Below are 57671 nucleotides of genomic sequence, written 5' to 3'. Positions count from 1 at the left end.
GGCAGCCTCTCCCCTCGCACCCGCAACGCCCAAGTCGCACTTTATCAGTCCGGCGAGGTCGACTTCCTGGTCGCCACCGACGCTATCGGCATGGGCCTGAACATGGACGTCGACCACGTGGCCTTCGCCGGCCTGCGCAAGTTCGACGGCAAGCGCACGCGCTGGCTCTATCCGCAGGAGGTCGGCCAGATCGCCGGCCGGGCGGGCCGTTATACCCGCGACGGCACCTTCGGCGTGACGGGCGACTGCGAGGAGATCGACGAAGACCTGGTCGAGGCGGTCGAGAACCATGCGTTCGAGCCGATCACCCAGGCCGAATGGCGCAACGCCCGCCTCGACTTCGGCTCGCTGCCCGGCCTGCTGCGGTCGCTGAACGAGCCGCCGGGACGCAAGAGCCTGTCGCTGTCGCAAGAGGCGCTGGACGAACGCACCCTGCGGGCCCTGGCGCGCGACGAGGACGTCATAAAGCGCTGCAAGACCGACCGCTCGGCCCTGCTGCGCCTGTGGGACGTCTGCCAGACGCCGGACTTCCGCAAGACCACCGACGACGACCACCAGCGCATGGCGCGCACCCTGTTCGATGACCTGACCACGGGCAAGAAGCGCCTGCCCGAGGACTGGGTGAACGCCCAGTTCAAGGCGCTGGACCGCGTCGACGGCGAGATCGACAGCCTGGCCGCGCGGCTGTCGGGCGTGCGCACGCTCAGCTACATCGCCAACCGTCCCGACTGGGTGGCCAACCCCGCCCACTGGCAGGGCCTGACCCGCCAGCTGGAGGACCGGATCAGCGACACCCTGCACGAAAAGCTGATGGCCCGGTTCATCGACCGCCGCACCAGCGTGCTGATGAAGCAGCTGGGCGAGCGCGAGACGCTGTATGCCGGCGTCGGCCAAGATGGCGAAGTCACGGTCGAGGGCCACGTGGTCGGCCACCTGTCGGGCGTGGCCTTCACCCCGGTCAAGGCCGCCTCGCCGCTGGAGGAAAAGGCCCTGCGCAACGCCGCCCAGCGCGCGGTCGGGCCCGAGATCGCCCGCCGCCTGGGCCTCTTGGCCGGCGAACCCGACGACGCCTTCGCCCTGACGCCCGACGGCGTGATCCTGTGGCGCGGCGAGGCGGCCGGGGCCGTGCGCCGTGACCTGCCCCTGCTGTCGCCTCGCGCGCGCCTGCTGGGCGAGCTGGGCGCGGCGGCCGTGCGCGAGCGGGCCGAACGGCGGCTGGACGCCTTCCTGGCCAGCGAGGTCGACAAGCACCTGGCCCCACTGCGCAAGCTGGAACGCGCCCTGGGCGGCGGCGAGCTGCGCGGCCTGCCGCGCGGCGTGGCACACCGGCTGCTGGAGGCCGGCGGCGTGCTGGACAAGCGTCCGGTCGATCCCGAGCTGAAGGCCCTGAGCCAGGGCGAGCGCCGGACGCTCAAGAGCCTGGGCGTCAAGATCGGCGCGTTCAGCCTCTACTGCCCCGGCGTCATCACCGCCGAGGCCATCGCCTGCGCCCGCGCCCTCAATCCCACCGGCTGGCGCGGGGCTCTGACCACACTGGAGACCCTGCCCTCGCCCGAACCGTCGGGGCGCGAGCTGTCGGCCAGCGGCCTGCGCGCCGTGGCCGGCTTCAGCATTCCGGTCGAACAACTAGAGGCGCTGGACGCCCTGCTGCGCGCCGCCCAGCAGCATGGCGGCGTGGTGCTGACCGACCAGGCCCTGGAGAAGCTGGGCTGGACCGCCAAGCAGGCCTCCAACGTGCTGCGGGCCCTGGACTACACGCCGGCCATCCGCGCCAAGCCCGACCAGCCGATCGTCTGGAAGCGCCGCGGCGCCGCCAAGCTGGAGCAGAAGCCGGTCAAGGCGAGACCGGACTCGCCGTTCGCGGCGCTGGCCAAGCTCACGGAGCCGCCGCCGCGCCGGAAGAAGCCACGCCGCCGCAAGTCGGCGACCCAGAAAGCCGCGTCATGACGGATACCCATGGCGACAGCGTCCGCGCCGACGTCTGGCTCTGGCGCGCCCGCTTCTTCAAGACCCGCTCCCTGGCCGCCAAGTTCGTCGACGAAGGCCGCATCCGCCTGACCCGTGGCGGGGCGGAGAGCCGGGTGGACAAGCCCTCGCGGACGCTGAAGCCCGGTGATGTGGTGGTGTTCGGGCTCGGCGGACGGTTGATCGCGGTGCGCGTGCTGGACTGCGGCGAACGCCGAGGCCCGGCGACCGAAGCGCGCGGGCTGTATGAGGCTCTCGAAAACCCTCTCTCATAGAGAGAGGGAGGGGCCCGCCGCGAAGCGGTGGGAGGGTGAGAGGTTACACCGCGACCGGAAAGGTCACCTTTCGCCCATAGCGGACTTTGCAATGTCAGAGGAACCGGCGCGATTTTGTGATGTCGAACAGCACCAATGCCATGTGCAGCACCATCGTGAGCACTAGAAACGCTGCCTGAACCCCGTCTGGCCCATCGAGCGCGCCCAGGACGACGAAAGACGCAAAAGCGTTCATATGGCAGCGATACCAAAAAGCGGGCGACTGTCACCACACAGCCTTCTCCGGAAAGAGCGTAACCACTCACCCTCCCACCGCTTCGCGGCGGGCCCCTCCCTCTCTCTATGAGAGAGGGTTTGGGATGGGCGGCCACACCTTCGCGCTGACCCCGCCGCCTTCGCGGTTGCCGATCACCAGCTTGCCGCCGAAGCGTTTGATCAGGCGTTCGGCCGTAGGAATCCCCAAGCCGAAGCCGCCGGTGTCGCGGGCCCGGGCGGCGTCGCCCCGGAAGAACGGCTCATAGATCCGGGCCATGGCCTCTTCGGTCAGGCCGGGACCGTGATCCAGCACCTCGATCAGCGGGCCGTCGGGGCCGTCGACCAGCCGCACCTTGGCCTGGCCGCCGAAGCGGACGGCGTTGTCGATCAGGCGGATCAGGGCCTGCTCCAGCGGTCCGCGATGGGTGGTCACGACCAGCGTCTTGTCGCCCTCGTAGCGGACCTTGTCGGGCCAGCGGGCCACCACGCCATTGATCAGCGACGGCAGGTCGACCTCCTCGGCCGTACTGGCCGAGTGCTGAGCGCGCAGCCAGTCGGCCAGGGAGCGCAGCATGGCGTCCAGCTCGTGGGTGTTGTCGGCGACCAGCACCTTGATGTCGTCGGGCTCGATATAGTCGGCGGCCAGGGTCAGGCGGGCCAGGGGCGTGCGCAGGTCGTGGCTGAGCGCCTCCATCGCTTTCGCCTGGTCCTCGATCAGGCCGGCGATGCGGCGCTGCATGTCGTTGAAGGCCCGGCCCAGCTCGACGATGTCGTTGGGGCCCTCGACCGCGATCGGCGAGACCGGCGCCTCACCGACGTGGCGCGAGGCCTCGGTCAGCCGGCGCAGCGGCTCGCCCAGCTGGCGCAGGGCGTAGGCGCCCAGGGCCACGCAGGCCAGGGAGAAGACCAGGGTCGTGGCCACCGCGCGCAGGGCGATCGGCCAGGGCCGGGGGAAGTTGCGCGAGCGGAAGGTCAGCCAGCGACCGTCCTTCAAGCCCATGACGCCCACCAGGTCGCGGCCGCCCTCGGGCCGGCTTTCGGACCACAGGCGCAGCGGGTGGCCGGCCAGGCCAGGCTCCCAGCGCTGAACATAGTCGACAATGGCCTTGGCCTCGGCGGTCTGGTCACGCGTCGGCGGAGGCCCCTCGGGCGGCAGGACGGCGATCTCGGCCTCGAGGTAGTGCGAGCTCATCACCTGGTCGAAATCGGCCTGGGCCAGGCGGGCGACGCGCTCGCCCACCACCAAGAGCTCGGCGATGCGGCGGGCGTGATCCTCGCGCAGGGTCTGGCGATCGATAGCGCTGTAGAAGGCCACGCTGGCCGTCAGCTGCAGCAGCACGATGGCGACCATCACCCAGATGGACCGCCCCACGAAGCCGCGGGATCGCCGCAGCACTTTGCGCACCGTCAGTGTCATGGGCCGACGCTACACGATGGGCGGCGTCGCAGGCCACTAAGGGCTGACGCTAGCCCCCAAAGCCCTTCAGGAAGCCCGCCACCGCGTCGGCCGGCATCGGACGGCCGAAATGGTAGCCCTGCACCTGGTCGCAGCCGTAGTGCTCCAGGGCCTTCAGTTGCTCGGCGTCCTCGACCCCTTCGGCCACCACCTTCATGCCCATGGAGGTGCCCAGGGTGATGACCGCCTTCACGATGGCCTCGTCCTCAGTGTTCTGGACGAAGGACTTGTCGATCTTCAGGCGGTCGATCGGGAACTGGCGCAGGTTGGCCAGCGAGGCATATCCGGTGCCGAAGTCGTCCAGGGCGATCATCACGCCCGCCTCGTGCAGGCGGCGGACGGTGTCGCTGACCAAGTCCGAGCCCCAGCCCATATAGACGTTCTCGGTGACCTCGATGGTCAGCCGTTCGCACGGCACGTTCCAGCGGGCCAGGCGCTCCTGGATCTCTTCGGCCAGGCGTCCGGAGCGGAACTGGGCCGAGCTGATGTTGACGGCGACGCGGCCGAAGTCGACACCGGCGTCCAGCCATTCGCGCATCTGGCGCAGCGCCGCCTCGAAGGCCACGTCGCCCAGCTTCAGGGAGAGATCCTGGTCCTCGAAGGCCGGCATGAAGCGGGCCGGGGTCAGCACGCCCTGCTCGGGGTGGACCCAGCGCATCAGGGCCTCGAAGCCGGCGACCTTGTTCTCGCGGATGTCGACCACCGGCTGGTAGAACAGGGTGAACTCGTTGTCGGCCAGGGCCATGCGCACGTCGCGCAGCAGCTCCAGCCGCTGCTCGACCTCGGACCGCATCGACGGCTCGAACACGATGCTGCGGTTCCGGCCGGCCTCCTTGGCGCGGTACAGCGCGATGTCGGCGTTCTTGATCATGTGGGCCGGGTCGGCGTCCGGATCGCCGTGCAGAGCGGCGCCGATGCTGGCGCTGGCGGTGAAGCTGCGGCCGCCATGCTCGATGGGCTGGCGCAGCAGGTCCTGCAGCTTGCCGATCGGCCGCAGCATATCGGCCTCGCCATACAGGCCGCGCAGGATCACCGCGAACTCGTCGCCACCCAGGCGGGCCACGGTGTCGTTGCTGCGGAAGGCGTGCTGCAACATGCCGGCCAGGCGCTTCAGCAGAGCATCGCCTGCGTCATGGCCCAGGCTGTCATTGATGTCCTTGAAGTGATCGACGTCGATCATGATCAGGCCGAACATCTCGCCCAGGGTCTCGGACGCCGTCACCGCCTCCTGGAAGCGGTGCTGGAACAGGGCGCGGTTGGGCAGGCCCGTCAGAGGGTCCTTGAAGGCCAGGGTCTCGATCGCCTCGGTCTGGCGGCGGCGGTCGGTGATGTCCTTGAACAGGTTGACCAGCTTCTCGGGCTTGCCGTCGGCGCCTACGAACACCTTGCCGACCGAGCGGACCCAGGTCTCGACCCCGTCGTCGCGGTTCAGCTTGAACTCGAAGACCCGCGCCTCCCCCAGCTTGCGGGTGGCCACGGCGTCGGCGCAGCGCTGGCGGTCGTCGGGATGGACGATCTCCAGCGGGTCCTCGTCGAACAGGCACCACTTCTGCAGCTCGGGCGCTGTGCCCGAGAAATAGATCTCGCGCGTGCGCAGATCGTATTCGCGGACCAACAGGTCATCCAGCTCCAGCGCCATCTTCAAGCGCTGCTGGTCGCGCTCGGCGCGCAGGACACTCTCGGCATAGCCGGTGACGTCGCGGGCGGTGATCATCACCGCATAGATTTCGCCCGCATCCTGGCAGGCGCTGAATTCCGTGCGCCACACATGCTGCACGCCCTGGGCGTCCAGCGTCGGTAGGTAGCGCGAGAACGGCACGCCTTCCTCGGCGCAGGCGAAGAGCACGCCGGCGTCCTCGGGCGCGACCAGCCCGCCTGCCCCGGCGTCGTCGCCGATGCCCACGCCCGCGGCGATCCCCTGCTGCGCCCATTCGCGGCTGACGGCGACCAGGGTCAGGTCACGGTCCAGCAAGGCCGCGGCGAAGGGAATCTCGCGGACGAACTCACCGAATGCGCGCGCACGCGCCCTGGTCAGGGCGCGTGTGGCGGTATCGGCTTCCAGCGTGGGTTGGATAGCCAAGGCTTCAATCTTCATATTTGTCGGCTTTCCGACTTTGTTTTTATTGGGCGTTTCCCGGTCCGCATAATCACGTTCGTTCAATAAGAAATGGTTTGCGTCGAGATGACGCGATGCCGCGCGGCGCCCCTGCACAACGCGCGAGCGCATGCAGAAAGTCGTCGCGCCCTGGCCACGCCTTGAGAATTCCTGGGACCGCGTGCGGCCAAGCCGCATTGACAAGAGGGCCGCAGGCTTCGAAAACGCCCGCGCCTAACTCCGTCCGACCTCATCCGAGTTTTCGATGACCTACATCGTCACCGACGCCTGCGTCCGCTGCAAGTTCATGGACTGCGTGGAGGTGTGCCCGGTCGATTGCTTCTATGAAGGCGAGAACTTCCTCGTCATCAATCCGGACGAATGCATCGACTGCGGCGTCTGCGAGCCGGAGTGCCCGATCGACGCCATCAAGCCCGACACCGAGGACGAGGCCGACGGCAAGTGGCTGAAGATCAACGCCGACTACGCCAAGGTCTGGCCGAACATCACGGTGAAGGGCGAGCCGCCCGCCGACCGCGAGGAATTCGAGCGCGAGACCGGCAAGTTCGAAAAGTACTTCAGCGAAAAGCCGGGCAAGGGCTCTTAAGCCCCGCTTCGATTTCTCAAGCCTGAAAAGACGTCGGCCCGCGAAAGCTTGACGGTTCGTCCCGCATGCCGGGACGCAACCCTTTCATAGGGCTGAATTTTATGCTATTGTCGCCCTCGACGTGACGGCTGCGGCTATTCGCGACCGTCCGTCTTGTCGAAGAAGCCGTTTCAATAAACCCATTTGAACCGGCTCGCCCGATCGAAGGCGAAGGGTGTCTTAGAGATCTATTCCAAATCCTGACAGGCTTGGCCCCGCGCATCCCATTCCGCGGAGCAAGAACCTGTCGTTTTTGATTTGGGGCGGATCACGGCGTTCGGGCTCGAGGGCCCGCATACATGAGGACGAACATGAGCAAGACTGGTCTGGAATTCTCGGTCGGCGATCACGTGGTTTATCCCGCGCACGGCGTGGGCAGCATTCAGGCGATCGAGACCCAGGAAGTGGCCGGCATGTCGCTCGAAGTCTACGTCATCACTTTCGACCATGAAAAAATGACGCTGCGCGTCCCGACCAAGAAGGCCAAGACGGCCGGCCTGCGCCCGCTGGCGGAAGGCGGCACCGTCTCGCAGGCCCTGACGACCCTGAAGGGCCGCGCCCGCGTGAAGCGCACCATGTGGTCGCGTCGCGCCCAGGAATACGAAGCCAAGATCAACTCGGGCGACCTGATCTCGATCGCCGAAGTGGTCCGCGACCTGCACCGCGCCGAGAACCAGCCGGAACAGTCCTACTCGGAACGCCAGCTGTATGAATCGGCCCTGGACCGCATGGCCCGCGAAGTCGCCGCCATCGAGCGCATCGACCGCGAAGCCGCCATCGGCATCCTGACCAAGTCGCTGGTCAAGGCGGCTTAGGCCCTTCCAGGCTTTCGCGAATACGAAGACGCCCTCCGCTCAGCGGAGGGCGTTTTTGTTTGGACGAGGCGCGCGGCCGGCCGCCCAACCGGCCACGCTTGCTCCCCGCCGCGTTCCGCCCTCATATGCCCGTGCGGTCGCACGGACGCCTGCCGGGGGGCGGGGGTCGAGGGCGATGCGCAGTGCGGAGACCCCGTGCAGCTTCGCCCCCTGAAGCGCTTCGACGGCGCCACGACCCTTGCCCAGCGCCTGAGCCTGCTGACGGTCCTGTTCCTGGTCCCGCTGGCCATCCTGCTGTCGACCCTGACGGTCTACGCCGTGCGCGACATCGCCTTCACCGAGCGCGAGGTGCGCGGCGCGGTGCTGCTGCGCCAGGTCTGGCCCGCCGTGGTCGGCCCTGCCCGTCACCCGCTCCAGGCCCTGGAAGAGCCCGCCGCCGGGCTGGGCGTCGTCGATCCGCTGCACGCCTTCGCCGTGGCCCAGCCCGACAACCGCGCCGAAGCCGGGGCGGTGCTGATCGGCGCGATCGCCGACGCCTCGAACCTGACCCTGGACCGCGACCTGGCCCGTTTCTATCTAGGCGACAGCACCGCCGTCGGCCTGCCCAACCTGTGGACGGCGATCGCGCGCCTGGACCAGGTCGGCGCCCTGCCGGACGAGATGAGCGGCCGCCGCCAGCGGGTGTTCTCGGCCTATGAGCGGCTGAACGCCCAGGCCGAGATCCTGGACCAGTCGCTGATCAAGGCGGCCGCCAACCATCACGATCCCGAGGTCGCCGCCCTGCTGAGCGCGCGCCGCACGGCGCTGAACCTGGCCCGCGCCGACGCCCTCTCCCAGCGCGAGACCGTGGCCGCCGGCGCGCCGCCGGACCTGGCCCGCCTGCGCGCGGCGGCGACCGCGGCCTGGGACGTCGGCGCTCGCCAACTGCACGCCTCGGTCAAGCAGGAGCTGGACCTGCTGGTCATCCGCTTCGGGGTCAGCCTGCTGATCGTGGCGGTCTCGGTGGCTGGCGCTCTAGGGTTGGCCTTCGCCATTCACCTGGGCATCACCCGGCGGATCGATGGACTGATCGCGGCGATGTCGCGGCTGATCGCCGGCGACCTGGACGTAGAAGTCCCGCACCTGGACCAGAAGAACGAGTTCGGCCGCATCGCCGAGACCGTCCTGGCCTTCCGCGAGAGCCAGCTGGAGCGCGCCCAGCTGGAACAGGACGCCGCCGCCGCCGACCGCGCCAAGTCGGTGTTCCTGGCCAATGTCAGCCACGAAATCCGCACGCCGCTGAACGGGGTGATCGGGACCGGCAGCGCCCTGTCCCAGACGCCGCTCAGCCCCGAGCAACGGCGCATGGTCGACCTGATCCGCGCCTCGGGCCGCGATGTCGAGCGGCTGATGTCGGACATCCTGGACGTGGCCAGTCTGGACGCCGGCGACCTGAAGCTGGAGCTGGCCGACTTCGACCTGGTCGAGACCATCGAGGACGCCATCGCCCCGCTGCGCGCCCGCGCCGCCGAAAAGGGCCTGGTCCTGCGCCTGGACCTCAACGCCCAGACCGAAGGCCGCTTCGAGGGCGACCCGGCCCGTCTGGCCCAGGTGGTCGGCAATCTGGCCGCCAATGCGGTGAAGTTCACGGAAGACGGCGAGGTCGTGGTCTCGATCGCCACCCTGCCCACCGCCACGCCCACGACCCGCAGCCTGACGGTCGAGGTGCGCGACACCGGCGTCGGCTTCGACGAGGCCCTGCTGCCCAAGCTGCTGCAGCCCTTCACCCAGGCCGACGGTTCGCTGTCGCGGCGCTATGGCGGCGGGGGCCTGGGCCTACCGATCTGCAAGGCGATCGTCGAGCTGCTGGGCGGGACGCTGGAGGCGCGGTCCAAGCGCGGCGTCGGCAGCCTGTTCCGCTTCACCGTACCGTTGCGGGTGGCGACCGCCGCCGCCCCGCTCGCCACCAACGCGCTGCACTCAGATTCCACTGGGCGCCCCGCCCGGGTGCTGCTGGTCGAGGACCACGAGGTCAATCGCGCCGTCGTCGAGCTGCTGCTGGCCCCGCTGGGCGTGGAGCTGGTCATGGCCTGCGACGGCCAGGAGGGCATCGAGGCCTTCGAGGGCGACCGCTTCGACCTCGTGCTGATGGACATGCAGATGCCCCGTGTCGACGGCCTGGCCGCCACCCGGCGCTTCCGCGACATCGAGGCCGCGCGGGGCGAGGGTCGCACCCCGATCGTCATGCTGACCGCCAATGTCGGACCCGAGCACCAGCTGGCCGCCCTGGCCGCCGGCGCCGACGCGCACCTGGCCAAGCCGATCGACCGCGAACGGCTCTGGAACGTGGTCATCGGCGGCGCCCGAGCCGCCTAAGGGGCCGCCCAAGGTCCGACTTTCGTTGCCCCCATCGAACGAAGCGGGCTAGCTGAAGGTCACACTTTGGCGCTCCTTGGGGAACCTGCATGCAAGAGACCGCCAAACAGGGCGCGGTGACCCGCTTCCTGACCACGGCCCCGCCCTGGCTGTTCGCCCTGTATGGCGGCCTGTCGTCCTTCGCCGTCTATTTCGCCATGTTCGGCTATCGCAAGCCGTTCACGGCCGCCGCCTTCAGCCACCCCGACGGCTGGCCGTTCGCCTTCGACTTCAAGATCGCCCTCGTCATCGCCCAGGTCGCCGGCTACGCGACGGCCAAGTTCATCGGGGTCAAGGTGATCTCCGAGATGCCGGGCAGCAAGCGGGCCATGAGCATCCTGACCCTGATCTTCGGGGCTGAGATGTCGCTGCTGCTGTTCGGGACCCTGCCGACGGTGATCGGGCCGATGGCGATGTATCTGAATGGGCTGTGTCTCGGGATGATCTGGGGCCTCGTCTTCGGCTTCCTGGAAGGCCGCCGGCTGACCGAGGTGCTGGGCGCCATGCTGTGCGCCAGCTTCATCCTGTCGTCGGGCGTGGCCAAGTCGGTCGGCAAGATGCTGCTGCTGTCGAACGTCGACGAAAAGTGGATGCCGGCGGTCTCGGGCCTGGTGTTCGCGCCGCTGATGCTGATCGCCGTCGTCGCTCTGGCCCAGTTGCCGCCGCCCAGCGCGGCCGACGAGGCCGAGCGGGTCAAGCGCGCGCCGATGAGCCGCCAGGACCGCATCGCTCTCTTCGCCGCCCACGCCCCGGCCATGATCCTGCTGATCGCCGTCTATGTGATCCTGACCGCCCTGCGCGACTTCCGCGACAACTTCTCGGCCGAGATCTGGGCCGAGCTGGGCTTCAAGAACGCCGCCGCGATCTTCACCCTGTCGGAGCTGCCGGTGGCGGCCATCGTGCTGGTCGGCCTGGCCGCCCTGATGGGGGTCAAGGACAACCGCCGGGCCGTCGGCTTCAATATCGGCTTCGTGGCCCTGGGCTTCGTGCTGCTGGGCGCTTCGACCCTGGCTTACCAGCTGGGCGTGCTGGCGCCGGTGTGGTGGATGATCCTGGCCGGCGCGGGGCTCTATATGGGCTACACCCCGTTCAACGCCATGCTGTTCGACCGGATGATCGCCGCCACCGGCAAGGTCGGCACGGCGGGGTTCCTGATCTATGTCGCCGACTCGTTCGGCTATATCGGCAGCATCTCGCTCTTGCTGGTGAAGTCGTTCGCCAAGCTGGACATCGCATGGGGGCAGTTCCTGGCCAGCGGCGCCTATATCGCCTGCGGCCTGGGTCTAGTCGGCCTGTTCTTCGCCAACCGCTTCCTGCGGACGCTCTGAGGTGGCGCTGAAGACCATCAGCCTGCGCGCGCGCCGGGCGCTGGCCGAGTTCCTGAAGGACGAGGCGGCCGGCGGCTATGTGCTGATGGTCGCCGCGGCCCTGGCGCTGGTCGTGGCCAACTCGCCGCTGGCGGAAGCCTATTTCGGCGCGCTGCACATCTACCTCGGCCCGCTCAGCGCCCAGCACTGGATCAATGACGGCCTGATGGCGGCGTTCTTCCTGCTGGTGGGTCTGGAGATCAAGCGCGAGGTGCTGGACGGCCAGCTGTCGCGTCCCGCCGACGTGCTGCTGCCGGGGGCGGCGGCCCTGGGGGGCGTGGCCCTGCCGGCGGTGATCTACCTGGCTTTCAACGCCGGACATCCGGCCAGCGTCGCGGGCTGGGCCATCCCGTCGGCCACCGACATCGCCTTCGCCCTGGGGGCGCTGGCCCTGCTGGGACCGCGCGTGCCGACCAGCTTGAAGGTCTTCCTGACCGCCATCGCCATCATGGACGACCTGGCGGCCATCGTGATCATCGCCCTGTTCTACACCGCGCAGCTGCACTTGGCGTACCTGGCCGGCGCGGGCGTGGTGCTGGCGATCCTAGTGGCTCTGAACCGGCTGAAGGTCCTGCGCCTGTGGCCCTATCTGCTGCTGGGCGCGGTGCTGTGGTTCCTGGTGCTGAAGTCCGGCATCCACGCCACCCTGGCCGGCGTCGCCCTGGCCCTGACCGTCCCGCTCCGGGCCGACGACCACTCGCCGCTGCACCGGCTGGAGCACGCCCTGCACAGGCCGGTCGCCTTCGTGATCACCCCGATCTTCGGCTTCGCCAATGCCGGGCTGTCGTTCGCCGGCGTCGGCCTGGCCGCCCTGCTGGACCCCGTGCCGCTGGGCGTGGCCCTGGGCCTGTTCGTCGGCAAGCAGGTCGGGGTGTTCGGCGTCGCCTTCGGCCTGATCAAGCTGGGCTGGGCGCGGCTGCCGCGCGGGGCCAGCTTCGGCCAGCTCTACGGTGTGGCGGTGTTGTGCGGGGTGGGCTTCACCATGAGCCTGTTCATCGGCGCCCTGGCCTTCAAGGATCCGCACCTGATCGACGAGACCAAGATCGGCGTCCTGGCCGGCTCGCTGGCCTCGGCCCTGGTGGGGATGGCGATCCTGAAGGTGGCTAAACCGGCACGCTGAGCCCAACCTTGGTCCGCTCCATCACCACCGAGGTGCGGAAGCGGCGGACATTGCCGTTCTCGAAGAACAATCGGTGGGTCAGGGCCTCGAAGTCGGCCATGTCCTTGGCCACGCAGACCAAAGCAAAGTCGCTCTCGCCGGTCACGTAATAGGCCTGCTGCACCTGGGGCTCGTCGCGGACCCGGGCGCGGAAGTCGGCCAGCTGCTCGCGGCGCTCGCGCTCCAGCTCGACCATGATCACGAAGGTCATCGGCATACCCACGGCCGCCGGCTCCAGCTGCGCGACCTCGCGGGCGATGGCGCCGCTGACCCGCAGGCGTTTCAGCCGCCGCTGCACCGAGGCGACCGACAGGCCGCAGGCATGGGCCAGGGCGTCGATGCCCTGGGTGGCGTCGGTCTGCAGCTGGTCCAGCAGGATGCGGTCGGCCTGGTCGAGCGGCTCGGCGGCCATGATCGATTTCTCTCATCGTAAGGCGAAATTTTGGGAAACTTAGTCGAACGATCGCCGATCGACGAGACAAACAGCGCGACTATTTTCGCTAGCCTGACGGCATGACGTTCAACCCCGACCCCGCCGCTCCGCTGCGCACCCTGGCCGCCCTACCCGGCTTCGCCGCCACGCCGCTGCGCACGCTGAGCCAGCCCGCCGGCCCCACGATCCTGATCAAGGACGAGCGCGACCGCATGGGCCTTTCGGCCTTCAAGGCCGTCGGCGGCATCCATGCCGTGGCGACCCTGATGGCCGAGCGGGGCGACATCCCCACCTTCGTCTGCGCCAGCGCCGGTAATCACGGCTATGCGGTGGCGACGGGCGCGCGGCTGCTGGGGGCCAAGGCGCGGATCCACCTGTCGCGCTCCACACCGGCGCCGTTCGTCACGCGCCTGGAGTCGGCCGGAGCCGAGGTCGTGATCAGCGACGCCCGCTATGACGAGCTCCTGCTGGAGGCGGCGGCCGACGCCGCCACGACGGGCGCGATCCTGCTGTCCGACACCGCCGACACTCTGAATGACCGCCCACCGGCTTTGGTCATGGAGGGCTACACCCTCATCGCCGAGGAACTGCGGGCGGTGTTCGAGGTCTCGGGCCGCTGGCCGACGGAGGTCTATCTGCAAGCCGGCGTCGGCGGCCTGGCCGCCGCCATGGCCCACATGGTCCGCGCAAACTGGCGTGTGCAGCCGCGCCTCGTCATCGTCGAGCCCGAGGCCGCGCCTTGCCTGGCCGCCAGCGCCAAAGCGGGACGGCCGGTGCGGGTCGAGGGCCCGGACTCGGTGATGGGTCGCCTGGACTGCAAGGCGCCGTCGGTCCTGGCCCACGCCGTGCTGGCCCGCTGCGAGGTCGAGTACGCCGCCGTGTCGGACGCGGCCGCCCAGACAGCCGCCGACCACCTGGCCTTCGCGGGTCTGCCCACGACCCCCTCCGGCGCGGCCGGCTTGGCGGCCCTGCTGTCCGCCGCCCCGCCCGCCGACGCTCGCCCCCTGATCATCCTGACCGAAGGACCGCTCGCGTGAAGCTGCTCTACCAGACCCACTCGCCGTTCGCCCGCAAGGCCCTGGTCTTCGCCCACGAGGCCGGGCTGGCCGATCGCATCGAGGTCATCCACCACGAGACCAGCCCCACCCTGCGCAACGACGCGGTCCATGCGCTGAACCCGCTGGGCAAGGTCCCGGTGCTGATCACCGATGAAGGCGAGGCGATCTTCGACTCCGGCGTCATCTGCCGCTATCTCGCCGGCCTGTCGCGAAGCATCGCCGATGACCTCGCCGCCCTCCGCTGGCAGGCGGTGGCCGATGGGGTCTCGGAAGCCGGCATCCTGGTCCGCTGGGAAACTGCGCGCCGCCCCGAACACCTGCGTTACCCGCCGCTCGGCGAGGGCCATCTGGCCAAGGTCGCCGGCGCCTGCGCCTATCTGGAGGCCCACTTTCAGCCGGCCGAGACGCCAGGCCTGGCCGAGATCGCCATCGCCACGGCGCTCAGCTGGATCGCTTTCCGGGAGGTCCATGACCTGGCCGCCTATCCGCGCCTCTCCGCCTGGCTCCAGGCCTTCGAACAGCGACCGTCGATGCGGGCAACGACCCTGGTCGGCGAAACGTTGGATGGCTGAAACACAGGAGCCTTGAGCCGGCCACGCTTGCGCGCGAGGATGCCGGCGGCGGGCGCCTCTAGGAGTGTTTGATCATGCGTGTCCTGATCGGATCCATCGTACTGGCGGCGCTGCTCTCCGCCGGTCCCGCGCTGGCCGCCGACGCCAAGCCCGAGCGGACCAAAAGCTCGTGCTTCCGGCCCGACGACGTCAACGGCTTCACCGTTATTGACGACCGCACCGTCGACGTCACCATCTCGCCCAAGACCGTCTATCGCCTGACCCTGTTCTCGCCGTCGCCGGATATCGACTGGTCGCTGCGCATCGGCATCTATTCGCGCGGCCGCTCGTGGGTGTGCTCGGGCTATGACGCCGAGATCATCGTGCCGGAAACGACCGGCCGGCGAACCTATCCCGTGACCGACGTGCGCAAGCTGACGCCCGAGGAACTGGCGGCCGAGAAGAAGAAATAGCCCTAGTTCGCCCCTAGTTCGGTCGGCGCCGGCGGATCGCGTCCAGCAGCGAGCGGTCACGATCGTCGGCCGTGCGGCCGCCGCCGGCCAGCAGCCGCACGCCCAGGACGAAGCCGACGGCCAGGGCGGCCAGCTTCAGGGTCACAACCAGGGGCGATCCGGCCAGCAGGCCGGTGAGGATGGCGTCCAGCATCGGCGCTAGTCCTCGTCCGACAGGTCGGTCGAGGCGTTGCGCGCCTCGCCGGCCACGCGTCGCCAGCTGTCCAGCACGTCGACCACCGAGCCGCTGGCCAGGAACGGCTGCTCGCGCTCGGCGCAGGCCTGGACCTGGGCGGCGCCGGCCCGCAGGTCGTCGGCGACGGCGGCCCAGTCGTCGGCCAGGCGGTTGAGGCCGCCGACCTCCAGCCCGTGGATCGCGGCCGGGGCGACGACATCGTGGAAGATCAGTTCCTGGCGCGAGCGCAGCGGCGGCTCGAACGCCCAGCGCTGGGTCGAGCCCCCTCGCTTCAGCCGCGTGACCACTGGCGCGCCGTGCCGCCAGCCGCCCTCGCCCGGACATTCCAGGGCCAGGGTCTGGTAGCTGACGTTCTGCAGATAGAGGTCGGGCGAGACCGAGACCAGGAACCGCGCGGCCTCGATCGGCGTGGCCTCGCGGCGCGCCACGCGTGGGCGTGGCCCTCGGTCGGCGAAGGTGAACGGCGGCGGGTTGCGGGTCAGCGGGATCAGCTCTTCGTCCTGGTCGACGATCAGGACGAGGCTGCGATCGGCGGCGCTGACCAGGGTGTAGGCCTCGCCGCTGGGCTCCAGCGTCCAGAACTGACGCTTGTCGAAGATGGCCATGTCGCTGGCGCAGGCTTCGCCATGGTCGTCATAGGCCAGGCACAGGCCCGGCACGTGGGGTAGGACGATGCGGACGGGCGGGTTGCGCTCGCGGCCGGCGAACACCACGCCCAGGCGCGTGGCGGCCTTGGCCAGGGGGGCAACGGCCTCGCCCAGGGCGCCGGCTCGACGACCGCGCTCCTCGGCGGCGCGAGCCAGGGTGTCCAGGATCGCCTGGCAAGCCCTGGCCTCTTCCAGCGACGGCGCGCGCGCCTTCAGCGGGGCCATCAAGGCGGCCAGGCGGCGATAGAGTTCGGGACTGTCCTTGGCGTAGCTGACAATGTCCTCGGCCAGGGTGCGGGTCTTGCCCCGCCCTCCCAGATCCCAGGCCTGCGCCGCGGCGGCGAAGTCGGTCCAGGCGTTCAGCAGCGACGGGTCGGAAAACCAAGTGACCCGCGCGATGTCCTGGGCGGGCGCTGCGCGACGGCGGCCCTCGGCGGCCATCAGGCACAGCAGGCGCCAGGCTTCGGTCTCCAGCGCCGACAGCGGTTCGACCGGAGCCAGCGCCGGCGCGGGCAGGACCTCTGCGCCGGCGACCACGCTCCGCGCCCGGGCGAAATCGCCCCCGCGATCGGCGAAGAGCCTGAGACTACGCACCGGCTCGCCCGAACCGGCCGTCCAGGATGCTGGTGGTGGCGTGCTTGAGGACGCCGTCGATGAAGGCTGGCACGTCGGCCTCGGTCACGCCCTGCTCGCGAGCCCAGACCTTCAGCACATGGCGCAGCAGGCGGGCGGCGGCGTCATCGACCGGCGGCGCGGCGTTGAGGACGGCGTTGGGGGCCGCATTGGAGCTTTCGGAGAAGGACTTTTCGAGAAGCATGATCGACTCCTTTGGCGTGGCGGGGGCCGCGGGTTGGCCGCGACCGTGCGAATGACCTTCCGAAAAGAAGGGCCCGACCGGCGGGTGGCCGGACCCTCTAGTCGGTTCACGCGGCCGGCGGCGGGGAGGACCCCGTCGCGGTCGACAGCTGGACCATGGAGAGAAATTGCGGTTTCTGATGTGCCGATCTGCACACCGGACGCAGATCGCATACCAACGATCTGCAAAACTTCCTGAGCGAGCAATCGATTGCCGCCTCACCCTGAGGGTGTTTCAGCTCTCTCTAAGGCGCGCGCGAGAGGCTGAAGATCGGGGTGGCCGGGAAGCCCTTGCGGGTCTGGGTGCGGCCGACATAACCGCAGGCCACCGCGTCGCCATGAAAAGTCGCCAGCGCCCCGGCCAGGGCCTCGCTGATCCCGGCCGAGCCGGGGGCGACGTCGGGCTCGATGCGGGCGGCGACGACCACGTGCGTGCCGATCACCGCTGGGGCGTGGGTCAGGGGATGGCGACGCAGGTGCACCGGCCCGTAGTGCCCAGCCACCCGCAGGCCCAGGCCGCGCGGCAGGCCCAGCGCCTTGAGGTCCAGCGCCTTGTGCCCCTCCAGCAAGGCGAGGGCGGCCAGGGCCGCGTCGATCGGGCGGTCAAAGACCAGGAACAGGCCATCGCCCCAGGTCTCGACATGGGTGGGCGGGGCGGCCAGCCACTCGACGGCCTTGGCCATGCGGCCCATCACCGTCTCGATGAAGGCCGGGATCTGGTCGTCGCGCAGCGTGCCGAAACCCTGGACGTCGGCGAACAGCATCGCCTTCATGGCCCGCTTGGGCGGTTCGTCCGAGTGGCTCGGCGTTCGACGGACGGGCGCCGGACGCTCGACCGAGACCACCGCGCGGCGCCGGCCGCTGCGCGCCCAGTAGGTCAGGTCGTAGGACACCCCGGCCGGCCCGCCCGTCTCGTGGCCGTCCCAGACCGCCAGCTGGATCGCCTCGGTCGACAGGGTCTGGGCCCTCAGCACCGCGCAGCCCATGGCGAACTGGCTGGAATAGGCGAACACCTGCTCGTCGCCCAGGTAAGGGTCCCGCGAGGCGTAGCGGATCGAGGTCGCGCGGGCCATGCAGGCGTCGAAGCGGCCGATCCAATCGGCGCCGAACGGGGCCACCGAGATCTCGGCGAACGAGGCGCGGCTGACCGGCAGCACCACATGCAGCTCGGCCCCCGACGCCAGCAGAGCCTCGGCGAAGACGATGTCGGCCCCGGCCGCCAGGCTGCCGTACCCGAAGCCGACCCGCTGCTCTCTCAGCAGTTGGTCGACCTGGCGACGCAGGGCGCAGTCGGTCAGCGCCGCGTCCTTGTCGGGTCCCAGGATGTGGCCGGTGAAGTGGGCGCAGACCGGCGGGCGGAACGGCGCCAGCCAGGCTGGATCGACCTCGGTTTCGCGGCACAGCATGTCCAGCTGGCGCAGGGTCGAGGCGTGGGCGGCATAGGCCTGGGGCGCGAAGGTCATCGCCGCGGCCAGGGTCTCGCGCGCGGCGAAGACGTCGCCGGTCAGGAAGCGGGCCTCGGCGCGGCTGGCGGCTTCGTAGTAGGCGGCCTCGCCGGTCAGGCCGGGCGGGGGAGCGATCTCCAAGGCAGCGGCGGCGCGGTCGCGGGCGCCTTTGGGGTCGCCGGCCACCAGGGTCATGGTCGCGGCGTTGATGGCGCCGTACAGGCCGCCGAACCGCTGGAACAGGGCCTCGTAGCGCCGGATCGAGGCGCGGGCGAAGGCGATGCGGCGCGGGCCGTGCGTGGCCAGCGCCACGTCCTTCAGAAGCCGCGCGCCGAGAGCGACGGCGTCCGAGTCGTCCGCCCGGTCGAGGCCCAGGCGGACATATTCGGATCGCGCGAAGTCGATGGCCCCCGACCGCGCCAGGCACAGCACGGCGGCATAGGCGACGTCACGCGAGGTCTCACCCGCCTCGAGGGCGGCGCGAGCGATGTCGTAGGCGGCCAGGATCTCGCCGCGCCGGATCAGCGCGGCGACCTGGTCGCCGTCGAACACCGCGTGCGCGATCAGGGAACCCGACCGAAGCCGTTGTCGATATCGGGATCGAGATCGATCTTCTGGTCGTGGCTGTCCAGCATGAACAGGCTGTAGGTGTACTCACCCATGCGGGCGTCTTCGTAGATGACCTTGAAGCGCGCGCGCGGCAGCATATCGCCGCCGTCGATCGAATACGGCACCCAGACGAAGCTGGAGAAGTTGACGCCATAGTCGCGATCGAACTCGATCGGACGACGCTGGAACTTCCAGCCGGCGTTGATCAGTTGATCGCTGAGCGTGAAGACCAGCTCACAACGCTCGCTCAGATCCAGGCTCAGCCGCGTGGGCCGTTCCGGATGCAGGAAGTTCATGAAGTTGAAGTTTCTGTCCAAGCCGATGACCAGCTCGACAACTTTAGAGGGTGTAGGTTCCGTCATTTCAATGCCTCCCGACCGAAGATTCCACCTACAGGGGAATTTCGCCAAAAAACAATGAAGCTTGGGTGTGCGTAGCCGTGTTTTTTCAACTCGCGCACAATGTTCTCGGCCTGGTTGCGCTGACCGGCGGCGAGATAGGCCCGGGCCAGGACATCGCGGCTCGCCGGCGGCAGGGCCGCGTACGGCGAGAGGGTCTTGATGACCGCCTCCGGCTGCCCCACCGCCATCTGAGCAAAAGCGAGCAGGCAATCGCGCTCAACCTGCTGCCCTGAGGTCCCGGTCGCGCGCGTCAGGTCAGTCAGCAGGGCCTGAGCCAGACGACGTTCCGCGGCGTGATCGCCGGCCAGCCGCGCCAGCACCACCGCCTGCTGGGCCAGCCTACCCTCCATCTCGGTTCGCCAAAGCTTGGGATCGCCGCCGTGCAGCTTGGCCAAGCCTGCTCCGGCGGAGGCGTGGAGCGCTCGCGCCCGCGCCAGATCGCCCGACCAGGCTTCCAGGTCCATTTGGTCCTGCTCAGCGACAATCAGGCTTTCGCCCCACCGCGCATTGGTCGGGTCCAAGGCCGAGAGGTCGCGCAGCTTGCGCGCGCCGGCCTCCAGCAGACCTCTCGCCGCGTTCAGGCCGCCGACGTCCAGCTCCAGCCGCCCCATCGCCAACTGGTTCATGACGGCCTTGGCGGTCAGGCGCTTGTCGTTGGGGTTCTTGTTCGAGGCGTCGGCCAGCAGCCGCGTCGCGGCGCTTCGCTCGCCATGCGCCTCGCGCACGCGCCCCAGTTTCAGCAACGCGTCAGCGATCCAGGCGTGGGTGTTGGCGGTGTCGACGATGCGGCTCTTGTCCGTGGGCGCGCGAACGCGTTCGGCGTCAAACACCACGAGAGCGGCGCGGAAGGCGGTCAGGGCCTCGGCGATCCGTCCCTGCTCGAACAGCAGGGTGCCCAGGTTGTTCTGGGCGTAGGCCACCTCGATCCGCCAGTCGGCGCGGCTGGGGTCGAGCTTGACCAACGTTCGGGCCAGCTCGTCGTAACGCTTCATCCCGCGCTCGGCGTTGGCGACATCACCGCGCCGCCATTCCATGTAGGCCAGCCAGAAGACGCTCTGGGCCTCGTCGAAGATGCGCTCGCCATTGGTCGGATCGCGCTCGACCAGGGCGTGGGTCGTCGCGGCCGCCTGGCGGAAGGCGTCCTGGGCCCCGGCATAGTCGGCGCGCTGCTCGCGGATCGTGCCCAGCAGGGTCTGGGCCTTGGCGCGCTGGGCCAGGGCCTTGTCGTCCAGTCGGTCGCTGCGGTCCTTGGCGTAGTAGGCCAGCACCTTGGCGCTGACCCCGTCCAGCACGTCCAGGCGTCCGACCGGCTCAAGCTGCTCGCGCAAATCGCCCAGCATGTAGGCCACCAGGGCCTCGGTCTCGTCGCGCTGCTCGCGGGCGATCTGGCGGGATTTGAGGGTGGCGACGGTCATGGCGCCCATGCCGACGGTGACGACGGCGGCCAGGCCGGTAAAGGCGGCCATCACCCGCAGGCGGCGGCGAGCGTCGCGCTGGACCAGCTGATCCAGGCTGACGTCCAGCAGGCGGGCGGCGATCTTCAGCCGGGCCAGGCGCTTGCCATCAGCGTCGGGCCGCAGGTCGACGGCCAAGGGCTCGACGCCCTCGGGCAGGGCCGCGCGCAGGGCCGGCGGCATCACCGCGTCCAGCTGGGCGTCGGCCGGGGTCGACGGGGTGATCACGCACAGCACCGCGCCGGGGCCGCGATCCTTGAGGAAGTAGGCGACCTCCTGGTCGACCCAGCGCGAGGTCGCCGCCGTCGGCGAGCACAGCACGATCAGGGCGTCGGAGCGATCCAGGGCGTCACGGATGGTCTCGCCAAGATCGGCGGCGGCGCTCAGTTCGTCGCGATCGCGAAAAATCGGCTTCAGACCACCCGCGATGCTAGCGCCATTCTTGGCCGACAACCTTGGAGGAGCGCGATAACTCTCCAAAGCGCGATGAAGCCATTCAGCCGCTTGGCGGTCATGGTGACTATAGCTGATAAAGGCCTTGTAACGCTGTCGATTTTCCATTCGCCGCCCCCAGCACGACTGTGCAGGACCGTACCTGATGACCGTGATTCCGCCATCCTCTGCCCGTGCACAAACGTTTGCGCTACCCGAGGACTATCGCGCCAACAAGCTGTTCCGCCACATGACCCGCGAGGAGATCGAGGCGCTGGGGCCGCAGGTCGAGCACCTGCGCTATGGCAAGGGCGAGATGATCCTGCAGCGCCGCGACGAGGACGGCGGCATCTACCTGCTGCTGGAGGGCGCGCTGCTGGCCAACCTGTATGCCCGCTCGGGGCGCGAGGTCGGTTATCGCCGCATTCCGCCGGGCGGCTACTTCGGCGAGATCGCCGCCATCGATGGCCTGCCGCGCTCGGTCAATATCGTGGCCCTGGAGGACGTGCGGCTGGTGCGCCTGCCCCAGCGGCTGGTGCTGCGCCTGTTCGAGGAGTCGCCGCGCTTCATGCGGGCTCTCCTGGAAGACATGGCCAGCCTGACTCGCGCCCTGACCGACCGCCTGTTCGAGCTGACCGCTGTCTCAGTGGCCTGCCGCGTCGACATCGAGCTGCTGCGCATGGGCTCGGCCGTGGCCGGCGACGCCAATGAGGTGGTGATCCAGCCCTGCCCGACCCATGCCGAGCTGGCCGTCCTGGTCGGCAGCCAGCGCGAGCCGGTGACGCGCGAACTGAACCGCCTGGCCAGCCTGAACATCGTCCGCCAGAGTGGCCGGACCTTGAAGATCCTCGATCTGGCGGCCCTGGCCGACGAGGTCGAGCGGATCGGCGGCGAGCTCTAGGTGTCGGGGGCCGATCTCTTCGGCAATCCGCTGGGGCCGGCGTCGGTGACGGCCCTGGCGGCGATCGACGACTTCATCGACGGCTTTCTGGCCTACGAGACCCGCGCGGCGAACGTGATCGCGGCGGCCGAGGCCCATCCTGGCAGCGTGCTGCTCAATGCCTATGCCGCCACGCTGTGGCTTTTGCTGGAAGCGCCCGAGGCCGTTGAACGCGCCGCGCCGTATCTGGCCCGCGCCCGGATCGCGGCGGAAAGCGCCCATCCGCGTGAGCAGGCCTTCGTGGAGTTCGTCAGCGCCTGGTCGGTGGACGACATTCCAGCCGCCCTGGCCATCGCCGATACGATCCTAGCGACCTGGCCTCGCGACCTCTTGGTGCTGAAGCTTCGGCACTATCACGACTTCAACCGCGGCGACTTCCCGGCCATGCTGCGCGCCGCCAGCGCCGTCCTGCCCCATGCGCAGGATGTGGCCTACCTGCACGGCATGATCGCCTTCGCCTACGAGCAGTGCCACCTGCTGGATGAGGCCGAGGCCGCCGCCCGCCAGGCGTTGGCTCTCAAGCGCAAGGAGCCCTGGGCCCAGCACGCCCTGGCCCATGTGATGCTGACGAAGGGCCGGATCGCCGAGGGCGTGGCCTTCCTGGAGGGCGTGCGCGACACCTGGACGGGCCTGAACTCGTTCATGGACACGCACCTGTGGTGGCACCTGGCGCTGTTCTATCTGAGCCAGGGCCGGTTCGAGGATGCGCTGGCCGCCTATGACGACCACTGCTGGGCGCAGGAGAAGGGCTATTCCCAGGATCAGGTCGGGGCCGTGTCGCTGCTGACGCGACTGGAGCTGGCCGGGGTCGCGGCCGGCGAGCGCTGGAGCGAGCTGGCCAACCACTTGGCCGTCCGCGCTGACGACGCGGTGCAGCCGTTCCTGACGCTGCAATACCTCTACGGCCTGGCGCGCGCCGGACGGCCGGAGGCGGACGCCCTGCTGGCCGCCGTGCGCCGGGCGGCGGTCGAAGCGCCAGAACACGTCCGTCAGACATGGGCCGAGGTCGCCCTGCCCGCCGCCGAGGGCCTTGTCGCGCACACGCGTGGGGACTTCGAGACAGCGCTTCGGGGCCTGCGCGCCGCTCTACCGCGCCTGGCCGAGATCGGCGGCAGCCATGCCCAACGCGATCTGTTCGAGCAACTGATCCTGGACGCCCTGATCCGCGCCGGACGACTGTCGGAAGCCCAACAGGCGCTGGAGCTACGGCGCGGTTTCGATCCCGACGGCGTGCCGCTGAACCGCGCCCTGGCCGATGTCTATGAGCGCCTGGGCCTGCCCAACGAGGCCGCCAAGGCGCGCGCTCGGATCGCCTAGCCGTTCGCCGCGTGGACGCCGCGCGCGATCGCTCGCGCCAGGCAGTCGCCGGCCGCCGCGCCCAGTCGGGCCAGGATGATCTGCCGGCCTTCCTCGCCCAGCGCGACCGCGCCCGAGGCCGCCGCGAACACCACGTCGCCGTCGAACGGCGTGTGCGCCGGGCGGATCGCGCGGGAGAGGCCGTCCTGGGCCATGATCGCCAGCCGCTGGCACTCGCCGGGGCCTAAGTCCGCATTGACCGCGACCACCGCCAGGGTGGTGTTCGTGCCGGGGTTCAGCCGCCCCAGGCCCGCCAGACGCGAACCGTCGGGCAACGGCTCGATCGCGCCCGCTGGCCCCGAAGGCGTGCGACCGCCGAACTCGCCATCGATCTCGAACGGCCAGGCCCAGAAGGTCTCGCCGTCGGGCATGTAGACCGAGCCCACCGAATTGACCGCCACCAGCGCCCCAACGACCAGACCGTCGCCCAGGTGCAGCGAGGCCGAGCCCAGGCCGCCCTGCACGACACCGGCCCGCGCTCCGCGTCCAGCCCCGACCGCGCCCAGGGCGAAGGTCGTGTCCAGGGCCTCGAAGGCCTCTCGCCCCAGGCGGCGATAGGGCGGCGCGTCGCCCCAGGCCTTGTCGCCGTCATTGGCCAGATCGTAGAGCACCGCCCCGCCGACGATCGGAGTCGGATGGGTCTGCGGCCGCAGCTGGAAACCCTCGCCCGCTTGCGACAGGGCCGTGGTCACCGCGTCGGCGGCGGCCAGGCCGAATACTGAACCGCCGCTCAGGGTCAGGGCGTGCAGCTTGGCGAAGCTGTTCTCGGGCGACAGCGCCGCCGTCTCCCGCACGCCGGGCCCACCGCCGCGCACATCGACCGCCGCCGTCCAGCCGCCTGGGAAGCGCGCCACCGTGACGCCCGTCTTCACCGCCTCGTCCGTGGCGTGGCCCACCGTCAGGCCAGGCACGTCGGTGAGCAAGTTCAGCGGTCCGGGTCGAAGCAAGGCGATATCCTTCGTCAGGTTCGCGGGCACTCTAGCGAAGCCGGCCGCGCCGGGCCTAGTCTCGATACATGAGCCAGCTCCCTGACCTGACGGCGACCGAACTCTCCAAGCTCTACGGCGACGGCGAGGTGTCGCCGGTCGAGGTGACCCAGGCCGTGCTGGCCCGGATCGAGGCCTGGGAGCCCGACCTCGCCGCCACCTGGGCATTGGACGCGCAAGCCGCGATGGAGGCGGCCCGGGCTTCGGCGGCGCGCTGGCGACGCGGCGAGGCCCTGGGGCCGCTGGACGGCGTGCCCGTCACCGTCAAGGAGCTGATCGCCACGCGCGGCACACCCAAGCCGATCGGCTCGGCGGCCTCGGCCCTGGTTCCGGAGCCCGTCGACGCCCCGCCCGCCGCCCGGCTGCGCGAGGCGGGCGCGGTGATCCTGGCCAAGACCACCAATCCCGACTTCGGCATGCTGTCGTCGGGCCTGTCGAGCTTTCATGCCCTGTCGCGCAATCCCTGGGACCTGGCCAAGACCCCTGGCGGCTCCAGCGCCGGGGCAGGATCGGCGGCGGCTGCGGGTTACGGGCCGATCCACCTGGGCACCGACATCGGCGGCTCGATCCGCCTGCCGGCCGGCTGGTGCGGGATCTATGGCCTCAAGCCCAGCAACGGCCGCATCCCGATCGACCCGCCCTATATCGGCCGCTGCGCCGGGCCGATGACCCGCACGGTGGAGGACGCCGCGCTCTCGATGACGGTCCTCTCGGCGCCCGATTGGCGGGACTATATGAGCCTGCCGCCGGAACGGCTGGCCTGGGACGATCTCGACATCGACCTGAAAGGCCTGCGCATCGGCCTGATGCTGGACGCCGGCGTCGGCCTGCTCGTCGATCCGGAAGTGGTCGAAGCCGTCACAGCCGCCGCCCGTGCGTTCGAAGGCGCCGGGGCGATCGTCGAGCCGTTCGCGCCGTTCCTGACCCGTGAGATGCTGGACGGCCTGGACTTGTTCTGGCGCACCCGATCCCTCAACGATCTCAATGCCCTGCCGCCGGGCCAGGCCGACCGCGCCCTGTCCTACATCCTGGAATGGGCGCGAGCCGCCGAAGGCGCGGATGGCGTGGCGGTCTATCGCGGCTTCAACCAGATCCAGCGCATCCGCGAGTTCGGCGGCAAGGCGTTCCAGCCGTTCGACTTCGTGCTGTCGCCGACCGCTCCCGCTCCGGCTTTCGACGCCCATCTGCCTTCGCCGACCAACGACCCTGCCCGGCCGTTCGAGCACATTGGCTTCACCGTCGCCTTCAACATGACCGAGCAGCCGGCGGCCTCGATCAACGCCGGCTACACGGCGCAGGGACTGCCGATCGGGCTGCAGATCGTGGGCCGGCGGTTCGACGATCTGGGCGTCCTGCGCCTGTCGCGCGCCTGGGAGCGCCTGCGCCCCGAGCAACGGCCCTGGCCGGCCGCGCCTTTCCCGGACAGTCGTTAAACTGTCACCCATTGGGGATAGTCGGCGCTCCCCATGAAAACGCGCCTTCCGCTCCTCATGGCCTGCGCCCTGCTGGCGATCGCCCCGCCTGCCGTTTCGGCAACCATCGCGGACCTGCCGCTGAAGCAGAACGGCGGGACCTGGGCGTCCGGCCACGTGCAGGGGATCGCCGTCGATGTGAAGGGCGGCTACGTCTATTACTCGTTCACCAACCTGCTGGCGAAGTACGACCTGAAGGGCAACCTGGTCGGTACGCTGGTGGGCTGGACCGGGCACTTGGGCGACCTCGACTTCAACCCGGCCGACGGCAAGGTCTACGGCTCGCTGGAGTACAAGAAGGACAAGGCCTTCTACATCGCCGTGATCGACGTCGCCCGCCTGGACCGGGTGGGCGTCGAGGCCGGCGCCAGCGAGATCTTCCGCACCGTCTACCTGCCCGAGGTGACCCGCGACTACGCCGCCGACATGGACGGCGACGGCAAGTTCGACGGCGATGTCGGCAAGACCGCCGACCACCGCTACGGCTGCTCCGGCATCGACGGCGTCTCGTTCGGTCCAGCGTTTGGCAAGGCCGACGGCCCGCGCTACCTGACCGTGGCCTACGGCATCTACGGAAACACCGAGCGCACCGACAATGACCACCAGGTGCTGCTGCAATACGACGTCGCCGACTGGGCCAAATACGCCAGCCCGCTGACCGAAGCCGCCCCGCATCACAACGGCCCCGCGACGCCGGCCGCCAAGGTGTTCGTGCGCACTGGCAACACCAGCTACGGCGTCCAGAACCTGGCCTATGACGACAGCCAGAAGCGCTGGCTGATGGGTGTCTATCTGGGCAAGAAGACCAGCTTCCCCAACTACGGCCTGTTCGCGGTCGAGGCTCATGCCAAGCCCGTGACCGGCGACCTCATCGGCGCGCCCGGCGAGAAGGGCCAGCTGCTGGCGCTCGCCGACGCGGGCCTCAAGGACCCCGCCACCGGGATCCGAGGCTGGAACCAGAAAGCCGATGTCGGTCTCCAACCCGTCGGCAATGGCCTCGCCTATCTGGCGGTCAACACCAAGGTCGACGGCAAGCAGACCGCCGACCTGACCCTGATGCGCTGGACCGGCGACGCGGCGGCTCCGTACGTCCCGGCGACCGCGCAAGACCTTGCCAAGGTTGTGCGCTAGCCGCCGCCAAATCCTCCGCGTGCGTCCCGTTCGGGGTGTCACAAACGGCCGCTAGCCAGGCGGCCTCAGCAGTGTCCAGCCAGCGAGTCAGGGATGAGCGGCGCCGACAGGGAAAGAACACGGTGGTTCCTGCGGAACATCCTTCCGCACGAGCCCACGCTCAAAGGATGGCTGTCGCGCAACGCGCCGACGGGCGTCGATCCCGACGATGTCATCCAGGAAGCCTATACGATCCTGGCCGAGCTGGAGAGTGTCGACGACATCCGTCATCCGCGCGCCTATCTCTTCCAGGTGGCCCGCTCGGTGATTACCCGCCACGTGCGGCGGGCGCGGATCGTGGCCATTCACGCGGTCGACGACCTGGAGCGCCTGGAGCATCCCGACGACGCGGCCTCGCCCGAGCGGCGGACCATCGACCGCGATGAGCTGAGGCAACTGGCCAAGGCGATCGCGGCCATGCCGCTGAAGACCCGCGAGGCGTTCGTGCTCAGGCGGGTCAGGGGCCTGCCCCAGCGCGAGATCGCCGCCCGCATGCGGATTTCGGAAAATACGGTGGAGACCCACATCTCCCGAGGCATTCTGTTCCTGATTGATTGGTTCGGTCGTAGCGGAAACACCCCTCCCCAAACCTCTAAGTCTACGAACGCAGAGAACACCCCCAGAAATGGCCGAACGAGACACCAGTCGCGACATTGACCAGGCGGCGTCCGAATGGACGGCGCGGCTGGATCGTGGACCGCTGTCTCCGGAGCAGGCGGCGGCGCACCAGGCCTGGCTGCAGAGCGATCCGCGCGCCAAGGGCGCCATGCTGCGGGCCCAGGCCCTGTCGATGATGAGCGAGTCGGCCCAGGCCCTGGGCGACGACTTCAATCCCGCGACCTTCGCTGAGCCGCGCCGCCCACGCTTCTCGCGGCGACAGGCCATCGCCTGGACGGGCGCGGCGGCCGCCGCTGCTTCACTGGCGGCTCTGGGCGTGACCTCGGCCGCCGCCGGGACGGTGATCAGCACCGATCGGGGGGAGATCCGCCTGGTCCCGCTGAAGGACGGCTCGACGGTCCTCCTAAACACCGACAGCCGCATCCGCGTCCGTTACGACAAGGATCAGCGCGTCGTCGTCCTGCTGAAGGGCGAGGCCTATTTCTCGGCGGCGCGCGATGAGAAGCGGCCCTTCGTGGTCGAGGTCAACGGTCGCCGGCTGCGCACGACCCAGGCCGGTTTCCGCGTCCGCAAGCTGGACGAAGCGCCGGTCGACCTGCTGGTGAACCTCGGCCAGGTCGATGTGTCAGCCGCGCCGCTGATCGGCTCGGCCAGCATCGTCGCGGTGAAGGCCAATACGCGCCTGGCGCTCTCCGACCCAGCCCACATCTCGGCCGAGCGCCCCCTGGCGATCGCGCCGCAGATCGTCACCCGCGAGCTGGCCTGGCGCGAAGGCAAGCTGGCCTTCGAGGGCCAGACGCTAGGCGAGGCGGCGGCCCAGTTCGCGCGCTACAGCGACACTCACATCCAGATCCGCGACGCCGAGCTGGCCCGCGAACCGGTCACGGGCCTGTTCGCCGCCAACGACCCGGTGGGCTTCAGCCGCGCCATCGCCCGGGTGTTCGACGCGCGCCTGGAACAAGGCCCCGAGACGGTGGTCCTGACCCGCCCGAGCACCGCCCAAGCGGCCGCCCAATAAGAAGTTTTTGCAACATATAGCGGAAGGCCCAGGCCGGACGGCTCTCAACCGGCAACGTCGCCAGCACGCGACTATCGGGGTGTCTGAAAGCCATGAAGTCTCGCTATTGTCTCCTCGCCTGTGGGGCGTCCGTCGTCGCCATGGCGATCGCCGCGCCGGCCAGCGCCCAGCAGCGCGTGTTCGACATTCCGGCCCAGCCGGCCGTCCGCGCCATCCCGGAACTGGCCCGCCAGGGCCAGGTGCAGATCGTGGCCCCGGCCCGCCAGCTGGACGGCATCAACACCCCGGCCGTGAAGGGCGCCATGGACGTGCGCACCGCCCTGCGCCGCCTGATCGCCGGCACGCCGCTGACCATCGACAGCGACGACGGCCAAATCATCACCCTGCGCGCCAATGCGAGCACGCCGCGCCCCCAGGCCGGCGTCGGTAGCGGTGTCGTTCGAGGCCGCGTCCTCAACACCGCCACCGGCGAGTATGTCCGCAACGCCGAGATCCGCGTCGAGGGGACCTCGATCGTCGCCTATTCGGAAGACGACGGCGACTTCCGCCTGACCGGCGTGCCCTCGGGCGACATCAGCGTCCTGGTCAAGTACGCCGGCCTGCAGGAGTCGCGCACGGTCCTGACCGTCACGGCCGGCCAGCCCTCGACCCTCGAGGTCGCGCTGAACCCGATCTCCTACGCCGCGGCCGCCGAAGGCTCGGTCGAGGCCGTGACCATCACCGCCAAGCGCGAAGGCCAGGCCAGCGCCATCATGGAGCGCCGCGCCTCGACCAACGCCAAGACCGTCGTGGCCGCCGACAACTTCGGCGCCCTGACCATGGGCGACGTCGGCGAGTTCATGAAGAACATGCCCGGCCTGTCGCTGGACTATACCGAGGTCGACGCCACCGCCGTCCGCATCGGCGGCCTGGACCCGAAATACTCGACCTTCACCACCGACGGCGCGCGCATGGCGACGGCGACCTCGAACAACAACAACGGCCGCCAGAACTCGTTCGAGCAGATGTCGATCACCGGCATCGACTCCATCGAGCTGAACAACACCCTGCAGGCCAGCATGGACGCCGACAGCCCGGGCGGCGCCATCAACCTGCGCAGCAAGTACGCCTTCCAGCGCACCAGCCGCCTGCTGCGCTTCCAGCTGGGCGGGGTCGGCACCAGCGACAGCAGCCTGTCGCGCCAGTACCTGCCGGACGACAAGAAGCACTCGACCATCTATCCGTCGGCCCAGGTCGGCTATGCCGACGTGTTCCTGGACGGCCGCCTCGGCGTCGCCTTCAACGCCAGCTACAACGCCAACTTCGTCCAGCAAGACCGCATCCAGACCGACTGGTCCTACCTGACCAGCGGCCGGGTCATTCCCTATCAGGTGATGTGGCGTCCGGGTCCCAAGCTGACCCACCGCAAGGCCGCCAATCTCAGCGTCGACTACAAGATCACCGACAAGCTGGCGCTGTCGCTGCGCTCGACCTACTCGTTCTACGACGTCGAGTACTTCAACCAGTACACCTACCTGATCTTCGGCACGACGACGGCCTCGCAGACCACGGCGGACTCGAACTCGACCCACATCGTGGTCAATCCGAACGCGGCCAACACCCGCCTGCACACCCAGTACTCGCACCGCTACGCCGGCACGCCCTCGTGGGTGTTCACGCCCAAGCTGGAGTACCGCGGCGACACCTGGGAAGCCCTGCTGCGCGGCAGCTATTCCAGCTCGGAATTCAATTTCCGGGACAATTCCAGGGGCTTCTTCCAGCGCACGGACAGCTACCTGACCCGCATCGGCTTCACGCTGGACCGCGCGTCGGAAGACTCAAACGAATGGACCCTGAAGCAGACCGCCGGCCGGCCGTGGGGCGACCCGACCAGCTTCAATCGTGACGACGACATCGGCAACAACATCCGCACGTCGGAGTCCGACGCCGGCAACCGCATGTACGGCGCCAATCTGGACCTGAAGAAGAAGCTGAACATCGGCCAGGTGCAGATGAAGGTGCTGGCCGGCGCGACCTACCGGACCAACGTCTGGAAGACCAATGAAGGCTCGTTCAGGCAGTTCCAGTATGTCGGCCCGACCAACGACCTGACCCAAAAGGCCCCGGAAGCCGTCATCCCCTGGACCAAGAATTATCAGTTCCAGATCCACGGCTTCGACGCCGGCAATCTGAACGACCAAGGCTGGCGCGCGGACAGCAACTACGCGACCTACGACATCTTCGCCCAGCATCCCGAGTACTTCGCGCCCGACACCGTCGGCAACCTGAAGCGCCAGCTGGACAACAACAAGAAGGTCGGCGAGACCGTCCAGGCAGCCTATTTCGAAGTGCAGCCGCGCATCGGCAAGGCCTCGTTCGACCTGGGCCTGCGCTACGAAAAGACGGAAACCGACGCCCGCGTCGCCGACATCCGCTCGGCCAAGGAAGTCACCGCCGCCGGCCTGTCGGTCAGCACCGTGCCGGGCCTGCTCTACCAGTACCGCAACGGGACCTACACGACCCGCCACGGCCAGTATGATGACTGGTTCCTGAGCGGCGGCGCCAAGTACGACTTCACCAAGAAGCTGGTCGGCCAGGTGGCCTTCAGCCAGTCGATCCTGCGTCCCGACTACGGCAACCTGGGCGGCGTGGTGGCCGTGGACGACACCAACCTGTTCGTCACCGTGCCCAACCCGCTGCTCAAGCCCGAGCACTCGACCAAGTACTTCGCCAGCCTGCAGTACTATCTGGAGCCGTCGGGCGTGATCGGCGTGTCGGCCTACCGCCTGGACGTCAAGGACATGCAGGTGACCGGCATCACGGTGAACCCCGAGGACGTCGGCTACAACCCGGCCGACTATGCCGGCTACACCTTCCGCAGCGCCCAGAACCTGCCCGGCACCAGCACCAACAACGGCATCGTGCTGGAGTACGACCAGCAGCTGACCTTCCTGCCGGGCCTGCTGCGGGGCCTGGGTCTGCGCGGCTCGATCACCCACATCATGCCCGACGGCGTGCGCGTGAACACGCCGAAGGTCGCCTCCAACTGGGGCGTTCGCTACAGCTACGGCAAGTTCGACTTCCAGCTGACCGGCAACGCCCAGGGCCGCTACCGCACCAGCGCGCTCGGCAACACCCCGGCCACGGCCAATAACGGCGTCCTGTACCACGCCGCCCGCGAGCTCTGGAACGTCAGCGCCAGCTACAAGATCAACAAGCAGTTCGAGATCATGCTGGCCGGTCGCAACATCTTCAACGCGCCAGACGTCATCTATTCGAACGTCCGCACCCGGGTGCAGCAGTACAGCATCTACGGCTCGATGTGGAACATCGGGATCAAGGGCACCTTCTAGTTTTCCCCTGAGCAACTTGACCTCCCGCGGCCCTCCAGCCGCGGGAGTTTTCTTTTATGGAGACCTCGCATGGTTCTGAGGATCGATCGTCGCCGCCTGGTCATGGGCGGCCTGGGACTGTCTGGCCTGATGCTGCCCGCCGGCCAGGCCCTGGCCCGGCAGCTGACCACGGCCACCGGCTTCACCCACAATGTCGCCAGCGGAGAGCCGGGTCCGGACTCGATGCTGCTGTGGACGCGCTATGTCCCGATGAGCGACGGCGTCACCCGGCTGGAGGCCGAGGTGGCCCTGGATCCGGACTTCGCCAAGGTCGTGGCCGGCGGCGTCGTGCGCACCGGCGCCTATCGCGACTGGACGGCCAAGATCACCGTCGACGGCCTGAAGCCCGCGACCGTCTACTGGTACCGCTTCATCGCCCCGAACGGCGAGCGCTCGCCCGTCGGCCGCACCAAGACCCTGCCGGAAGGCAAGGTCGACCGCTTCAACCTGGCGGTCTTCTCGTGCTCCAACCTGCCCCAGGGCCTGTTCAACGCCTACGCTCATGCCGCGGCGCGCAAGGACGTGGACCTGTGGCTGCACACCGGCGACTACATCTACGAGTACGGCGTCGCCTCGACGCGCGAGGCCGACTGGGCGCCAGGCCGTAAGGAGCAGTTGCTGCCGGTCACCGAGATCCTGGCCATCGCCGACTACCGCCTGCGCTATGCCAGCTACCGCGCCGATCCGGACCTGCAACGCCTGCACCAGCTGGCTCCGATGGTGGCCCTCTGGGACGATCACGAGTCCGCCAATGACAGCTACGAGGCCGGCGCCCAGAACCACCAGCCCGACAAGGAAGGCGACTGGAACATCCGCCGCGCGGCGGCCATGCAGGTCTATCGCGAGTGGATGCCGGTCTCGGACGAGCCGTGGAAATCCTACGACATCGGGACCCTGGCCACGCTGTACCGCACCGAGTCCCGCCTGCTGGCCCGCACCAAACCCGCCGACCTGGGCGCGGCGTTCAGGGCGGCCGATCCGGACGCGGCCCTGAAGGCGTTCCGCGACGGCGTCTGGAAGGACCCGGCCGCCACCATGATGGGCTCCACCCAGGAGAGCTGGCTGGCCCACCAGATGAAGGCGACCAAGGGCGCCTGGCAGCTGGTCGGCATGGGCACCATCCTGGGCCGGACGGTCATGCCCAAGGACGCCGTCGACTGGCTACGTCCCGAGGTCGGCGAGAAGAAGGTCGCCGGCTACAAGAACAACATCCGCGCCGCCGCCCAAGGGATGCCGATGTGGATGGACCGCTGGGACGGCTATCCCGCCGCCCGCTCGCGCCTCTTGAAGTCCGCCCAAGCCGCCGACGCCGACCTGGTCATGCTGTCGGGCGACAGCCACAACGCCTGGGCCTATGGCCTCATGGAAGATGGCCAGCCCGCCGGCGTCGAGTTCGCTGGCCAGGCGGTGACCTCCAACGGCCTGGAAGGCGACATGGGCGCCGATCCCAAGGTCGTAGCGCAAGGCTTCATGGCCGCCAATCCCGAGCTGAAATGGGCCGACACCAGCCAGCGCGGCTACATGATGATCCAGGTCACGCCCCAGCGCGTCACCGGCGAGTGGCTGTTCCTCCAGACCATCAAGGCCCGCTCGACGGCCCTGTCCGGCTCGCACCGGATGTCGGTGGAGCGCGGCCGGCGGGTGTTTACGGCGTAACCTTCAGCATCACCGGCCCCAGCAGGCCCGACGGCGACAGCGCGTCGTCGGGCTTGAACGGCTGGATGGGGGCGAAGGTGTAGCGTTTCGCCCCCGGCTGCAGGTCGCCGATCATCCGGTTGGCCCAGAAGTTCACCACCCGGATACTCAGCGTGTTGCGGCCGGGCTTGAGGGCGTCGGTGACGTCCACGGCGTAGGGCGGCTTCCACTGGGTCGCCAGGGTCTTGCCGTTCAGGGTGACGGTGGCGAACTCGCGCACTTCGCCCAGGTCGAGCTGCACGCGGCCTTTCAGCCAGGCGCGCGGGACCTCGATCGTCTTTTCGTAGGTCGCCGCGCCGGAATAGTAGCGGACACCCGGATCGGCGTTGTCGGTCCACGAGGCCAGCTTGGGCAGGCTCACGCTGGCCGGCGCGCCCCAGCCGGGCTCGAACTTCACGGTCCAGGAGCCGTCGAGGGGCTTTGAGACTGGCGCAGGGCCGACCAGCGCCGTGCGCGCCAAGTCGGCAGTCTGCATGCGGAAGACCACGAACACCGCATCATAGGGCGCCAGCTCCAGCGTGACCTCGGTGCGCCCCTCGCGCTGGACGAAGGGCGCGGGCTCACCCTGCCCGGTGTCAGCGCGCCACAGCTCGGGGGCCTTGCCGGCGATGCGGAAGGACGGCGCGATCTTCAGAGGCTGGCCGCTGGTGTTGGCGACGAAATAGAGTTCGCCATCGTCGAGTACGCGACGGGTCCAGACGAGGCTGTCGCCCTGGCCGGTGATCGCCGGCGAGCCCAGAGCCGCCTCGACGCCGCCGGTGCGAACCGGACCGTTCCAAAGCTTGTCGACCAGCGACTTCCATTCGGTATCGGCCGCGGCGCCGCCGGTCAGAGTCGGGGAGCCCTTGGGTCGTTCTCCAACGACCAGCCCGCCGGCCGCGACCAGAGCCTCGATCTTTCGTAGCGCCGGCAGGCTGATCTGCTCCACGCGCGCCGGGATGACCAGGGCCGCGTAGCTGGCGCCCGACGGCAGGACCAGCCGACCGTCCTTCACACTCATCCGCTGGATCAGGCTCTCGGCGTCCACATAGTCGAAGTCCCAGCCCTTCGGCAGGTTCGGCCAGCCGCCCTCGACATAGGGCAGCGCCGTCGCGGCGTCCTCGCCCTGGAAGTAGGCGATGTCCGCCCCCGGCCGCCCCTGGCGCAGCATCCAGCCGCTGCGGGCCAGGTAGTCGGTCCAGGTCCGCATCTCGCCTTCGGCCCAGGTCTCGTTGCGCGACAGGTGCTGGCCATACTGGCGCAGGGTCATGCCCGGCTTGCGGTCGGTGAACGGCTGGTGGGCCGAGGTGTGCAGGACGAAGTGGTTGATGCCCTCGGCCATGTAGCGATCGACGATGCGCTTGTGCTGCCAAGGACCGGTGCGCCAGGGATCCTCGCCCATGGTCGTCAGGGCCTCGGCGCCAACGAGTTGCTTGCCGTAGACGTGGGCGGCCGAGGCGGCCTCGCGCACGTCGCCCATGTGGGCCGCGGGCGGCGGCTTGCCTTCCGGATAGACCCAGAACTCGCCCATGGGCACGTCGACCCGGCCCTTGGCCTGCAGGCCGTCGGCGATGGTCGGCAGGTCCACGCCCGGGGCCTCGGCGTCGTAGCGCATGCCCTCTTCGTGCAGGATCCTGGCGATCTCGGCGAAGTGGCGCTCGGTCAGCAAGTCGGCGATCGTGCGGCGATAGTCGGCCAGGAAGCGGTCGGAGGCCTCGGCGCTCTGCACCACCCGGCCGGCCAGCACCGGCAGCCAGGGGGTCAGGGCGTAGCCGCGCCGGGCCTGGAACTCGGCGGCCATGGCCTCGGTCCAGTTCTGCTGCCCGACCTCCCAGCTGTCGGTGATGACGAAGCCCAGGCCGTCCTGACCGTAGAGGTCGCCCAGCTGCGTCTTCAGCGGCTCCAGCACGCCCCGCATGTGGGCGCGGACGTGGTCGGCGTTCAGCTTGTCGACCTCAAGGCCCAGGCTCTCGGCGGCGGCCGGCGTGTCGCGGCGGCCGGTCAGGGACCAGCCGTAGCGGACTACGCGCCAACGGCCGGCGGGCGGGGTCCAGTCCAGGGTTCCGTCGGCCTTGAGGCGGCTGGTCAGGTCCAGCACCCCGGCGGGCGCGATCGCCTTGTCGGTCGCGGGCGTCGCGGCGGCCCAGTTGTCGGTCAGCACGCCCCAGCCGGCCTTCTCCTGGAAGCGGTCGACGCGGGGGTCGGTATGGATCGCGAACTCCGTCACCGAGGTCGGCTTGGCGTCCGCCGCCAGGCGCAGGCGGAACACGCTGGCCGTGGTCTTGGGAAAGGCGAAGGTGCGGACCGGCAGACCCTGACGGACCTCACCCGGCAACTTCATCAGTGTACGGAACGGCTGCCCATCATCGCTGGCCTCGACCACCCCATTGGGCATAGCGCCGTCCACCGCAACAGTCACGGCGCGGGCCTCGACCGGCGCGGCGTAGCGCAGCAGCACCCACCCGTCGCCGGCCACCTTCTCGACCGCCAGCGCGGCATAGGCGCCGTCAGCCAGTTTGCCCGCCGCGACCGGGCCGGCGCTGGAGGTCGCCTCCGCTACGGCCGGTGCAGCGTCCTCGCGCCAGGCAACCACGGCGACATCACGATAGAGCCGGGGTTCGGCGAAGCGGGCGGTGATCGGCAGGTCCTGGAACGGGCCGCTGACGCCCGGCGGCGGAGCCAGGGTGATCGGGCCCTTGCCGGAGACGACCGTCTCGCTCCAGACCAGCTTCTTCATCGCCTCTTCAGGCTTGACCCAAGGCCCGCCGGTCTCGCTCCAGCCACCGCCGGCCTGCATGCCGAACTGCAGGCCCAGGCGCCTGGACTCGGCCGCCGCATAACGCACCGCCGCCTTCCACTCGGGCGAGCCGTAGCCGATGCGTTTCTCGACATATTGCGGGATCGGCGGCGAGCCGAAGCCGATGTCGAACAGGATCGAACCGCCGATGCCGGCGCGCTTCATCCATTCCAGGTCGAGGTGGATGCCCTCCTGGGTGACGTTGCCGTTGATCCACTGCCAGAAGACCTGCGGCCGGGCCTCGGCCGGCGGGGCAGCGAAGCCGTCGCGCAAGGCGTCCGCCGCCAGGGCGACATGGCTGACGCTCAAGGCCAGGATCAGACCCAACGCGACTGGGCGTTTGTTCACGCCGCTTCTCCCTCAAGCAACTGGCGCTCCAAAGCGGCCGCCCGCACAATAGCGTCCAGGCCCTGAAACGAAAGCTGGTATGATGAGTATATCAGCTTGCCTTCCCTAGCGGCGTCGCCTTTGATGGCGCAAAGCCAGGGAGGCCAACCATGCTTATCGACCGCCGTCTGTTCGCCGCCTCGGCGCTCGCCTTTTCCCTGGCCGGCGCGACGCACGCCGCCGCCCACCCCTGGTACACCCAAGGCGCCTTCGCCCCGACCGAACGCATCGCCATCCAGGTCACCAACGACCTGGACGAGGACCGAGTGGCGAGCCCAGTGACCCTCACGCCCGAACAGCTACCGATGCTGCGCGGCGCCCAGGCCCTGACCGTGACCCTGGTCGATCCCGACGGCGCGCCGCGACCCGCGCCCGACCACGAACGCCAGGCCATGGAAGGCCCGCACGGGCATCTCGTCGAAACCAACGGCCGCGCCGTCGACTACCAGATGGACGACCTGAACGCCGACGGCCTGTGGGACGAGCTGTTCTTCCAGGTCGATCTCAAGGTCCACGAGACCAAGACGATCTACATCTATCGCGGCTTCCAGCAGCGCGGCTGGAACCCCCACCGCACCCATGCCGGCATCGGCAGCTACATGCGCCACACCGTGCCGTTCTGGGAGTCGGAAGCCGTCGGCTGGAAGCTGTGGTTCCCGACCGACGCCGACGTCTATGGCAAGCGCGCGCCGATGCTGATGTCGCCGCGCCTGTATGGCGAGAACCTGGATGGTTATGCGGTGTCGCGGATCGATCCCAAGCTGGGCTCGGACATCATGTCGGTGGATGACAGCTTCGGCGGCGGCGGCATCGGCGTGTTCGACGATCCGGCGAAATCCGACGCGATCTCGCGCCCGCGCTTCACGCCGAAGTCGGACCAGGCCAACCGCTTCAACGGCAACGGCGTGACCGACACCCGTTACGCCTTCGAGGTCGTGACCAACGGTCCGCTGCGCAGCATGATCCGCGTCAAGACCATGAACTGGGACAGCGGCAAGGGACGTTACGAGGTCGAGCAGCTCTACACGGCCTATGCCGGCCAGAACTATTCGACGGCCCGCGTGACCTTCAAGACCTTCGCGCCCAAGGCCAAGGGCGCGGCCTGGGCGGCGGGCATCCGCAAGCACGCCCCGGAAGAGATCCTCTACCAGCAAGGCGGCGTGGCCATCACCGGCGGCAGCGAGCTGGTGCGCAACCCCGACGACAAGGAGGCGGTGCAGAACGGCTTCCGCATCGACTATGCCGGCTCTGCCCTGGTCGTGCGCGACGCCTACAAGCCGATCTACGTCTCCAGCCCCGAGCGCCAGGGCAACCACGTCTTCAAGGTCGCCCCGACCAAGGACAACCGCTTCGAATACATGATCGCCGCCGCCTGGAGCGAAGGCCCCACGCTGAAGACCGCCGACGCCTTCAAGGCCTACGTGATCAAGTCGGCGCGCGAGTACAATTCGCCAGTGCGAGTCGGCAGCGTGACGGCCCAGAAGAAGTAGGCGCCGCTTACGAAGACCCGGCGCCGTTCGCGAAAGCGGGACTGGCGGACGAGGGCATGGTCGGCGAGGAGGCGGGAAACCTCCTCAAGCCCGAGACCGACCATGTTCGCCCTTCTCGCCGCCGCGCTCGTCGCGGCCGCCTCGCCTCAGTTGGACGCCGTGCCACAGACCCACCTCGACGCGGCCTTGCGGTGCCGGCTCGGCGCCTACGCCCTGCCCGCCGGCAAGGTCGTGACCATCACCGGAGACGGCGGCCATGCCCGGAACCTGCGCTACACCCTGTCGACCGGCGCGTTCGGCCGGCTGCGCGAAGGCCCGGACGGCACGTACTCTGCCGGCACGCTCACGGTCGCCTTTGAACCTTGCGAGACCGGCCGCTTGAAGCTCGCTGGCGAACAAGGCTCGCGCCAGCCGCTGACCGAGACGGACACGACCTTCTCCAGCGACGGCATCAGGCTGCACGGCAAGCTGGTCATGCCAGCGGGCGCCAAGGCCCTGGCCGTTTGGATCGACGGCTCCAATAATGATCCGTCAACGGATGATACTGTGTGGCAGTACGAGCTGGCGCGTCGTGGCGTGTCGGTTTTTGTCTATGACAAGCGCGGCACGGGCACGTCCAGCGGCGCGCTGTCGGCTGATTTCCAGGTGCGGGCGCGCGATACGGCCGCCGCCGTCCAAGAAGCTCGCCGCCTGGCGCCCGGCATCCGTAAGGTCGGCGTGATCGGCGGCAGCCAAGGCGGCTGGGTCGCGCCGTTGACGGCGACCCTGACCCCACTGGATTTCGTCATCCCCGCCTTCGCGATGGCCGAAGGTCCGATCGCCCAGGACCGCCAGGTGGTCGAGGCGCAGTTGGCCGGCTTCCCGGCGGAAGATATGGCCAAGGCGGCGACGCTCACCGCGCTCACCGCGCGGATCGTGCTCTCCAACTTCCGAGAAGGCTTCACAGAGCTGGACGCCTTCCGCACCGAGCACGTCGGCGAACCCTGGATGAAGACGATCCAGCCGCGTTCCTACACCGGCATCCTGCTGACGATGTCCAGCGCCGACGCCAAGGCCGGCGGCGCGGCGGCCTCTCAGGGTCTCAGCTTTGGCTACGAGCCCCGTCCGGTGATCGAGACGATCAAGCCCCGCCAGCTGTGGCTGCTGGGCGGCAGCGACCGCCAGGCCCCGAATGCGGGCACGCAGTCCATCCTGCGGGAGATCCAGCAGCATCGACGGGACGTGAGCGTGGTGGTGTTCCCCAAGGCCGACCACGGCCTGATCGAGCGCACCAAGACGGCGGAAGGGACCACGACCAGCGCCTATTCGGCCGGTCTGTTCGACATCACCGCGGACTGGATCAAGACCAGCCGGCTGCCCGGAACCGGAAACTTCGTGGTCCGGCCGGACTAGAGCAGGTCCCCTCATCACCGATCATCCCCGCGAAAGCGGGGACCCAAGCTGGCTTTCAGGATGGGGAGCGGCGGAGCAAAACCCTCTGGCCCGGCTTGGATCCCCGCTTTCGCGGGGAAAGTCGGGTTTGGGGTAGAGTTCGGAAAACTAAGGGATCCGACCTTAAGCCTCGGCCAGGTCCAGCGCGCGCAGCAGCGCGGCCTCTGCCCCATCAGCGTCGCGGGCCCGCAGGCGTTCGACGATCTGGCCGTATTCCGCAACCAGCTTGCCGCGCGCCGCCGCGTCCAGCTCCAGGTGAAGCCAGCCCAGCATCGCCTCGGCGACCGCGTCGAAGATGGCGTTCCGGGAGATGGCGGCCAGCTTGCCGTGGAACTGGCGGTCCAAGGCGACGAAGGCCTCGCCATCGTCCAGGGCGTCCTGCTGCTGGGCGACCAGCCCCTCCAGCTGCTCCAGGTCAGCGGCGTCGGCCTTCACCGCCGCCTCGCGGACCATGCCGCGCTCGAAGAAGCGGCGGGCTTCCTTCAGGTTCTCGACCATGTTCGGCGAGGCCGACAGCATCAGCTGAGCCACCAGGTCCAGCTGGCCGACGGCCGCCTTGGCGCTGAGCGGCCGCACGCGGGCCCGCTCGCCGTGCTTGATGGTGATCAGGCCCTGGGTCGCCAGGGTCTGCATCGCCTCGCGGATCGCCGGCCGGCCCACGCCGTAGCGGACCATCAGCTCGCGCTCGGACGGCAGCGCCTCGCCCGGCGCGTACTCGCCCGAGGTGATCATCGCCTTCAGGCGGTCGAGGACATGGTCGGAGAGCTTGCGCTTGGCGATCGGCGCCTCGACCAGCCCTCCGTCTGTCTTGTGGAGCGCCATGTCCGGAAACTGGAGCAAGGCCGGTTCGAAGTCCAGATAGCGGATCTCGACCGCCCCTCGGGCGCGGTGGAAGGCCGGTCGTTCACCACCGCGCGGCCGAGGCAAACGCCGTTCGGCGCCGCCCGGGATCCGCAGCTTGAGCGACCGCCGTCCCATCCTCAGTACGACGAGAACAGCGCCGCGCGGGCCAGGCGCTGGGCCTCCAGGGCGTCCTGGCGATCCTGGGCGGCCTGCATGGCATCGAAGTCCAGCTTGTCCAGCGCCCGGTCGATGACCTTCAGAAAGTCGATGGCCAGCTTGGCGGCCGTGACGCTGTCCTCGCGGAACGGGAACTGGTCCAGCTGCCAGACGCCTTCCCACCTGTTCTTGCGCAGGACGTAGAAGAACTCGAACAGCTCGATCGGGTGGACCGAGCCGGCGACCATGTCGTCATCCCAGCTGCGCAGGTTGTCATTGACGTCCATGCCGAACAGGCGGCCGTGGTCGATGGCCAGCTGGGCCGCGTCGGCCGGCGACTCGCCGCCATACAGCGAGTGGCCGAAGTCCAGCAGGATGCCGATATTGGGCAGGCCGATCTTCTCGATGCCCAGCAGGGTGCGGGCCACCGAGTCGAAGCTCATGTGGTTGCGCGGCTCGCGCGGCTTGTACTCGATGACGAACTTCAGGTCAGGGTTCTGGCTGGCCAGCTCGCCGACGCCGTCCATCGACATCTGCCACAGCTTCTTGTGGTCGACCTGGAAGGGGTAGTCCCAGCCGTCCTGACCCGGCCACAGCTTGACGTAGTCGGCGCCGAAGCGGCGGACGACATTGGCCGCATCGTTGCACATCTCGTTGGCCAGGCGGCGGATGCCCGGATCGGGATTGGTGAAGGCGCCCTTCGAGAACTGGCGGGTATAGATCTCGGGCGTGATGCCGATGACCCCCAGGTTGTTGCGCTTCAGCGCCACCTCGACCTCGTCGAGGCTCAGCTTGGGATCGACGAACGGATAGTTCAGGTCGACCACCGACAGGTCGCCGACCTGGCCGGCCTTGTCGATCGCCTCGATCAGGCTGACGGGCGGGCCGTAACCGTCGGTGGCGTAGCGGTCGACATAGGTGGCGAAATGCCAGATGCCGGCTCCGAACTTCAGCTTGCTCATGAGCGCGTACTCCAGAAACTAACGACGGGTGAGGTTGAAATTGTCGAGGTCGCGGGCGTTGGCCGACGTGACCAGGAAACAGTCCATCAGCTGCTTTTCCGGCTGACCGGTCTTGCCGGTCTTCAGGAAGCGGTCGGCCAGCTCGACGGCGTACTGGGCCTGGCGAAAGGCCGGCTGCAGCACGGTGGCCTTCAGTTTGCCGGCCAGGATCGCGTCGCGGGCGTCATTGCTGCCGTCGAAGCCGACCACCACGACGTCGCCGCGCCCGGCGCTTTCCAGGGCGGCTGCCGCGCCCATGGCCATGGTGTCGTTGCCGGCGATGACGCCCTTCACCTCGGGATGGGCCTGCAGAATCGACTGGGTCTTGGCGAAGGCTTCCGACTGGCTCCAGTTGGCCGACTGGCGGCCGATCATCTTCAGGTCCGGATACTGGTCGATCACCTCGTGGAAGCCGCGCGAGCGGATGGCGGCGTTGGTGTCGCTCTCCTTGCCGAGCAGCTCGACATAGGCGCCCTTTTCGCCCATCGCCTGGACGAAGGCTTCCGCGCCCAGGGCCGCGCCCTGGAAGTTGTTGGAGACGATCTGGGCCGTGGCCAGGCCGCGGACATTGATCTCGCGGTCGATCAGGAACACCGGCACGCCGGCCGCCTTGGCCTTGCCGATCGCCGCCGCGCTGGCGTCGGCCCCGGCATTGTCCAGGATGATGGCGGCGGCGTTGCGGGCGATCGCCGTGTCGATCAGCTGGCTCTGCTTGAAGGCGTCGTCGTCGTGCGAGAACTTCAGGGTCTCGTAGCCCAGGGCCTTCGCCCTCGCCTCCGCCCCCAGCGCCTCTTGGCCGAAGAACGGATTGTCCATCGACGGGGTGATGATGACGATCAGGTTCGAGCGGCCTTTCGGCGCCAGCCACGAGATCCCGAGGACGACCGCGACGACGGCGGCGATCGCGATGATCAGGTGGCTGCGTTTCATGGCGCTCCTTAGGCGGTGAGCACGCGGATCCCGCGCGCCTCGAGGGCCTTGCGGTCCTCGTCGCGGATCCCGTCGTCGGTGATCAGGGTGTGGACGACCTCGACCCCGCCGCCCAGCGACGAGAACGAGGTGCGGCCGATCTTGGTGGAGTCCGCCACCAGGCAGACATGCGAGGCCGCCGCGATCATCGCCTTCTTGATCGGCAGGTCGGCCAGGGACGGATAGGTGAGGCCCGCTTCTAGCGAGATCGCCGCTGTGGCCAGGAAGCAGGTCTCGGCGTACAGGCCCTCAAAATAGGCCGCCGAGCGCTCGCCGCTCAGCGACAGGGTCGGGGCCTTGAACTGGCCGCCCGGCATGTGGACCGTGCACGAGGGCAGCGCCCCCAGGGTCAGGGCGATGTTCAGGGCGTTGGTGACGACGTTGAGGTTCTGCCGCTCCAGCAGGTTCAAAGCGACCTCGGTGGTGGTCGAGCCGCTGTCGAGGATCAGGGTCTGGCCGTCGGTGACCAAGGATGCGGCCAAGCGGCCGATCCGGCGCTTGGCCTCCATGTTGACCCGGTGCTGCAGGGCCATGTCGCGCACCTGCTGGGGCACCGAGCGCAGGAAGGCGCCGCCGTGCTCGCGCACGATGTGGCCCTCGGTCTCCAGCTTCTCCAGGTCCTGGCGGATGGTGGGTTCGGAGACCCCGAAGGCTTCGGAGAGCTCGCGCACCCTGGCGCTGCCTTCTTCCTGCAGCCACTCCAGGATCTTCATGCGGCGCGGCTCGGCCAGCAGGCCCGAGCCGGCCGTGGCCATGGCGCGCTGGCGGGCCGAGCTCTTGGCGGCGGTATCGTTTTGAGGGCTCTTCGGCTTAGCCATGGCTCTCTTGCTCCTCTGCGAGACGGCGTCCACGGTCAGGCCCTGCCCGATGCCGTGAGACGTCCTTGCAGCTGGTCGAGCACGACAGCGGCGATGATCACAAGTCCTTTGATGACCATCTGCCAAAACTCGCTGACGCCCATCATCACCAAGCCATCGCCCAGCACGCCGATCACGCAGGCGCCGATCAATGCGCCGCCGACCGTGCCGCGCCCGCCTGACAGCGAGGCGCCGCCCAGGACGACGGCCGCGATGGCGGAGAGTTCGAAGGTCTCGCCGCTGGCCGGATGGGCGGCCACCAGCTCGGAGGAGACAATCAGGCCCACCAGCGCCGCGCAGACGCCGGAGATCACATAGACGGCGACCTTGACCCGCTCGACCCCCACGCCCGACAGCATGGCCGCGCGCTCGTTGCCGCCGATGGCGTAGACCCAGCGGCCGAAGGGGGTGTCCTTGGCGACGAAGGCGGCAACCAGGGCGATCAGCGCCAGCAGGATCACCGTTACCGGCAGACCCAGCACCGAGGCCGAGCCCAGCAGCGGGAAACCCTCGTTGCCCAGGTCCGGACGGCCCACCAGGTTGGGGAAGGTCGCGCCGTTCGACAGCAGCATGGCCGCGCCGCGCGCGACGTAGAGGACGCCCAAGGTGGCGATGAACGGCGCGATGCGGAAACGCGCCACCAGCACGCCGTTGAACAGCCCCGCGATCCCGCCCAGCACCAGCACGAGGGCGATGACCACCGGCACGCTGGGATAGACCACCACGCCCAAGGGCTGCAGCGTCACGCCGTTCAGGATCAGGGCTCCTGCGACCATGCCGGCCAGGCCCGCGATCGAGCCCACCGATAGGTCGATGCCGCCGGTCAGGATGACGTAGGTCATGCCGATCGCCAGGATCGCCGTGATCGCCACGTGCTTGAACATGATCAGGAAGTTCGAGGCCGACAGGAAGTTGGGGGCCATCACCGAGAAGAAGGCGACAACTACGGCCAGGGCGATCAGGGCGCGCAGCTTCAGCAGCAACGCGACGATGCTCGGCCCGGTCGAGGAAGTAGCTTCGGTCGCCATTACGCGGCGGTCTCCCTAAACAAAAAGGGGGGCGGGACGGCGTTGGAGGCGGCCACCAGGGCGGCTTCGCTCGCTTCTTCGATCGTCAGGTCGGCGGTCAGGCGGCCGGCGGCCAGCACCAGCACGCGGTCGGCGACGGCCTGGGCTTCCAGCAGGTCGGAGGTGGCGAAGACCACGGCCAGGCCCTGGTCGGCCAGGGCGCGCATGGTGTCGAACACCTCGCCGCGCGCGCCGATGTCGACGCCCCGGCTGGGCTCGTCCAGCAGCATGACCAGCGGCCCGGTCATCAGGCCCCGCCCGATCACCACCTTCTGCTGGTTGCCGCCCGACAGCGAGCCGATCGCCGCCTCGGCGCCCGCCGCCTTGACGCCCAGGCGGGCCATCATGTCGGCGATGGCCCCGCGCTCCGCGCCCTCGCCGATCCGGCCGCCGGACAGGAAAGCGAGCAGGCTGGAGAGACCAAGGTTTCCACCCACGGACAGATTGTGGAACAGGCCGTCGCGCTGGCGGTCCTCGGGCACGAACCGCAGGCGCTTGCGGCAGCGCTCGGCCAGGCTCAGCGTCGAGACGTCCTCGCCGTTCAGGATCACGGTCCCGCCGGCGTTGCGGGCGCCGCACAGGCTTTCCAGCAGCTCAGTGCGGCCCGAGCCCAAGAGGCCGTAAACCGCCGTGACCTCGCCGGCCCGGAAGTCGGCGCTGACATGGTCGACCAGGAAGCCGCCGCCGCGACGCGGCAGGGCGATGTCACGGGCCGACAGCACGACCTCGCCGGCCTTGCGCGTCCCGCCGCGCGGCCGCTGGCGGGCCTTGTCGCCCAGCATCTTGTCGATGATCCAGGCCACCGAGACCTTGGACGCCGGTTCGGACGCGATCAGCCGGCCGTCGCGCAGCACGGTGACGTAGTCGCCGATGCGCATCAGCTCTTCCAGCCGGTGGGAGATGTAGATCACCGCCACCCCGGCCCGCTTCAGCTCGCCGATGACGCCGAACAGCACTTCGACCTCGGCGGCGCTGAGGGCCGAGGTCGGCTCGTCCAGGATCAGCACGCGGGCGTCCTCGACCAGGGCCTTGGCGATCTCGACGATCTGCTGCTCGCCAACCCGCAGGTCGCCGACCGGCGCGTCCGGGTCGATGTGGGCCAGGCGGGCCAGCACCGCGCGGGCGCGGGCCTTCTCGGCGGCGTGGTCGGTGGCGCCGAGCCTGGTCGGCTCACGGCCCAGGAAGATGTTCTGCGTCACCGTCAGGTTCGGGCAGAGGTTCAGCTCCTGGAAGACGATGCCGACGCCGGCCTTGGCGGCCTCGCGCACCGAGGCGAAACGCACTGGCTCGCCGTCAAGCAGCAGGCGGCCCGAGGTGGGTTGCTCCACCCCGGCCAGGATCTTCATCAGGGTCGACTTGCCCGCGCCGTTCTCGCCGATCAGCACGTTGACGGCCCCGGCATGCACATCGAAGTCGACGCCGTCCAGCGCCGTGACGCCGCCATAGGTCTTGCCGATCTTCTCCGCCCGCAGCACGTCGTCAGGCTCCGACCCGCTCGAGGCGCACGGGCGTGACGACCACGGGATCGCCGGCCTTGCCCAGCTGGAACACGCCCTGGAAGCGCACGCGGTCGCCGGGCTTGAGGCCCTCGGCCGCCGGCCGCGCCTGGCGCAGGGCCCGCTTGGTCAGGGCCCCGCCGACCTCGGCGAAGGCGATCTGGTTGGAGAAGTCGTTGAAGGTCACGAATGGCAGGCTGTCGCGCAGGGCCGAGCCCGAGACCACCGGCCCGACCACCACCTCGACCGGCTTGCCGTCGACCGTGACGGTCACCGCGCCGGCGCGGGCGTTGGTCTTCACGGCCGTGACCTGGCCCTCGCCGTTCGCCACGAAGGTCCAGGGCGAGCCGTCGCCGGCCTGGCGACCGTCGGCGGCGGCGATATCCTTGTCGATCTGCGCGGTGAGCTCGGCCAAAGGCTTGGCCTGCTTGTTCCAGTAGGGCGCTGCCTGGGCGCCCCAGACGGCGTCGACATAGCGGGTGGCGTCGAAGCTGCCGGCCTGGCGCTCGCGGGCGGCGCGATCGGCGGCGATGGGGATGACCTTGCAGGCGCTGACCACGGGCAGCAGGGTGACCAGGACAAGGGCCAGGCCTGTCCGGCGCATGCTGTCGTTGCGATCCTGCTCACCCGCCTTCCGCAACGTCAGCAACTCCCCAGAGTGTGCGCCGTTTTCGGCGCTACTTTCGAATGATTTCGAATTCGGGCGAAACGTGTCATGGCGGATTGGGGCTGTCAATCGACCCTTACCGCAAAGGGATTGCACACTGGCGGCGGTCGCGATTTCCGCCATGCCCATATGGACTTAGGCCCCGAAAACGGCCCTCCCTGCGCAGGCCCGCGCGCTTTCTCACACCAACCAAAACGAAGAAAATCGAAAACAAACGACGCATTTCGTCGTTGCACTCGCAAACCGCCACGCCTAGTTTGCCCGTCGAGGGAGGCCTGGAACCAGGCGGAATCGAGCGCGGTCGAAAAACGCGCCTCTTCCGCGGTCGCACGCGCCCTCAATGTATGCCGCGACGACCAGCGAGACCGTCGAAGATGAATCAAGTTCACCGCCAGGGCGCGGACGACCTGCCAAGCCGCGCCGCCCATGTGGCCCAGCGCGCCAACTGGATCCGTCGCAGCGCGCTGAAGATGATCTTCGAGGCCAAGCAAGGCCACCCCGGCGGCGACCTGTCGGCGGCCGACATCCTGGCGGTCCTGTATTTCGACGTCATGCGCTACGACGCCAGCCAGCCCAACGCGCCGGGCCGCGATCGCTTCATCATGAGCAAGGGCCATTGCACCGGTGCCTTCTATTCGGTGTTGGCGGGCGCGGGCTTCTTCCCGGAGGAAGAGCTGTCGACCTACCTCCAGCCGCTGTCGCGCCTGAACGGCCACCCCAGCCGCACCTATCTGCCGGGCGTCGAGACCAATACCGGCCCGCTGGGCCACGGCCTGCCCGTCGCGGTCGGCGCGGCCATCGCCGGCCAGATCGACAAGGCCGACTTCCGCGTCTTCGTGCTGACCGGCGATGGCGAACTGCAAGAAGGCAGCTGCTGGGAAGCGGCCATGACCGCCGGCCATCGCAAGCTGTCGAACCTGACCCTGATCGTCGACCGCAACCGCCTGCAACAAGGCGCGCCGACCGAGGAGACCGTCAGCCTGGAGCCCCTGGCCGACAAGTGGCGCGCCTTCGGCTGGGACGTGCTGGAGATCGACGGCCACGACCCGGCCGCACTGATCACCGCCCTCGAGACCAAGAGCGAGAAGCCGATGTGCGTGATCGCCGCGACCGTTAAGGGCAAGGGCGTGTCGTACATGGAAAACCAGGCCGGCTGGCACCACGGCTGCCCCAATGCCGAACAGTACGCCCAGGCCCTGGCGGAGCTTTCTTGACGTGAACGATCCCGAAAAGACCGACGGCCTGTTCGACTGCCGCGAGGCCTATGTCGCGACGCTGGAGGCCCTGGCCGAGGCGGACACGCGGATCGTCGCCGTGGTCAATGACAGCGTCGGCTCCAGCAAGCTGGGTGGCTTCCGCAAGAAATTCCCCGAGCGCCTGATCAACGTCGGTATCGCCGAGCAGAACATGATCGGCGTCGGCGCCGGCCTGGCCAACGGCGGCAAGGTGCCTTTCGTCAGCGGCGCGGCCTGCTTCCTGACCGGCCGGGCGCTGGAACAGATCAAGGCCGACGTCGCCTATTCGCAGGCCAATGTGAAGCTGTGCGGCATCTCCAGCGGCATCGCCTATGGCGAGCTGGGCCCCACGCACCACTCGATCGAGGACCTGGCCTGGCTGCGGCCGATGGCCAACCTGACCGTCATCGTCCCCTCCGATCCCTGGGAGACCGGCGAGGCGATCAAGGCCGCCGCCGCCCTCGACGGGCCGGTATTCGTCCGCATCAGCCGCATGCCGGTGCCGGCGCTCAAGCACACCGTCGAGAGCTTCGAAATCGGCAAGGCCGAGACCCTGCGCGAGGGCGGCGACGTCGCCATCATCGCCAACGGCACCATGGTTTGCCGCGCGCTCGCAGCCGCTGAAGCCTTGGCGGCCGACGGCGTGCAGGCCAAGGTGATCAACATGGCCACCCTGACCCCGCTCGATGAAGCCGCCATCCTGGACGCCGCCAAGACCGGCGCGGTGATCACGGTCGAGGAGCACTCGGTGCGTGGCGGCCTGGGCGGCGCGGTGGCCGAGGTGCTGGCCACCCAGTCCCCCTGCTCGATGCGGATCCTGGGCTTTCCCGGCTTCCTGCCCACCGGCTCGGCCGAGTTCCTGATGGAGCGCTACGGCCTGACCGCCGCCGGCATCGCCGACGCCGCCCGGGACCTCTTGGCGCGATGAACATCCTGGCCATCGACCAGGGCACCACCAACACCAAGGCGGTGCTGGTCGGCCCCGAGGGCGAGATCCTGGCCCAAGCCTCCCGCCCGACGGCGGTCAGCTATCCGCTGCCCGGCTGGGCGGAGTCGTCAGCCGACGACATCTGGGCCAGCGTCGCCAGCGTGATCGAGGAGATCGTCGCCATGGGCCTGCCGGTCGATGCGATCGGCCTCTCCAACCAGCGCGAGTCCGTGGTGCTGTGGGATGCCGCCACCGGCCGCCCGGTCGGTCCCTGCGTGATCTGGCAATGCGGCCGCTCGGCTCCGCGCTGCGAGGCGTTGAAGGCCGACGGTTACGAGCCCGACGCCATCGCCCGCACCGGCCTGACGCTCAATCCGATGTTCTCGGCCGGCAAGCTTTCGTGGCTGCTGGACCACGCGTCGGAGGGTCGCGCTCGCGCGGCGCGGGGAGAGCTGAAAGCCGGCACGGTCGACGCCTGGCTCTTGTGGAAGCTGACCGGCGGCGCGACGCACGCCACCGACCACAGCAATGCCTCGCGCACCCAGTTGATGAACCTCTCCACCTTGGCCTGGGACCCGGAGATGGCGCGGCTGTTCGACATCCCGCTGGAGGTGCTGCCAGAAATCCGCCCCTCGGACGCCCTGTTCGGTGAGACGGCCAGCGGCGCGACCGCCCTGCCCGCCGGCGTTCCGATCCACGCGGCCATGGGCGACTCCCACGCCGCCCTCTACGGCCACGGCCTGGACGGTCCCGGCCGCATCAAGGCCACCTGCGGCACCGGCTCGTCGCTGATGACCGTGACCAGGGAGCGGATCTGGTCAGCGCATGGCCTCTCCAGCACCATCGCCTGGAGCCGGGCCGGCGGCGCGCTGCATGCGCTGGAGGGCAATATCTCGGTCTCGGGCCACACGGTGGCGTTCGTGACCAAGCTGCTGGGCCTGCGTGACGAACTGGCCCTGACGGATCTGGCGCTGACCGTCCCCGACAGCGGCGGCGTCGCCCTTGTCCCGGCCCTGGCCGGCCTGGGCGCCCCGCACTGGCGTGACGAGGCCCGAGGCCTGGTCAGCGGCATGAATCTGGGCACCACGCCCGCCCACCTGGCCCGCGCGGCGCTGGAGGCGGTGGCCTTGCAGATCCACGACGTCTTCATGGCGATGCAAGCCGACCTGCACGGCGACCTCCCAGCCCTGAACGTCGACGGCGGCGCCTCGCGCAACGACGTGCTGATGCAGCTGCTGGCCGACCTGATCGACCGCCCGGTGATCCGCGCCGACGCGGCCGAACTCAGCGCTCTGGGCGCGGCGCGGTTGGCGGCAGAGGGCATGGGGATCAAGGCTCCGCGGGTACGGCCGGCCGAGCGGACGTTTGAGCCCAGCATGAGCGCCGACGTCCGCGAGGCGACCGTGGCGCGCTGGCAGGACGCCCTGCGGCGAGCAATGCTCTAAGCTCACAAATATCCGTTCATCCCCGCGAAAGCGGGGACCCAAGCTGGCTCTCCGGATGTGGCGCGGCCGAGCCAGAACTACTGACTCGGCTTGGATCCCCGCTTTCGCGGGGATGATCGGTGTTGGGTTAGAAGGCGAGCGTTATTGGATTGCCGCTGTAGCGCACCGTCTTTACCCGCTCGCGGCCGCCATCAACCAGCACCACCTTGAACGTCCGCTCCTTCACCAAGCCCGGAAAGCTCCCCACCCGCGCGCCAATGGTCAGCGTCCGCGCGCCATCGCTCCAAGCCAGCGGCGTCACCGCCCGCTCGCCGCGCTCGTAGGCGTAGCTCTCGCCGGCGTCGTCATAGAGTTCGAACGCCCCGTCCGCGCCCGCATAGACGCGCAGCTCCAGCGGGCCCTGCGGATCCTGGTCGGCATACCCGACCGCCCCGCCCAGCGGCAGGATCCCTCCGGCCTTCGCATACAGCGGAATCTTCTCCAGCGGCGCGGCGGCGTCGATCCACTGCCCGCCGGCCAGCTTCTTGCCGGTCCAGAAGTCGTACCAGGGCGCACTCCCCGGCAGGAACACCGACCGCGAGCGCTGGCCGGCGTTCATCACCGGCGCGACCATCAGCGATGGCCCGAACAGGAACTGGTCGCCGATGTTCCAGGTCCGCTCGTCGCTCCGCCAGTCCATGACCAGCGGCCGCATGATGGTGTCGGCCTTGTCGGTGACCCGCCATGCCAGGCCGTAGATGTAGGGCATCAGCCCATAACGCAGCCGGTCGTAGTCCAGCAGGATCGGCGTCTTGTCGCCATAGGCGAACAGGTCGTTGCGGTTGTTCTCGCGCTTGCCGTGGGTGCGGAACAGCGGGTTGAAGACGCCGAACTGGTACCAGCGGACATACAGCTCCTGGAACGCCGGGTCGGTGGTCGCCGGGCCGGTCGGCGGATTGTCCAGCACGCCGCCGTAATAGCCGCCGATGTCGGTGGTCCAGTACGGCATGCCCGACAGCGCGAAGTTCAACCCGCCCTGCATCTGGCGCTGGAACACCGGGAAGCCGTTGAGGATGTCGCCCGACCACGAGGCCGCGCCGTAACGCTGGACGCCGGCGAACGACGAGCGCGACAGGATGAACACCCGCTTGTCGTCGCGCTGCTGGCGCCAGCGATCCGACACCGCGCCCATATGGGCCAGCGGGAAGGCGTTGCCATAGAGCTCGCCCGGCCCGATCGCCAGCTTGCGGCCGTTCAGGGTGCGGTCGGTCTCGGCCATGGTCGGCAGGTGCAGCTCGGGCTCGGAACCGTCCAGCCAGAACGAGTCCCAGCCCTGGTCGAGGAGCTTGGATCCCAGGTGCGACCAGTAGAGATCAGCGGCTTCCGGGTTGGTCGGGTCGTAGAGCGCCGTGCCGGGGATCAGCCAGCCGCGCTCGTTCATGAGCTTGTAGAGCTGCGACGACTTGGACAGCAGCGGCCACATGCTGAGCATGGTGTGGACCTTGCGCTCGCGCAGGGTCTTCAGCAGGCTCGGCACTTCGGGGTAGCCGTCGGGGCGGAACTCCGGATCGCCCATGCGGCTCCACCACCGCCAGTCCTGGACGATGACGTCCACCGGCGCGTCGCCGTCGCGATAGCGCTGGGTGACGTCCAGCAGCTCCTGGCCGCTGGCATAGCGGTCCATCGACTGGAACAGGCCATAGGCCCAGCGCGGGAACAGCGGCGCGGCGCCGGTCATGTCGCGGTACTTGGCGACCACCTGGTCGAACTCGGGACCGTACAGGAAGACGTAGTCGATCGCCTGGCCGACGTCGGCGCTCAGGGTCAGTTCGGTCGGAAAGCGGTTGTCCAGGGTCGAGGCCGAGGCGGTGTTCCACAGCAGGCCGAAACCCTGCGTCGACATCATCAGCGGATGGGCGATGTCGGTATTGGCCTGTGCCAGGCGCACCACCGCGCCCTGGTAGTTGAACTGGCCGGACTGATGCTGGCCGAGGCCATAGAGCCCCTGACGCAAGGCCGGATGGAAGCGCTCGGTGACCTTGTACGCCTTCGAACCGTCCGAAAGCGTCGCGGGATCATAGATGCGCGGCCGCTCGCCCATCTCCTGCAGCAGGATGCGGTCGTCGGGGGCCAGGAAGGTCAGGGTTCCGTCCGACAGCGAGATCGAGACGCGAAGGTCGCCGGTCTTCAGCACCTTGGCGACGGCCATGGCCGTGCCGCCGCCGGCAGCGGTGTTGACGCCGGTGCTGGTGGCCGTGGCGTCGGTCAGGGTCACCGCCTGAGGAACGCACGGCTTGGAGAACCACGGCTGCTGCGGCGACGAGCCCGCCGCCTGGCCGTCGGGGCTGGCCACCACCCGCACAACACCGTCGGCGCAGACCGTCAGGCGCATGACGTCGGCGCCACTGCGGACCTCGACGGCATTGCCGACCGTGTTGACCTGCACCTCAGCCAAGGCTGCGGCGGGCATGGCCAGCATCGCCAGAACCGCCAGTCGAAGCGCCTTACGCATGCTCGAACCTCACCCTCGAACCTCACTGGGGAAACAAAGGCGGCGCCGGTCGGGGGGACCGGCGCCGAAGTACGGTTTGCGCAGGAGGGCACACACCGTTGTGAAAGGCCAGCCAACCTTGGCCGGCCCGGGGGCCTAGAAGGTGTAACGAGCGCCGACGTAGAACTGGCGGCCGCCGACCCGGTAGTTCTCGAAACGCTGGGTCGTGGAGTCGATGTACGAGATGTCTTTCTCGTTGCTCAGGTTCAGCGCGTCGACGCTGACCGACAGCTGGTCGGTGACCTTGTACGAGGCCGAGGCGTCGAAGAACGTGGTCGACAGGTTGCCCTGGACATCCTGGTTGTAGCGGCCCGGGACGGCGGTCAGGTACTTGTCGCGATAGTTCACCGACACGCGAGCCTGCACCTTGCCGCGCTCGTAGTACAGCGTGGCGTTGGCGGCGTTCTTCGACAGGTTCAGCAGCGGCGCGTTGATCTTGGCCGCGCCCGCCGCCGTGGTGGCGAAATAGTCGATGCTGCTGTCGACATAGGTGTAGTTGGCCAGCACGCCGAAGCCGCGGAACATGTCGGGCAGGAAGTCCAGCGGCTGCTGGTAGTTCAGCTCGAAGCCCTTCAGCGGACCGCCGGGGGTGTTGATGACGTTGGTGATGCTGAAGTCGTCATTGGCGTTGACGCCCGTGCCTTCCAGCAGCGAGACCGGCAGGCCCGTCGAGGCGTACGGCGCGATGGTGGTGATGGTCTGAACGTAGGTGCTGATCTTCTTGTAGAAGAAGCCCGCCGACACGATCGTACCCGACTTGGGATACCACTCGATCGAGAAGTCGGCCGACTTGGCGCGGTAGGGATCGAGGTTGGCGTTGCCGGTCGAGACCGAGCGCGAGCCGCCCGCCACCGAGACGCTGGTCGCCGCCGCCAGGTTGCCCAGGGCCGGACGCGCCATGACCTTGGCGGCCGAGAAGCGGACCAGCAGCTTGTCGGTCGGCTCCAGCACCAGGTTCAGCGACGGCAGGGTGTCGGTGTACTTGCGCTTGACCGTGGTCATCACGAAGCCGGCGGCGTTCACCGAGGTCGGGACGTTGGTGTAGAAGTTCGAGGTCTGGTTGGTCTCGACATAACGGACGCCGACGTCGCCGCGCACGCGCCAGCTTCCGACCTCCTGGTCGAAATTGGCCATGACGTAGCCGGTCTTGTCCTCCTCCTGCACCGAGCGGTTCTCGCCGCGCACGCTGGCCACGCTCTGCGACAGGGCCGTGCGGCCGGTGTTGGAGTAGATGTTGTAGGCCGCCTGGAAGGCGTCGATGTTCGGCGTCGTCCAGCAGGTCGGCGTCGGGGTCGGCACCTTAAGATTGGCCAGGCCGCAGAACTGCTCGGTCAGGCTCTGGATGGTGTAGCCGGCCGGGATGGCCGGGAAGTTCGCCTCGCCCAGGGCGTAGCGATAGGACTGGGCGCTGAAGTCGTACTGCTTCCAATTGGCGCCGGCGCGCAACGTGAGGCCGTCGTTGAAGGCGTACTTACCGTTGACCTGGACGGTCTTGTACTTGTTGTCGGTGTAGTTCGGGCGCAGGCGGATTTCTGGGCCCGTGGGGCCGGTGCCGCCCGGCTGGGTCACGGTCGGGCCGAAGTACCACAGGGCCGGGTTGGTGACGTCGAAGCCGTAGTTGATCGCCGGCAGGTACTGGCCCTTGGGCCGGATGTCGATCGAGTAGCCGTCGACATTGAAGCGGTCGATCTGGGTCGAGATGTCGTTGAAGTTGTCGAAGTCCGAGTACGAATAGCCAACGACGCCGTCGACGCTGAACTTGTCGTTGAACTTGTGCTCGGCGTTCAGGGTCCACTGGCCAAAGTCGGTCGAGAACTCGTCGCGGTTATGCTCCGAACGCATGTCGACATTGTCGAACAGGCCGTAGAGCATGGTGTTCTTGCTATCCAGGATCATGTCCCGGACCACCATCTCGGGCTTGCCGCCCTGCGAGGCGCCGCGGCTGAAGCCGATGGCTTCCAGCGGCCAGTCGTCGCGACTGACCTTGTAGCGCGAGAACAGGCCGTCCAGCGTGACCTTGGTGTCGTCGGTCGGCGCCCATTGCAGCGAGCCGGTCAGGCCCAGGCGCTCGGTCTTACCCAGGCCCTGCACGTAGCGCATGAAGCGCGGATAGTAGGTCGTGGGCGCGCTGGCCAGGGTGTAGATCGAGGTCGCCTTGGCGAAGTCGGCCGCCGGCACGTCGCAGATGCCGCCGGTCCCCGTGGTCGGCTTGCACCAGCCGCCGTCGCCATTGCCCTGGTTCCACAGGCCCGAGCTGGACTGCTGGAAGTCGACGGCGGTCTTGGAATAGGCGACCGAGAACAGCGCGCCCAGCTTGTCGTCGGCAAAGGTGTTGCTGACCAGCAGCGCCATGCGCGGGCGGGTCTTGCCGGTCTGGTCGTTGTAGCCGGCCTGGGCCGAGGCGGCGAGCTTGAAGCCCTTGTAGTCGAACGGGTGGCCGGTCACGAGGTCGACCGTCGCGCCCAGCGAGCCCTCTTCCACGTCGGCCGACGGCGTCTTGCGCACGTCGATGCGGTTGAAGAGTTCCGAGGCGAAGACGTTGAAGTCGAAGCCGCGGCCGCGGTTGGCGCCGCTGTAGCCGTCGGTCGAGGCCTGGGCCTCCATGCCGTTGATGCGCACGCGCGTGAAGTCGGGACCCAGGCCACGCACGGACAGCGCCCGGCCTTCGCCCTGGTCGCGGCTGATGGCGACGCCGGGGATCCGCTGGATCGATTCAGCCAGGTTGTTGTCGGGGAACTTGGCGATGTCCTCGGCCAGGATCGAGTCGACCACGCCGGTGTTGGTGCGCTTCAACTCCAGGGCCTTGGCCAGGCTGTTGCGGAAGCCGGTGACCACGACCTCGGTGACGGCGGTGTCGTCAGCCTGGGCCGCGGCATCTTGCAGAGCGGCTGCGCCCATGGCGGCGGGCGCGGCCGCGCTGCTCGCCGTGGCGATGGCGTCCTCGGCGTGGGCGACGCCGCCCAGCGCCAGCACCAGGGCCAGGCCCGAAACGCCGCCCGCCAATTGCTTTTGGAATCTGTCGATCATTTCCCGTTTCCCCTTCGCCGCGCGCTCTCGGCGCGGTCGCTTGCGTTTCCTCGTGACGCTTCTGTCGAGCGTCTGGTCGTCTCGAAGTCCGACGCCCGGAAACACGCTCCGGGCGGAAAGCGGCGACGTCGGCCGGAAAGGAAGCCGACGCCGCCTTAGACACGGCCCCAACCCCGAGAGGAGGTCTGGGATGGCGCCGCATTCGTTGTTCGCTGAACAAAAGCGTTATCAAAGGACATCAATCGAAATCAATCGAAAACGTATTGATGGCGAAAGATATGTCTGAGGAATGGTTTTTGGGCGCCACACAACGCGCAGCTCAGCGGCAGTCAGAGCCTTTCAGGCAAGGAATTTCAACGCGAAAGGCTCATTCCCAGATGATGGGAACAGCGACTTTCGTTTTCCTTTCTTTTCGCTTGAACCGCGCGAAATCCGCGTTGACCCCCACCTTGGCCGTCGGTACCTGTTGCCTCAGCCAAGGCGCATGAGCGCCAGAGAGGACCCAGATCCCGGAACGCCGGGACCGCAGAGGTCCGAACGGGGAAAGGATCCGCGCATGACGGGAATTGCTTCGCTGGCCAGAGGGCTTCGCACGGGCGCCAGCCTGGCGCTGATCGCGGCGCTGACGGCCTCGCCGGTCCTGGCGGCCCAGGCGCCAGCCGCTCCCGCCGCCTCGCAATCGCCGCTGAAGGCCGCGCACGAAAAGCCGCGCCTGTTCGTGCTGACCGACATCGGCGGCGACCCCGACGACCAGGAGTCGATGGTCCGCCTGATGACCTACGCCAACCAGGTCGACATCGAAGGCCTGGTCGCCACCACGGTGAAGGGCGAGGTCAATCCGCAGCTGATCACCCACATCGTCGACACCTACGGCCAGGTCCGCGACAATCTCGAGCAGCACGAAAAGGGCTTCCCCACCGCCGACGCCCTGAAGGCGACGATCTCCCAGGCCCTGGTTCCGGACGGCAAGACCGCGATCGGCGCGGGCAAGGACTCGCCGGGCTCGGACCTCCTGATCAAGGCCGTCGATCGCGATGATCCGCGTCCGGTCTGGGTCACCGTCTGGGGCGGCCCGACCGTGCTGGGTCAGGCCCTGTGGAAGGTGCGCAACACCCGCTCGAAGGCGGCCCTGGCCAAGTTCGTGTCGAAGCTGCGCGTCTATGCGATCTCGGACCAGGACGACAGCGGCCCCTGGATCCGCCGCGAGTTCCCGGACCTGCACTACATCGTCAGCCCCGGCGTCAGCTTCCACATGTCGACCTGGATCGGCATCGGCGGCGACAATTTCCACGGCCGCTTCGGCGGCGCGAACGAATATCTGGTCAGCAACGAGTGGCTGAACGCCAACATCCGCGCCAAGGGCCCGCTGGGCGCGGCCTATCCCAGCTGGAAGTTCCAGATGGAGGGCGACACCCCGTCGTTCCTGAACCTGATCGACAACGGCCTGTCGGATCCCGACCACCCTGAGTGGGGCGGCTGGGGCGGTCGCTACGAGCTCTACACCCCGCGCAAGGAGCGCTGGTTCCTCGAGCCCGAGACCCGGCCGATCTGGACCAATGCGATGGACGAGGTCTGGGGCCGCGACGGCGAGTGGCACACCACCGCCCAGGCCACGATCTGGCGCTGGCGCGAGGCGTTCCAGAACGACTTCGCCGCCCGCATGGACTGGACGACCAAGCCCTACAAGGAAGCTAACCACCCGCCGGTCCCCAAGCTGGAG

The 57671-nt window shown here is 68.7% G+C and carries 44 protein-coding genes and 1 pseudogene (2 of these 45 only partly in view); 25 read left to right on the top strand and 20 right to left on the bottom strand.

Annotated features, from left to right (window positions below):
- From J7528_RS15970 to J7528_RS15960, 3 genes and pseudogenes are all read left to right on the top strand, one after another.
- Positions 1 to 1947, top strand: the 3' portion of a protein-coding gene (locus J7528_RS15970) for a helicase-related protein (RefSeq protein ID WP_291876320.1). Its footprint begins 600 nt before the window's first position; only the last 1947 of its 2547 coding nucleotides appear in the window; the start codon falls outside the window, past its left edge; it ends in the stop codon at positions 1945 to 1947.
- A complete protein-coding gene (locus J7528_RS15965; protein ID WP_291876319.1) occupies positions 1944 to 2240 on the top strand; it encodes an RNA-binding S4 domain-containing protein in 297 nt (98 codons plus the stop codon). Before J7528_RS15970 ends, J7528_RS15965 begins: the two co-directional genes overlap by 4 nt.
- A gap of 233 nt (positions 2241 to 2473) precedes the next feature.
- Positions 2474 to 2593 (top strand): annotated as a pseudogene (locus J7528_RS15960) (hypothetical protein); the annotation flags it as partial.
- Here the strand turns inward: J7528_RS15960 and J7528_RS15955 are convergent.
- Positions 2581 to 3495: an ATP-binding protein gene (locus J7528_RS15955; RefSeq protein ID WP_291876395.1), complete on the bottom strand. Its 915-nt coding sequence runs from the start codon at positions 3493 to 3495 to the stop codon at positions 2581 to 2583. The pseudogene J7528_RS15960 and the gene J7528_RS15955 sit on opposite strands and share 13 nt — an antisense overlap.
- 466 nt (positions 3496 to 3961) lie before the next feature.
- On the bottom strand, positions 3962 to 6046 hold the full coding sequence (locus tag J7528_RS15950; RefSeq protein WP_291876316.1) for an EAL domain-containing protein: 2085 nt from the start codon (positions 6044 to 6046) through the stop codon (positions 3962 to 3964).
- Positions 6047 to 6311: 265 nt separating this feature from the next.
- Here J7528_RS15950 and fdxA point away from each other — a divergent pair, with 265 nt between their 5' ends.
- The 5 genes from fdxA (at position 6312) to nhaA (ending at position 12388) form a co-directional block, all read left to right on the top strand.
- Positions 6312 to 6653, top strand: coding sequence for a ferredoxin FdxA (gene fdxA, locus J7528_RS15945; RefSeq protein WP_291876314.1), 342 nt, complete (start codon positions 6312 to 6314; stop codon positions 6651 to 6653).
- A 350-nt stretch (positions 6654 to 7003) separates the two neighbouring features.
- The gene (locus J7528_RS15940; RefSeq protein ID WP_024265581.1) at positions 7004 to 7507 is read left to right on the top strand and encodes a CarD family transcriptional regulator; all 504 of its coding nucleotides are present in this window, start codon (positions 7004 to 7006) and stop codon (positions 7505 to 7507) included.
- 195 nt (positions 7508 to 7702) lie between these two features.
- On the top strand, positions 7703 to 9862 hold the full coding sequence (locus J7528_RS15935) for an ATP-binding protein (RefSeq protein WP_291876307.1): 2160 nt from the start codon (positions 7703 to 7705) through the stop codon (positions 9860 to 9862).
- Positions 9863 to 9951: 89 nt separating this feature from the next.
- On the top strand, positions 9952 to 11229 hold the full coding sequence (locus tag J7528_RS15930; RefSeq protein ID WP_291876304.1) for a DUF5690 family protein: 1278 nt from the start codon (positions 9952 to 9954) through the stop codon (positions 11227 to 11229).
- A 1-nt stretch (position 11230) separates the two neighbouring features.
- A complete protein-coding gene (gene nhaA / locus J7528_RS15925; RefSeq protein ID WP_291876303.1) occupies positions 11231 to 12388 on the top strand; it encodes a Na+/H+ antiporter NhaA in 1158 nt (385 codons plus the stop codon).
- Here the strand turns inward: nhaA and J7528_RS15920 are convergent.
- On the bottom strand, positions 12372 to 12839 hold the full coding sequence (locus J7528_RS15920; RefSeq protein ID WP_291876300.1) for an Lrp/AsnC family transcriptional regulator: 468 nt from the start codon (positions 12837 to 12839) through the stop codon (positions 12372 to 12374). The genes nhaA and J7528_RS15920 overlap by 17 nt on opposite strands.
- Before the next feature lie 101 nt (positions 12840 to 12940).
- On the opposite strand from J7528_RS15920, the gene J7528_RS15915 reads away from it, so the two are divergent.
- The 3 genes from J7528_RS15915 to J7528_RS15905 all read left to right on the top strand — a co-directional run bounded on the left by J7528_RS15915 (position 12941) and on the right by J7528_RS15905 (position 14942).
- On the top strand, positions 12941 to 13897 hold the full coding sequence (locus tag J7528_RS15915; RefSeq protein ID WP_291876296.1) for a pyridoxal-phosphate dependent enzyme: 957 nt from the start codon (positions 12941 to 12943) through the stop codon (positions 13895 to 13897).
- Complete coding sequence (locus J7528_RS15910; protein WP_291876294.1) at positions 13894 to 14490, top strand: glutathione S-transferase; 597 nt, start codon at positions 13894 to 13896, stop codon at positions 14488 to 14490. Before J7528_RS15915 ends, J7528_RS15910 begins: the two co-directional genes overlap by 4 nt.
- A gap of 74 nt (positions 14491 to 14564) precedes the next feature.
- Entirely contained in the window at positions 14565 to 14942 is a 378-nt protein-coding gene (locus tag J7528_RS15905) for a DUF6491 family protein (RefSeq protein ID WP_291876292.1), read from the top strand.
- A 13-nt stretch (positions 14943 to 14955) separates the two neighbouring features.
- Here the strand turns inward: J7528_RS15905 and J7528_RS15900 are convergent, their stop codons facing one another.
- The 6 genes from J7528_RS15900 to J7528_RS15875 form a co-directional block, all read right to left on the bottom strand.
- Positions 14956 to 15135: a hypothetical protein gene (locus tag J7528_RS15900; protein ID WP_291876289.1), complete on the bottom strand. Its 180-nt coding sequence runs from the start codon at positions 15133 to 15135 to the stop codon at positions 14956 to 14958.
- A gap of 5 nt (positions 15136 to 15140) precedes the next feature.
- Entirely contained in the window at positions 15141 to 16418 is a 1278-nt protein-coding gene (locus J7528_RS15895; RefSeq protein ID WP_291876287.1) for a hypothetical protein, read from the bottom strand.
- Positions 16411 to 16641, bottom strand: a complete 231-nt coding sequence (locus J7528_RS15890) for a hypothetical protein (RefSeq protein WP_291876283.1) — start codon at positions 16639 to 16641, stop codon at positions 16411 to 16413. Before J7528_RS15890 ends, J7528_RS15895 begins: the two co-directional genes overlap by 8 nt.
- A 283-nt stretch (positions 16642 to 16924) precedes the next feature.
- Positions 16925 to 18676, bottom strand: a complete 1752-nt coding sequence (locus tag J7528_RS15885; RefSeq protein WP_291876280.1) for an adenylate cyclase — start codon at positions 18674 to 18676, stop codon at positions 16925 to 16927.
- An 11-nt stretch (positions 18677 to 18687) separates the two neighbouring features.
- Complete coding sequence (locus J7528_RS15880; protein ID WP_291876279.1) at positions 18688 to 19095, bottom strand: hypothetical protein; 408 nt, start codon at positions 19093 to 19095, stop codon at positions 18688 to 18690.
- The gene (locus J7528_RS15875; protein WP_291876278.1) at positions 19092 to 21149 is read right to left on the bottom strand and encodes a TIR domain-containing protein; all 2058 of its coding nucleotides are present in this window, start codon (positions 21147 to 21149) and stop codon (positions 19092 to 19094) included. The genes J7528_RS15880 and J7528_RS15875 overlap by 4 nt, the downstream gene beginning before the upstream one ends.
- 37 nt (positions 21150 to 21186) lie before the next feature.
- Between J7528_RS15875 and J7528_RS15870 the strand changes: the two genes are divergently transcribed.
- Positions 21187 to 21921, top strand: coding sequence for a Crp/Fnr family transcriptional regulator (locus tag J7528_RS15870; RefSeq protein WP_291876276.1), 735 nt, complete (start codon positions 21187 to 21189; stop codon positions 21919 to 21921).
- A complete protein-coding gene (locus tag J7528_RS15865) occupies positions 21922 to 23277 on the top strand; it encodes a tetratricopeptide repeat protein (protein ID WP_291876273.1) in 1356 nt (451 codons plus the stop codon).
- Here the strand turns inward: J7528_RS15865 and J7528_RS15860 are convergent.
- A complete protein-coding gene (locus tag J7528_RS15860) occupies positions 23274 to 24263 on the bottom strand; it encodes a P1 family peptidase (RefSeq protein WP_291876270.1) in 990 nt (329 codons plus the stop codon). The two genes, J7528_RS15865 and J7528_RS15860, sit on opposite strands and share 4 nt — an antisense overlap.
- Positions 24264 to 24331: 68 nt before the next feature.
- On the opposite strand from J7528_RS15860, the gene J7528_RS15855 reads away from it, so the two are divergent.
- The 6 genes from J7528_RS15855 (at position 24332) to J7528_RS15830 (ending at position 33607) form a co-directional block, all read left to right on the top strand.
- Positions 24332 to 25735 (top strand): amidase, encoded by a 1404-nt coding sequence (locus tag J7528_RS15855; RefSeq protein WP_291876268.1) that lies wholly within the window; start codon positions 24332 to 24334, stop codon positions 25733 to 25735.
- 33 nt (positions 25736 to 25768) lie between these two features.
- Positions 25769 to 26905: a hypothetical protein gene (locus tag J7528_RS15850; RefSeq protein ID WP_291876265.1), complete on the top strand. Its 1137-nt coding sequence runs from the start codon at positions 25769 to 25771 to the stop codon at positions 26903 to 26905.
- 93 nt (positions 26906 to 26998) lie between these two features.
- Positions 26999 to 27601, top strand: a complete 603-nt coding sequence (locus J7528_RS15845) for a sigma-70 family RNA polymerase sigma factor (protein ID WP_291876262.1) — start codon at positions 26999 to 27001, stop codon at positions 27599 to 27601.
- A complete protein-coding gene (locus J7528_RS15840; RefSeq protein ID WP_291876260.1) occupies positions 27570 to 28580 on the top strand; it encodes a FecR domain-containing protein in 1011 nt (336 codons plus the stop codon). The genes J7528_RS15845 and J7528_RS15840 overlap by 32 nt, the downstream gene beginning before the upstream one ends.
- A gap of 92 nt (positions 28581 to 28672) precedes the next feature.
- Positions 28673 to 31912 carry a TonB-dependent receptor gene (locus J7528_RS15835; RefSeq protein WP_291876259.1) on the top strand — a complete coding sequence of 1080 codons (3240 nt, stop codon included), beginning with the start codon at positions 28673 to 28675 and terminating at the stop codon, positions 31910 to 31912.
- 69 nt (positions 31913 to 31981) lie between these two features.
- Positions 31982 to 33607, top strand: coding sequence for an alkaline phosphatase D family protein (locus tag J7528_RS15830; protein ID WP_291876257.1), 1626 nt, complete (start codon positions 31982 to 31984; stop codon positions 33605 to 33607).
- Here the strand turns inward: J7528_RS15830 and J7528_RS15825 are convergent.
- Positions 33597 to 36770 (bottom strand): glycosyl hydrolase, encoded by a 3174-nt coding sequence (locus J7528_RS15825; protein WP_291876254.1) that lies wholly within the window; start codon positions 36768 to 36770, stop codon positions 33597 to 33599. The genes J7528_RS15830 and J7528_RS15825 overlap by 11 nt on opposite strands.
- Before the next feature lie 149 nt (positions 36771 to 36919).
- Between J7528_RS15825 and J7528_RS15820 the strand changes: the two genes are divergently transcribed.
- Positions 36920 to 38299, top strand: a complete 1380-nt coding sequence (locus J7528_RS15820) for a DUF4861 family protein (RefSeq protein WP_291876250.1) — start codon at positions 36920 to 36922, stop codon at positions 38297 to 38299.
- A 102-nt stretch (positions 38300 to 38401) separates the two neighbouring features.
- Positions 38402 to 39691, top strand: a complete 1290-nt coding sequence (locus J7528_RS15815; protein ID WP_291876247.1) for an alpha/beta fold hydrolase — start codon at positions 38402 to 38404, stop codon at positions 39689 to 39691.
- A gap of 162 nt (positions 39692 to 39853) precedes the next feature.
- On the opposite strand, the gene J7528_RS15810 is transcribed toward J7528_RS15815, so the two are convergent.
- The 7 genes from J7528_RS15810 to J7528_RS15780 are packed head-to-tail and all read right to left on the bottom strand — an operon-like array spanning position 39854 to position 46759.
- Complete coding sequence (locus J7528_RS15810) at positions 39854 to 40657, bottom strand: GntR family transcriptional regulator (protein WP_291876245.1); 804 nt, start codon at positions 40655 to 40657, stop codon at positions 39854 to 39856.
- A gap of 53 nt (positions 40658 to 40710) precedes the next feature.
- Entirely contained in the window at positions 40711 to 41691 is a 981-nt protein-coding gene (locus J7528_RS15805; protein WP_291876243.1) for a TIM barrel protein, read from the bottom strand.
- A gap of 18 nt (positions 41692 to 41709) precedes the next feature.
- Positions 41710 to 42660 (bottom strand): D-ribose ABC transporter substrate-binding protein, encoded by a 951-nt coding sequence (locus J7528_RS15800; protein WP_291876241.1) that lies wholly within the window; start codon positions 42658 to 42660, stop codon positions 41710 to 41712.
- Between the two features lie 8 nt (positions 42661 to 42668).
- On the bottom strand, positions 42669 to 43517 hold the full coding sequence (locus J7528_RS15795; protein ID WP_291876239.1) for a DeoR/GlpR family DNA-binding transcription regulator: 849 nt from the start codon (positions 43515 to 43517) through the stop codon (positions 42669 to 42671).
- Between the two features lie 35 nt (positions 43518 to 43552).
- Complete coding sequence (locus J7528_RS15790) at positions 43553 to 44584, bottom strand: ABC transporter permease (RefSeq protein WP_291876236.1); 1032 nt, start codon at positions 44582 to 44584, stop codon at positions 43553 to 43555.
- On the bottom strand, positions 44584 to 46098 hold the full coding sequence (locus J7528_RS15785) for a sugar ABC transporter ATP-binding protein (RefSeq protein ID WP_291876234.1): 1515 nt from the start codon (positions 46096 to 46098) through the stop codon (positions 44584 to 44586). The genes J7528_RS15790 and J7528_RS15785 overlap by 1 nt, the downstream gene beginning before the upstream one ends.
- A 4-nt stretch (positions 46099 to 46102) precedes the next feature.
- On the bottom strand, positions 46103 to 46759 hold the full coding sequence (locus J7528_RS15780; RefSeq protein WP_291876231.1) for a DUF2291 family protein: 657 nt from the start codon (positions 46757 to 46759) through the stop codon (positions 46103 to 46105).
- A gap of 401 nt (positions 46760 to 47160) precedes the next feature.
- On the opposite strand from J7528_RS15780, the gene J7528_RS15775 reads away from it, so the two are divergent.
- Genes J7528_RS15775 through J7528_RS15765 form a run of 3 tightly spaced genes read left to right on the top strand, consistent with a single transcriptional unit; the run spans position 47161 to position 50394 of the window.
- The gene (locus J7528_RS15775; protein ID WP_291876228.1) at positions 47161 to 48000 is read left to right on the top strand and encodes a transketolase; all 840 of its coding nucleotides are present in this window, start codon (positions 47161 to 47163) and stop codon (positions 47998 to 48000) included.
- 1 nt (position 48001) lies between these two features.
- Entirely contained in the window at positions 48002 to 48949 is a 948-nt protein-coding gene (locus tag J7528_RS15770) for a transketolase C-terminal domain-containing protein (protein ID WP_291876226.1), read from the top strand.
- A complete protein-coding gene (locus tag J7528_RS15765; RefSeq protein ID WP_291876224.1) occupies positions 48946 to 50394 on the top strand; it encodes an FGGY-family carbohydrate kinase in 1449 nt (482 codons plus the stop codon). The genes J7528_RS15770 and J7528_RS15765 overlap by 4 nt, the downstream gene beginning before the upstream one ends.
- A gap of 127 nt (positions 50395 to 50521) precedes the next feature.
- Here J7528_RS15765 and J7528_RS15760 read toward each other — a convergent pair whose 3' ends face one another.
- Positions 50522 to 52885, bottom strand: a complete 2364-nt coding sequence (locus J7528_RS15760) for a TIM-barrel domain-containing protein (RefSeq protein ID WP_291876221.1) — start codon at positions 52883 to 52885, stop codon at positions 50522 to 50524.
- 135 nt (positions 52886 to 53020) lie between these two features.
- On the bottom strand, positions 53021 to 55951 hold the full coding sequence (locus tag J7528_RS15755; RefSeq protein ID WP_291876219.1) for a TonB-dependent receptor: 2931 nt from the start codon (positions 55949 to 55951) through the stop codon (positions 53021 to 53023).
- 556 nt (positions 55952 to 56507) lie between these two features.
- Between J7528_RS15755 and J7528_RS15750 the strand changes: the two genes are divergently transcribed.
- Positions 56508 to 57671, top strand: the 5' portion of a protein-coding gene (locus tag J7528_RS15750; RefSeq protein ID WP_291876216.1) for a nucleoside hydrolase-like domain-containing protein. Its footprint extends 315 nt past the window's final position; only the first 1164 of its 1479 coding nucleotides appear in the window; it begins with the start codon at positions 56508 to 56510; the stop codon falls past the right edge of the window.

It is taken from the genome of Caulobacter sp. (genome assembly GCF_017744445.1).
Lineage (GTDB): Bacteria > Pseudomonadota > Alphaproteobacteria > Caulobacterales > Caulobacteraceae > Caulobacter.
The sequence above is the reverse complement of the archived record's forward strand: the minus strand, read 5'-3'. Positions and strand labels throughout refer to the sequence as shown.

Coding starts and splice junctions, on each gene's coding strand:
- J7528_RS15855 (WP_291876268.1), top strand. CDS start 24,332: ATGAGCCAGCTCCCTGACCTGACGGCGACCGAACTCTCCAAGCTCTAC.
- J7528_RS15820 (WP_291876250.1), top strand. CDS start 36,920: ATGCTTATCGACCGCCGTCTGTTCGCCGCCTCGGCGCTCGCCTTTTCC.
- J7528_RS15955 (WP_291876395.1), bottom strand. CDS start 3,495: ATGGGCTTGAAGGACGGTCGCTGGCTGACCTTCCGCTCGCGCAACTTC.
- J7528_RS15890 (WP_291876283.1), bottom strand. CDS start 16,641: ATGCTTCTCGAAAAGTCCTTCTCCGAAAGCTCCAATGCGGCCCCCAAC.
- J7528_RS15880 (WP_291876279.1), bottom strand. CDS start 19,095: ATGACGGAACCTACACCCTCTAAAGTTGTCGAGCTGGTCATCGGCTTG.
- J7528_RS15775 (WP_291876228.1), top strand. CDS start 47,161: ATGAATCAAGTTCACCGCCAGGGCGCGGACGACCTGCCAAGCCGCGCC.
- J7528_RS15790 (WP_291876236.1), bottom strand. CDS start 44,584: ATGGCGACCGAAGCTACTTCCTCGACCGGGCCGAGCATCGTCGCGTTG.
- J7528_RS15835 (WP_291876259.1), top strand. CDS start 28,673: ATGAAGTCTCGCTATTGTCTCCTCGCCTGTGGGGCGTCCGTCGTCGCC.
- J7528_RS15755 (WP_291876219.1), bottom strand. CDS start 55,951: ATGATCGACAGATTCCAAAAGCAATTGGCGGGCGGCGTTTCGGGCCTG.
- J7528_RS15940 (WP_024265581.1), top strand. CDS start 7,004: ATGAGCAAGACTGGTCTGGAATTCTCGGTCGGCGATCACGTGGTTTAT.
- J7528_RS15915 (WP_291876296.1), top strand. CDS start 12,941: ATGACGTTCAACCCCGACCCCGCCGCTCCGCTGCGCACCCTGGCCGCC.
- fdxA (WP_291876314.1), top strand. CDS start 6,312: ATGACCTACATCGTCACCGACGCCTGCGTCCGCTGCAAGTTCATGGAC.
- J7528_RS15870 (WP_291876276.1), top strand. CDS start 21,187: ATGACCGTGATTCCGCCATCCTCTGCCCGTGCACAAACGTTTGCGCTA.
- J7528_RS15905 (WP_291876292.1), top strand. CDS start 14,565: ATGCGTGTCCTGATCGGATCCATCGTACTGGCGGCGCTGCTCTCCGCC.
- J7528_RS15795 (WP_291876239.1), bottom strand. CDS start 43,517: ATGGCTAAGCCGAAGAGCCCTCAAAACGATACCGCCGCCAAGAGCTCG.
- J7528_RS15965 (WP_291876319.1), top strand. CDS start 1,944: ATGACGGATACCCATGGCGACAGCGTCCGCGCCGACGTCTGGCTCTGG.
- J7528_RS15760 (WP_291876221.1), bottom strand. CDS start 52,885: ATGCGTAAGGCGCTTCGACTGGCGGTTCTGGCGATGCTGGCCATGCCC.
- J7528_RS15950 (WP_291876316.1), bottom strand. CDS start 6,046: ATGAAGATTGAAGCCTTGGCTATCCAACCCACGCTGGAAGCCGATACC.
- J7528_RS15765 (WP_291876224.1), top strand. CDS start 48,946: ATGAACATCCTGGCCATCGACCAGGGCACCACCAACACCAAGGCGGTG.
- J7528_RS15930 (WP_291876304.1), top strand. CDS start 9,952: ATGCAAGAGACCGCCAAACAGGGCGCGGTGACCCGCTTCCTGACCACG.
- J7528_RS15850 (WP_291876265.1), top strand. CDS start 25,769: ATGAAAACGCGCCTTCCGCTCCTCATGGCCTGCGCCCTGCTGGCGATC.
- J7528_RS15830 (WP_291876257.1), top strand. CDS start 31,982: ATGGTTCTGAGGATCGATCGTCGCCGCCTGGTCATGGGCGGCCTGGGA.
- J7528_RS15875 (WP_291876278.1), bottom strand. CDS start 21,149: ATGGAAAATCGACAGCGTTACAAGGCCTTTATCAGCTATAGTCACCAT.
- J7528_RS15800 (WP_291876241.1), bottom strand. CDS start 42,660: ATGAAACGCAGCCACCTGATCATCGCGATCGCCGCCGTCGTCGCGGTC.
- J7528_RS15840 (WP_291876260.1), top strand. CDS start 27,570: ATGGCCGAACGAGACACCAGTCGCGACATTGACCAGGCGGCGTCCGAA.
- J7528_RS15900 (WP_291876289.1), bottom strand. CDS start 15,135: ATGCTGGACGCCATCCTCACCGGCCTGCTGGCCGGATCGCCCCTGGTT.
- J7528_RS15920 (WP_291876300.1), bottom strand. CDS start 12,839: ATGGCCGCCGAGCCGCTCGACCAGGCCGACCGCATCCTGCTGGACCAG.
- J7528_RS15815 (WP_291876247.1), top strand. CDS start 38,402: ATGTTCGCCCTTCTCGCCGCCGCGCTCGTCGCGGCCGCCTCGCCTCAG.
- J7528_RS15805 (WP_291876243.1), bottom strand. CDS start 41,691: ATGAGCAAGCTGAAGTTCGGAGCCGGCATCTGGCATTTCGCCACCTAT.
- J7528_RS15845 (WP_291876262.1), top strand. CDS start 26,999: ATGAGCGGCGCCGACAGGGAAAGAACACGGTGGTTCCTGCGGAACATC.